We start from the raw sequence: 57,671 nt of genomic DNA, 5'->3' as shown, positions 1-57,671 counted from the left end.
GCCTTGAGTTCTTCTTTCTGCCTGCTTCTGGCCTTGTCGCGCTCCATCCTGGCCTGGGCGAAATACCCCGAATAGGCATTGGAGCTGGCCCCGGCTGATGTATTCACGGCCTGTTCCGGATCCTCCTCTCCCTTAACATAGACAGCTGCCCCGGGGATTTCTTCCGGATCTGCGCTGGCATCGGCAATGTCAAGGTCGCCGGGATCCATGAAGTTGCCCGATTCACCTACGCCACCGGTATTGTACTGCAATATGCCAACAGCGATAATAACCAGTACAAGCCCGAGAACAATGATCTGTTTTCTTTGCATACCCTTCCCTCCAAATCAAGCATACCGTTTATTTGTGTTTCAATATCTGAACCCGGTGTTCGGGAACTCCCAGCAGCGTGCAGACGGCATTATTGAGTTCCTGTTTGACGAGAAAATCGTCAGCCCCTTCTGCCACCACCACGACGCCCTTTATCTCGGGGATCTCAACTTTCAGGATAACCGGCTCGTCATTTCCCGATAATGCCAGTTCCCGCCTTTCGCTGCTTTCAAGCGATTTTCTCCCGGTATCCTCACTGCTCCTGCTGTCCAGCTGGTCATTATAGGCAGGCACCATTTCACTGCTGGAATCCGCGTAGATCATGACCTCCACCTTGCCGGCCCCCTCCACCTGGGAGAGCAGGTTGGCCAGCCGCTGCTCGAGGTTTATGATGATGTCTTCGTCATACAGCTTGGAACTCCTTGCCCATGTTTCGCCTGCAGCCGGATCCTGGACCGATGCCCGCGGCCCGTTCTCCGGGCTTTGCGGCCTTGCAAAAAATCCACCCGCTAAGATGATTATTACGCCGACCACCACAATTATGACCAGATTTTCAAATGTGGTTAATTTCTTTTTCTCCCCCTCTTTCCCGTCCTTCATGAAGAAGGACACCAGCTTTTTCATGCCCATCACCTTCCTTCAAAGATGCTGCTGTCCACAACAATCCTGTCCGGCTCGATAGCCAGCGCCTGGGACAACCCGGTCTTGATCCTGTTTTCCATGGAACCGGTGAAAACCGCATTTTCGTTGTCCTCAGGGGGCCCTACCTTGATATACAGCTCCCTTATGGCACCAAAGTCATCGCTTCGGCTGTTCCCCTGGAGGACCACGTCCGCGCCGATTACCCTGAAATCCTTTTCTCCCTGAAAACGGTACTTCACATCCGAAATCAAGGTCTGTCTGTATATCTCCAGCAGCTGTCCGGCCTCTTCCTCTTCCAGCCGCCGTATCCTTTTCTCCATTTCGCCTTTTGACAGGGTCAGATAATCATGCCATGCCACCTCCTGTATCCTGAAATCGCCTCCCAGGAACCTGATGACAGGTCCGGCAATCACAATGGCGACAACCAGGCCGCAAACCAGCTTCACATATTTATTCAGGCTCCCTTCCGGCGCAAGCTTTTCAATCAGGGAGCATATGACCGAAATGGCTATAAGGCTGATGATCCACACCCTCAGGTTATCCAACGTGCCTCAGCCTCCTCTTTGCGTTTCTCAGGCAAATCCTGTACTGCTCATCAGCGTTCCGGTCAGCAGGATGAGCACAAACAGGGAAGCGCCCATAATGCCTATCATGACGGACATGCACCCGGCTGCGTCTTCCAGGGCGCCGCAGATACCCTCATCGCTCAGAGGTGCGCCAAAGGCGGCTATGAGGCGATATACCAGCATGATGACCACCATCTTGATGAACGGCACGGCAAAGAGGATGCCAAGCCCGATAACCGTGACCACGCCTGCCGCATTTCTGACGGCCTGGGTGCATGCCAGGATGGTCTCTGCCGCATCGGACATGTTCTTGCCCGCTACAGGCACCAATGTGCCGATGGCAAACTTGGCGGTTTTCACGGCTGCCGCATCCACTGCGCTTCCCGATATCTTCTGTATGTTGACGGCTATGGAGAAAATCAGCGTTATGGCTCCGGTTGCCCAGACGGCAATGGTCTTGAGCAGTTTTGCAAGGTTTTTCAGTTTAAACCTGTCCGAGATGCTGTCCACAAGGAACAGGACGCCAGCCATGACGGTCAATGGCAGAAAAATGTTCCTGAACAGGTGGCATGTCGTGTTGACACCGGCCAGGACCAGCGGCTGAAGGGCCGTCGCCGAAACCACCTGTCCGGAAGCCGCCATCATGGCATACATGGCCGGCATGGCGACAGACGCAAGGATCTGCATGGATTCGATGGTTCCCTGGGCCAGCCGTACGATGCTGCCGAAACTGGCTGCCGCCATGACGGCCAGCGCCCCGTTAACGGCCAGCTTCACGGCCTCACCGGACAGCCCGCCTTCCTTAGGCTGGAGCCCCTTAAGCACAGCCGCCAGCAGCATGACAGCAAACAGCTCCAGCATCAGCAAAACATTTGCCCTGAATTCCTTTCCCAATAGTCCCAGTAAGGCAGAAGGAAGGCCATTTAAGCGATTCATGGGCATCCCTTTGGCCGCGTCCTCCAGGATCCGGTCCACGCTGAAATCATAATCCAGTTCCTTGATATCCTTCAGGGCCCGGTCCACCGCATCCCGGACGTTTCGGACCTCTTCATTTTTCAGCTGTCCATTCAGGATCTGCTCACGGAACCTGCTGTCCTGGAGGGCGTCTTCCGCATAAACGGCCTGAGGAAGAGCCAACCACGCCAGAACCAGGAAGAGCAGACCTGCCCGCTTGATGGACTTCAAAAACATTCCCGACGCCCGTGCCATTGCCGCATTCACCCGAATCTTCACAGAATGGTTGTCACCATCTTAATCAGCGCTGTGGCAAGGGGGACCGCCACAGCCAGCATCATGATCTTACCGGCTATTTCGATCTTGGATGCGATACCGTTCTGGCCGGCATCCCGGCAGGCGTCCACGGCAAACTGTGTGATATAGGCCATGCCTGTGACTTTCAGGATCGGTACGATGAGATCCGCATCAATGCCGGACTTTCTGACGCTTTCATTGATGAGCTGGATAACGGCACCGGCTTTGCCGGCCACCAGCACCAACGCCAGCACGCCAAAGGCCAGCCCGATGAGCATGCCCATCTCGGGCTTTTTTTCCGAAACGACAACGGCAAGGAGAGCACCCACTATACCGATGCCCGCAATCCTGATCAATTCGGTTTCCATGGCTGCAACATCACCTTCAGCGTTTTGAGTCAGGGCTGTCCCGAATCAGAACCCGAACAGCGCCTTCACGGTATCAAACAGGTTGGCAATCTCCCTGACCACCAGCATCAGAACAACGACAAGACCGGCCAGCGTGGTCATCATGGCCTGTTCTTCCCTGCCGGACTTGTTCAGCACAATATTCAGGATGGATACCAGAATACCTATGGCTGCAATTTTGAAAATCAGATCCACATCCATGGCATTACTCCTATATCAGAAGAATAACCGCTGCGGCACCGAGAAGCGCCCCAAGATTCCGATACAGTTTGCCGGTTGTCTCCGCTTCCTCTTTTGCCTTCCTTTCCAGGGCCGACACTTTTTCCTTCTCCATGGCCAGAACCGCATGCTGCATGTCCCGGTCAGACTTTCCGAGCAGTTCTCCAAAGTCCCGGAGAAGGTCAATATCTTCCTGCGCCAGCGGGAGGGCGGCTGCCGTTTCTTCCAAAGCGATTCTCCAGGCATTTCCCGCATCGAGGATTTGCTCCTGGAGAAGGCTTCCCGAGCGGTTGAACAAAGGTACCCAGACCCCTCCGTAATTTCCCTTGCCAAGGCTTTCAAAAGCCTTGTTCAACGGTTTCCCCATTACGCACATCTCGTTCTCCAGGAACAGCAGGATGTCCCTGAACTTCTGAAGTGCAAGCTGCCTGGCTTTCAGCTTCGCGGAACATTTCAGCCCCATGGCTGTGCACCCGAAAAACACCATCAGGCATCCTAAAAGCCTGATCACTGTATAGCCTGTTCCCATAAGCATCCGACACCTTTACCCACCTTGACCCGTTCCGTATTCCCAGAACGATGTATCGTTCAAATCCGCCTTCCCCAATCAGGATGCCAAATCCCAGCCGCTCCCTGAGATCGTTGATGTCATAGGCATGGGCTGTTGCCACAATCCTCGCGCCCGCATTCCATGCCATTTTGATGCTCTCCGCATCCTGCCCGGTCCCCAGCTCATCCACCACGATGACCGCCGGGGATAAGCCGCGCAGCGCCATCTCAATACCCTCCGCCTTTCTGCAGCCATCCAGAACATCGGTCCTCGGGCCGCAGTCATTCTGCGGAACCCCCCTGTAACAGGCCGCGATCTCGGAACGCTCGTCCACGATAACAGTCCGCAGCCCGGCAAAATCCGCTGCTTCGGAACCGGTGCTGATGATTCGGCACAGATCCCTCAGCAGGGTGGTTTTCCCGCACCTGGGCGGTGAGATGACCAGAGTATTGCAGATATCGTGCCTTCCGGCCCTGATAAAGGGAAAGATCGGCTCTGCGCATCCTTTGAGTTCCCTGGGGATGCGGATGCAGATTGAGGAAATGTCCTTAAAGCCCTTAAGGGTTTGGCCCTGGTAGACCGCTTTGCCGCAGATACCCGCCCGATAGCCCCCTTTGAGGGTCAGAAAACCCCGGGCGATATCGTCCTGGTAAGCATATACCGAATGCTCGCATAACCTGTAGAAAAGTTCCTCAACCTCTTCACGGCCCACTCGGAAGGCCTGATCATGCCGGCATGTGAAGGAACCGTCTGCCGCAATAAAGCAGTCAAACCCGCTGAAAACTCCCACGAGAGGCATCTCAGCATTTATCCTGAGCTCTTCCAGCCCAGCCGCTTTCCCAGGATCCATCCGGCTGACAACCCTTTTCAGCCTGTCGGGCAGATAGGAACTGATTCGGTCCAAAGCGTGAAGATGGCGTACCTTTTCCATACCGATCAACCTTCTTTTGTGAACCGTCCGTTTTGGACGTGGGGACATGCTTAAATTTATGCGCATGAACGGAACGATATGTATAAAAAAACCGCTGTTCTTCTGAACAACGGTTTTTCGTTCATTGCAGGAACCGGAATGTGCCATGAGCGGGAAAATTATTTCTTCCGGTAGTTCTGATAGGTAATGGCGTCATAAACCACATCGTTCTTGATGATGTTGAAACGGGTATCGCTGCTCCACTTATCCAGTTCGCTGTTGTACCATTCAGCCTCCTTTGAGGCTTCCAGGTAGGATTTCACCGTGTTTTTCACATCATCAAACTCCGTGTGCTTGTCAATCCGCACGACGAAGATGACCATGTCGGTATCCACGATATCCGCGTCGCCGGCTTTCCCCTCAAGGGCAAAATCGAACAGGTCCTTGAAATAGGGCAGCTGCAGGTAGGAACTGCTGTTGACGGTGGCCTTGCCCCGTTCCTCATCGGAATCATCCGAACTCTCCTCGGAATAGTTGGCGATTAAGGTGTCCATATCCTCGCCCTTCTTGATCTTTTCCAGGACTTCCATGGCTTTGGCCATCTTGGCGTCTATCTGATCCTGGGGCAGGGTTGTTCCGTTTTCGTCAAACTTTTTGAGATAAACGTAGCGGATATCGGCGCTGTCGTACAGCTCGCCGTTTTTTTCATACTCCGCCCGGATTTCCTCTTCGGTGATCTCCGGCGGCGTATAGTTTTGCTTGATGTATTCGTTTCTGAATTTTTCGTTGACCTTGGTTCTCTCGAGGATCTTCCTGTACTGATCCAGAGTCACCCCGGTGGATTGCTCCACCCATCTGGCAAAGTCGCTGTCTGAAGCATTCAGTTGCTGCTGATAGGCCAGGAGGGTTCTGTTGACCTCGCTTCGCACGCTGCTGTCCACGGTAATACCCATTTCTTTGGCCTTGATGAGCTGAATCATATATTTCTTTGAGGTGTTGAGCGTTTCATTCTTGGCGGTTTCCCAGGGGTTCTGCCCGCCTTCGGTTTTCAGCCAGTATTGTTCTTTTTCTGCATCGGACTTGCCCGATATGCCCCAATCCTGCTCAGTCTTCAGAATTTGCTGGCGCAGCAGAAATTCATACTCATATTTCATGATCCGCCGTCCGGCAACGGTAGCCACATAGCTGCGGGAATCAATCAGATACCAAATCAAAAAAGCGGCTATGACCAGGATCAGAATTGTCACCGTTCTGATAATCATAGCCTCCCGTTTAGTTCGGATCAGTTTTTTCTTCCTGCTGCCCTGATCGTTTTTTCTCTTTTTATCCATAAATCCCACCCTTTAATACGAGTCGGCCTAACTATTTTGCCCCACTGTACAAACATTATTATAAACAATCAGTGGGACGACTGCAATTTCACCATATCATGTAATAGAATCTTAATATTCCTCAGCAAATCGCGTTTTTCATCGCTTTTGACCCGATAGGACAGGTAGGGCTGCCGACCCGCGCTGAACATCAGGCGACCACGCCATTTTCCGATGATCTCCCCTATCACCTTCGGGTCGATGGCTGTCTGTTCAGCATAGCTCAGGATCACCATATTGTCTTTTTCCTTGACGGAACTGAACCCGAGGGATACGGCCATGTTCTTAATCAGGGCAATATCGATCAGGTTCCGGGTCTCCTCAGGGATATCCCCGTACCGGTCGATGAGCTCATCGCATATATCCATGGCTTCGTCCTCATTTTCAACCGACGCGATGGACTTATACATGTCAATCCGCTGATCCTCATCGGGAATGTACCGGGCATCGATGTGGGCCGGAACCTTGAACTCCACACTGGTTTCAATATTGGCGCGCTTCGTGGGTTCTCCCTTCATCTCGGCAATCGCTTCATCAAGAAGCCTTAAGTACATGTCATAACCCACTGTTTCCATATGGCCGTGCTGTTCCGGGCCCAGGAGGTTTCCGGCTCCGCGGATCTGCAGATCCCGCATGGCTATCTTGAAGCCCGAGCCGAACTCGGTGAACTCCCGGATGGCCTTCAGGCGCTTTTCGGCGATCTCGTTGAGGGCCTTATCCCGCTTGTAGGTCAGGTAGGCATAGGCCAGGCGGCTGGAACGGCCCACTCTTCCCCGTAGCTGGTAGAGTTGGGAAAGCCCAAGCCTGTCCGAATCTTCCACGATAATGGTGTTCACATTCGGCATGTCAATGCCCGACTCGATGATGGTGGTGCAAACCAGTACATCAAATTCCTTTTCAACGAAGGACTGTATCACCTGTTCCAGTTCCCTCTCGCTCATCTGGCCGTGGGCAAAACCGACACGGGCTTCCGGAACGAGCTTCTGGATATGGGCAGCCTTCGACTGGATGCCGCGAACCCTGTTGTATAGGTAGAAAACCTGCCCGTCGCGCGACAGTTCCCGGTGAATGGCGTCCCGGACAATATCATCCCGGTACTCCACCACATAGGTCTGGACAGGATAACGGTGTTCCGGCGGATCCTCGATGGTGCTGATATCGCGTATGCCCATCAGGGACATGTTCAGTGTTCTTGGTATGGGCGTAGCCGAAAGGGTAAGGGTATCCACATGGGGATATCGGCTCTTGATGGTTTCCTTGTGGGCCACGCCGAATCGCTGCTCCTCATCCACCACCAAAAGTCCCAGATCCCTGAACTTAACTTCCTCCGAAAGAAGCATGTGGGTTCCCACAATGATATCAATCCGGCCGGCTTTCAGGTCGCGGAGGATGGCTCGCTGCTCCGCGTCGGTCCTGAAGCGGCTCAGCATCTCAACGCGCACGGGAAATCCGGAAAAGCGTTTCTTGAAGTTCTCATAATGCTGGGCACACAGGACGGTGGTAGGCACCAGGAAGGCCACCTGTTTTCCGTCCATGACCGCCTTGAAAGCGGCACGCAGCGCCACCTCGGTCTTGCCGTAGCCCACATCCCCGCACAGCAGCCGGTCCATGATGATCTCCGATTCCATGTCCCGCTTGATTTCCTCAACACACCTGAGCTGATCCGGGGTCTCCTCGTAGGGAAAGGCATCTTCAAACTGCTTTTGCCAGACCGTGTCGGGAGCAAAGGCATAACCCTTCATGCTCTTTCTCTCGGCCTGGAGCTTGATGAGGGATGCGGCCAGTTCCTTAAGGGATTCCTTGACCCGTTTCTTGGTCTTGACCCACTCGGTTCCGCCCAGTTTGTTCAGCCTGGGCTCACGGCCTTCCGAGCCCACATATTTCTGGATGAGATCCATATGGGTGGTCGGGATGAAAAGCAACCCGCCGTCCCGGTAGGCCACCTTCAGGTAGTCCCGCCGGATCCCTTCCACCGTCAGTTGCTCCATGCCCTGATAGATGCCTATGCCATGGGCCTGGTGAACCACATAGTCTCCGGGTTTAAGGTCGGTATAGGTTTCAATGCGTCTGCCGCGCGCCGTGGCGCTCTTTCGCGGTTTCTTCACGCTTTTGGCCGAGATGTCGCTCTCGGTCACCACCACAAGCTTTTCATCACGGTAGGCAAAACCGCTTTGGAGACTGCCGGATCCCACCACAACGGAAAACCCTTCCGGCCAGGCTTCAAAACGCGTGGCATCGGCTGCAGGGATCCCTTTTTCCCGAAGCTCCTCCAGCATCCGCCCGATCCGGTCCTCCCGGGAAACCAGGATGAATATCCTGAATCCACCCTCAGCCCAATCCCGGATATCATCAAAGAGCAAGTCCATCTTGCCGATATAGGGACTGATGCTGGAACCATTGACGTGGCAACGGACCGCGGGCTGTGGTGAAAGAAGCCCGGCATCCTCAAGGGAGGCAAGGGTTACAACCGGGTGCCTACCCGCCGACTCCAGGATGGTGTTGGCATCAAAAAGCAGATCATAGGTCTCGCCCAGGACCATGCCCTTTTCTGTGAGGACATCGCACAGGCTGTGGAGTTCCTCCTGTCCGTTTTCCATCCGCTCGCGGGTTCTTGCGGGCTCTTCAAAAAACAGCAGATGCCCGTCACCTGTATATTCAAAAAGATCGGCCTTCCTGTCCAGGAGGAAGGGAATGAATTTGTCCACCCCGGCAAAATAATGGCTGTCCTGCAGTTTTTCCAGGTACCGGCCGATGTTCTTCGAAAGCAGGGGCCGAATATCCTGGGAAACCTTCCGGAGGGTCCTGTCCAGGGCTTCCTGGATGCGTCGGGTAATATCGGGGATTTGACTGCGGGTATAGATGATCTCCCTGGCGGGATATACCGTGAGCTGATCAAGGGTCTGGATGGAACGCTGGGTTTCAGGCGAAAAAGCCCGGATGGAATCCACTTCGATGTCAAAGAATTCAACGCGGGCCGGCAGCTCCGCATTGATGGGGAAAATGTCCAGGATACCGCCCCGTACGGCATACTGGGCTTTTCCCTCAACCTTTTCCACCCGCTCATATCCCATCTCCAGAAGCTTTTCTTCCAGGGACTCGATGGCTGTCTGCTGGCCGATTTTAAGCTCCAGCACATACCGGGCCAGCTGATCGGGCGGCATAAGCCGGTGAAGCAGCGCTTCCGTCGAGGTTACCACAAAGTCGTAGTCGCCTTCCAGGATCCGCATCAGGGCTGTGATCCGGTCATAGGTTTGTTCGAAGCTCCTGGCTTCCACATCATAGAGCATGATTTCACGGCAGGGCAAATAGACGGCCCGATCCCCGGTAAGCCAGGACAGGTCCGCCAGGGCCTGCCGGGCCTGCATTTCGTTCCAGGCCACATAAATGCCCTTCATACCGGTTTCACAGGCCGCCCACCAGGCGAGATGCCGTTTTTGTGAATCGGAAATCCCGGATACCAGAAGTTCGGCACCGGGTCGTATCTTTCCGGTTATCTCCCTTAATCGGGCCGATACAGACAAAAGGGAATTCAGTAGCTTCATCTGACTCATCCGTTATATTTTCCCATGGCCACTTCTACCGAGGCGCAAACCATGGTAGCCACAGCAAGGGCTGCCTTCTCAATGGCCTCATTGACCAGCGCCCTTTCCTCCGGCGTGAACCTGCCCAGCACATAATCGGCCAGGTCTATCTGCGGATCGGGCTTGCCGATTCCTATTCTGACCCTGGGAAAGTCCTCGGTATTCAGGTGGCTGACAATCGACCGCATGCCATTATGGGTTCCCGGGCCGCCCTTGGCCCTTATGCGGATCTTGCCCGGTTCCAGATCGATATCGTCGTAAATCACGATGAGTTGAGTCGGTTCGGCCTTGTAATAGCCGAGGATCTCCGCCAATGATTCACCGCTGTTGTTCATAAAGGTCTGCGGCTTGACCAGCATCACCTTCTTGCCCTGCATCATGCCTTCGGATACCAGGGCTTTGTGTTTGGATTTGAACTGGGTCAGCCGGTACAGGGCCGCCAGGTAATCAATGGTCTCAAAACCCACATTATGTCTGGTCATTTGGTAACGGGGACCCGGATTTCCGAGCCCGGCTATGATAAACATGGCATACTCCTCTACAGTTGCGTAAAGATTGTGGAAATGGATATGTCGCCATATATCCTTTCAATGGCTTCCGCAAAAACATCGCCCACCGAAAGGATTGTCAGCTTATTGATGCGCTTTTCTTTGGGGATCTGGATGGTATTGAGGACCACCACCTCTTTGATGACCGAGGTCCTGATCCTGTCGATGGCCGGTCCTGAAAGCACCCCATGGGTACAGCAGGCATAAACTTCTGTAGCGCCCATGTCGGCCAGGGCGTTGGCCGCATTGACCACCGTGCCGGCCGTGTCTATCAGATCATCCACCAGGATGGCCCGCTTTCCCCTGACATCGCCGATGATGTTCATGATCTCGCAGACATTGGCCTTCGGACGCCTCTTGTCGATGATGGCAAGCGGAACTTCCATCTTTTCCGCGAACCTTCTGGATCTTCCCACGCTCCCCACATCTGGGGACACAACCACCACATCGTCAACCTTCCCCTGGAACTTCTCCAGGAAGTACCTGGCCAAAATCGGGGAACCCTGCAGGTGATCCACAGGAATGTCAAAGAAGCCCTGCAACTGCGGCACATGAAGATCCATGGTAAGGATCCTGTCGGCACCGGCTGTGGTGAGAAGATTGGCCACCAGCTTTGCAGAAATGGGGTCCCTGGCCTTGGCTTTCCGGTCCTGGCGTGCATAGCCGAAATAGGGCATGACAGCGGTAATCCGACCCGCAGATGCACGCTTCATCGCGTCTATCATGATCAGCAGCTCCACCAGGTTATCGTTGACCGGTGCGCTGGTGGACTGGATGATGAAAACATCGGAACCCCTGACCGGTTCGTTGATGCTGATGGCTGTTTCGCCGTCGCTGAAATGTCCCACCACGGAAGCACCTAATGGCAGGCCGATCTTTTGGGCAATCTCTTCGGCCAGTTCCCGGTTGGAATTGCCCGCAAAGATTTTGATGTCCTTACCGTGAAGATTCATAGCAATGAAACCTCCGAAGTTCAATCATTTCTTGTCAAGCCCTTTCCGCTTGACCCAATCGCTGATGATGGTCTGCCGGCTGCGCGCGATAGCCAGGGAGTACGCGGGGACTTCTTCCGTGATGGTGGAGCCCGCCGCGATGTAGGCGTGCTCTTTCACCTCAACCGGCGATACCAGGTTGACATTGCAGCCAACAAAGGCATAATCCCCGACCACAGTCTTATGTTTTTTGACCCCATCGTAGTTGACAACCACGACCCCACATCCCAGATTGACATTCCTGCCGATCTGGGCATCCCCGATATAGGTAAGATGGGATACCTTGGTGTTGTCTCCAATCTCGGATTTCTTGACCTCAACGAAATCTCCGATCTTGACATTGCAGCCAATTTTGCTTCCGGGCCTCAGGTAGGCAAAGGGCCCGACCTTGGTTTTCGCCCTGATTTCCGATTCCAGGATAACCGAGTTCATAACATGAACATCATTCCCAATGGTGCTGTCAACAATACGTGAATAGGGACCTATGACGCACTGCTCCCCGATGCGGGTGCTGCCTTCCAGGATGGTCCCGGGATATATCACCGTATCCCTGCCGATTTCCACCTGGGGGGCGATCACCGAAGTTTCGGGGAGAATGAAAGTCACCCCGTTCTTCATATGGGTCTGTACGATCCTGTCATGCATAATCCTTTCAGCTTCGGCAAGCTGAATCCGATCGTTGATCCCAAGGATCTCCGTGCTGTCGCCGATAAGGTAAGCACCTGCCGAACCGTTATCGGACAGGATGATTTCAATGGTATCGGTAAGGTAGTACTCCCCCTGGCTGTTGGCGTTGTTGAGTCTGTCCAGTGCCTTCAAAAGCGCAGGGATTTCAAAGAAGTACATGCCTGAATTGATCTCCTGAATGGCCCTCTGCTCTTCTGTGGCATCCTTGTGTTCCACAATGGCGCGGATCCTGCCATCCCCGTCCCGGACGATCCTGCCGTAGCCGGTGGGATCCTGCACCCGGGCAGTGATGACCGTAACCTGGTTTTTACTCTCCAAATGGACCTCGTAGGCCTGCTTCAGTGTATCTCCCGTGATGAGCGGGGTATCGCCGTAAAGGACCAGCACGGTACCGCTTTTTCCCTCCAGAAGGGGCCTTGCCTGCATAACCGCATGGCCGGTACCCAGTTGCTGCTCCTGAAGCACAAAGGCGACATCCTTTACCGCTTCCTTCACCTGTTCCGCCTGGTGTCCAAGCACCGCGATAATTTCACCTGAACCGGCCTTTCTGGCCGCATCCATCACATAAGCCAGCATAGGCTGCCCGCAGATTTTATGCAGAACCTTTGCGGTATGGGATTTCATCCTCGTACCCGCTCCGGCCGCAAGGATCACGGTTACCAAATCTCGCATAACAATGCTCCTTTCGATGGCTTTCCACCCAACATTCTCTCATTTTCGGCCTTTGTTTTCAATTGTGCAGACTGATAATTCACGGAAAAATAAATAAGGCACTTAAATACATAAGTGCCAAATAAATAATCTGAATCAGTTTCTATTATTCCATACTGGCAAGGGCTCCAGCCGCTTCTTCCTCTGCAAGCATGGACTGGTACTTCTCCAGGATGGCGCTTTGGACCTTGTTCCTCGCATCTGCATTGATAGGATGCGCAATGTCCCTGAACTCCCCTGAGGGGGTCTTACGGCTCGGCATTGCGATAAACATTCCGCTCTGACTCTCAATGATCTTGATGTCGTGTACAACGAACTCGTTATCAAAGGTAACGGACACGACAGCCTTCATTTTTCCCTCTGCTTCTACCTTGCGGATTCTGATATCTGTTATCTCCATTTTTAGCAGCCCACCTTCCGTTCTTTACATGTAGATTATAGTAGTGTAATTTATAATACAATATTTCGGCATAAATTTCAAATATCCTTCTTATTTATAAAATTTAAGTAAATTTTTATTGCATATTTTTTCCTGAACAATGGAATACTTCCTCTGTGAACCTTGTATCCATCTTGTCCACTGGTATATAATCGATCTGACATAAAAGTATGGAGCGTGTATGCATGACTAACCGCTTTACGTTTTCGCCAGGAAATATTACCGTTCACATGGTGGGCATTGGCGGCATCAGCATGAGCGGTCTGGCTGAAATATTGATGCATAGAGGCGTTAAAATTACCGGTTCCGATCTGCATGAGTCCGATATCACCGACAGGCTGAAGAACATGGGAGCGATCGTTTTTCCGTCCCATGAGGCCTCGAACATAACCAACCAGGACCTGGTGGTCTACTCGGCCGCCATCCCCCAGGATAATCCCGAACTGACCGAAGCCCGCAGCAAGGGTATTCCTGTCATGGAACGGGCGGAGCTCCTGGGCGTCATCATGGATCATTTCCAGCATGCCGTCGCGGTTTCAGGTACCCACGGGAAGACCACCACCACGTCCATGATATCCCAAGTCATGCTGGAAGGCGGGCTCGATCCCACCATCCACGTGGGCGGGCTTCTTGATGCCATCGGCGGCAATACGCGGATAGGCAGCAGTGGCTGGTTCGTTGCGGAAGCCTGTGAATACAAGGACAGCTTCCTGAAATTCAGACCCTCCCTTGCCGTGGTTCTGAATATCGATGCCGATCACCTGGATTATTTCAGGGATGTGGATCACATCCGTTCCTCCTTTGAAGCCTTCCTTTCACAGGTGAGGAACCCGGGTACCATCGTTCTCAACCTTGACGATCCCCAAACCCGTCTGCTTTCCAAATCCCTGACCAGGCCTTTCATTTCCTATGGTCTGAAATCCCCGGAAGCGGACTGGACCTGCGAGGATATCGCTTTTGAAAACGGCTGCGCAAGCTTTACGGTTTATCATAAGAAATCGTCCTGGAGCAGGGTGAAGCTTTCGGTGCCCGGCCTCCACAACGTCTCAAATGCGCTGGCCTGCATTGCTTCCTGCCATGCCCTGGGCATCCCTCAGACCGCCATCATCAAAGGTCTGGAAAGCTTCAGGGGCACCCACCGAAGGCTGGAGGACAAGGGCATAAAGAACGGCATTCGCGTCTTGGACGATTATGCCCACCATCCCACCGAGATTCAGGCTACCCTGCAGGCGGCCCGGGCTCTTGCATTAGGCCGTTTGTTCTGCATTTTCCAGCCCCACACCTATACCAGGACCTATGAACTCCTGGACGATTTTTCCCGTTCCTTCGCCCTGGCGGATACCGTGGTGGTCGCCGATATATACGCGGCCAGGGAAAAGGATACCGGGCTCATCCATGCCCGCGCCCTGGCGGACGGCATCAACAGGAATACGGGCAACGCCGTCTATATTCCTGATTTTGCCGGTATCGTATCCTTTCTCGGCGAAAACGCCCAGTCGGGCGACCTGATCCTCACCATGGGGGCCGGGGATATCCATAAGGTTGGCGAGATGTATCTGGCTGCAACCGACTCACCATAGGCGCGTCACCAGCACGGTCATGTCATCCCGGGCGCCGTTGCTTCGCAGATTGGCTTCCGTGAGGATCATATCGGCCATCTGCTGCGGGTTCAGCGTATCCAGGGCCGCAATAAACTTCTGCAGCGTTGGCTGCCCTTTATCGCAAAAGGCATCGTAAACGCCATCGGATACCATGATCACGAAATCTCCCTCCGAAACCCTGTATACGGTGGGCTTGTCCTCTTCATCACCGGAGTCCCCGTCGGAATCTGTTCCGGAGATCTCGCTGACACCCTCCATGCTCCTGATATAGGAAGCCGGTGCACCCAGTTTGTAGAACCGGACGCTTCCGTCCATCAGATTGATGGCGCAGGCATCCAAGGTCGCCAGGATCTCCCTTTCTCCCCTGATGCCCAGGTATAACCTGATGAGTTGAAAGGAAAAAGCGATGTCCACGCCTTCGTCCATGAGATACTCCAGCATCTGGATGGTGTTTCTGCTGTAGCGCTCGGCCCGTTTGCCGCTGCCGGCGCCATCGCTGATGGCGCTGATATGGAGACCTGAACCGTTGATGAAAAAGGTGAAACTGTCCCCGGATACAGGTGATTTCTCCATGGAAAGGCGGGCTACGCCCGTTATGGTGCGGTATCTGGGCTTGTTCATGTACCGGAGTACCGAATAGCCCAGCATATCCCGCCTCATCTCCCCTATCCTGACAATCTGGCTGCCGAGGAAGGCTTTGACCAGATTGTCCAGCTGGTCCATGTTGATCCTGTGAATCCCCTCGCACACCACATCTGCGGAAGTCCTGGATCCACCGTCCGACCCTATCCGGATATCCGCAACAGGAATCCCCGAGCTTGCAGCAGCCTCAAGAAAGCTTTCCTCAATCTCGTAATTCCTGCTCCTGTGTTCCACGATGGAACGGGCAATGCTCATGATGTTTCCCGAGATGATGCCGGCCTGCTCTGCAATGCGTTCCCTTGCCTCATTGAGCCTGGCCCTCCAGACCCTTTCCGTTTTGTAGATGGAGAAAGCGATGCCCAGGCTTTCGACAAACCGATCGTTCCTGGTGCAGGTATTGCGGAACCATCCGGGTATCTCCAGCAGCCCGGTTTCATCGGTCTTCAGTTCGGACAGGGCTTTTTCCACCAGTTTGTAGGTCTTCATGAAATTGGTACCCCAGCACCTTTCACATTGCGGGCAGCGTCGGCAGACCTTGTCGGCTACGATCTCCATCACCGACTCTGCCATGGTCCGCTCGTTTTCGGTCTCGTCATTCAGAAACTCCTGAACATTCCTGGAAACCCTTGCAAGCGCCTTGCCCAGTATGTACAGCCTGTCGGAAGCCTCCAGGGACGCCCGTCTGCCCACTTCGTCATCCAGCGCCTTGCGGGCCTTGGGGCCGGCCAGGTATTCGCACAGGATGTTCAGAGGTTTGGCAGGGATGAAAAGGAACAAGACGCCTGCCACCATGATGCTGTAGTATCCCATGATCATGTTGCCATTCAGGATGGACAAGCCTGTGAAAAAAAGGATGACCGCTGTCCAGAGGAATACCGGCACAACTCTTCTCCTGAAAGGCAGTCCGGCTGCCGCACCGGCCAGTGCATACAACCCAGGCAGTTCCAGGGCACCCGGGATTCGGTACATGGTCAGCACAAATCCCATGCAGGCACCCATACAGGCAGCGCATGCGCTTCCCCTGCTGCGGGCAAAGACAAGGACCACCAGGCCTGCCATCATGCCGCTCAGGTCCAGTTCGGTTATGAACAAGCCCTCCAGGCTGATGATGGACAGGCAGGCCAGTATGGCCTTTGCTGCCGTCAATCTGCCGTTTTGCCTGTACAGGCTGGCCTTGATATCATCCTTCTGCATCAGGGCAGGCTGTATCAGCACGGCAACCGAAAACGCAAAGGCTGCGCACAGCAGGGAGGCCACCAGATCGTACACATGGAATCCCTGCACAAGCCCCTTGACCAACCCGGTCGCCAGTACCGTGAGGCCCATCATCACCGAGCGGTTGAGGACCGTGGGTTTGGCATGCCCGCTGAGGCTGCGGAAATGGAGCAGCAACTCAAAGATCAGCACAGCAGCCAGTTGACGAAACGCTTCGAAAAAGCCGGAATGAATGAGATTGCCCGCTGTCAGCGCAACAACGGCCAGGAGCCTGTCCGGACCGGAAAACTGCGCAGCACAGTAAAAGGCCAGCCCAAAAGGACGCAGGACTTCAAAGAAGCTGGCCCGTGTGAAGAAAAAGCACAGGATTGCCTGTACGAACCGGAAAAACGTGATCTGCCCGAACCATTTGAGAAGAAGCTTGAAACCATGGTCACGCGCCTTTATTTCCGCTGCGTTATCCATTTGCATCCCCCGTTCCTCTTCATTGGTAAGAAGGCGCAAACGGCACTTTTCTTCCCATAAGCCACACCGGTTTTCCGCCGGCAAACGGGAAAGAAAAAGCCCATCCGGCCGCGCCCGGTTAATTATATGAGCCATGGTGCAATTTTAGTATTATTTACGGATATAGGGAAATAACAAGAGTCCGGGAGTAAGCGTTCAGTTGTCGGAGCGAAGCGACGAAGCAATCTCAGTCACTTCCGCAGCTATCCACAGGTATGATGAGATTGCCGCGCACCGTTTACTCGGTGCTCGCAATGACACAGCAGGTATGGCTTGCGTGTGTAGCAAGAACCGTCCCCCTGGTAAAAAAAGCGGCTCTACAGCCGCCACAATCCCAATACTACTCAATTTTATAATACATCATCTCTTCCAGGTCTATCTTGTCCACATCCTCGCCGATTATGGTAACCAGCTCTTCATCGGTTATGCTCTCCTTTTCGGCAAGCCGGTCCGCATGCACGGTCAGGATCTTCTCAAAGAGGTTGCGCACCGTCCGGGCATTGGCAAAGTTCTCGGTGCGGTTTTCATAGAGCGTTTCAAGCATTCCGGCAACCTTTTCTCTTGCCTCGTCGGTGGTTTTATAACCGTTCTTCTCACACATCCTGTCGAAGATGGCCACCAGTTCCTCCGGCGAATAATCCTCAAAATGGATGTATTTGTTGAAACGGGACTGGAGCCCTGGGTTGGAATCCAGGAATTCCTCCATTTTGTCGGGATACCCTGCCACGATCACGATCAGGTCATCCCGGTGATCCTCCATGGCCTTAAGCAAGGTATCCACCGCTTCAAATCCGAAGTCGTTCTCGCCCCTTCGGGATACCAGGGAATAGGCCTCATCGATGAAAAGCACGCCGCCCATGGCTTCCTTCACGACCTCCATCACCTGGGGGGCCGTCTGGCCTACGTACTTGGCCACCAGGCGCGAACGGTCCACCTCAACCAGATGCCCCTTGGAAAGCACGCCAATCTCGCGGTAGATCCCGGCAAGGAGGCGGGCCACCGTAGTCTTTCCCGTTCCCGGGTTTCCCGTGAAGACCAGATGCAGGGACATCTCCACCTCGGGCAGACCTCTTTCCTTCCGCATCTTCATGATCTTGACCATGTTGGCCAGGGATTTGACATCCTCCTTGACCTTCTTCAGGCCAACCAGCGCATTCAGCTCGGCCATGAGTTCCTCTAGGCTCTTCCGGGGAGCGGTGTCCGCAATCTCTTCCTTTCCGGGCGCCTCCCCTGTGCCATACTGAACCGGCGGTTCCTCCTGTCCGGCCGGCCCCGGATCAGCCTCAAGGGATGCCGTGTTCCTGGTATACAGGTCGTCATAGACCCGGCCAAGAGGGTTGCGCCTCAATACGCTGTCCATTTCGTCAAGCAGCTTATACAGATCATTGAAATCCATTTTTGACTTGTTCGGATCATCCATGGTTCGGTCATACCTTTCCGTCTTCGGGCCAAAAACGGCATCCTCGCTGCGAAAGCGTGTATCAGCAGGGCGCGGTTCAGCCTCCTAAATGTCCAGCTTGTCCAGATCAATATCCCGTATAGATGTTACCACAAAATCGGCCTTACTGGTATCCTGCCTGCCGGAATTGGGGTTTTTGAATGCGATGACCCGCATGCCGGCGCTCTTTGCCGACTGGATGCCCAGTTCCGCGTCTTCGATGGCCACGCAGGCTGCCGGTTCGATCCCCAGATGCTGCGCGGCTTTCAGATAGATCTCCGGATCGGGCTTGCTCCTTGTGATGTCGTCGGCTGTGACCATGACATCAAAATAAGGCATAAGTCCCGTTGTTTTCAGGATATGCTCGGCAAAATACCTGGGTGACGAAGTGGCCAGCGCAATCTTCAGGCCTTTTGCGACAGCCGTTTTTACCAGGTCCCCGATGCCGTCGATGGCCTCAATGGGTTCCTGGAAAAAGCGCTTTTTCTTATACTCCTGCTGCCTTTCCAGCAGTTCTTCCACTGAGGCTTTTATGTTGTGCCTTTCCTTGAGGATGGGCCACATGGTCTGGTTAGTCACGCCGATAAACTCATAGAGCTCACTTGGGGATGGCTCGGCGCCGAAGCTTCTCATCACCGCGACGGCAATCTCGCATTGAATCGGTTCGCTGTCGATGATGACGCCGTCCATGTCAAAAACCAGTGCTTTAATCATAGGATCTCCTTTCGATCATTTTCTATATCTTTTTCAGCTTGGCAAAACTCTCCATGAGCCGTTTCATGCCATAATCGTCAAATCGGATCTCCAGCTGGAAATCCCCGCCGTCCGGGGTCTTCTTCATGACCGTGCCTGCGCCAAACTTCTTGTGCAGCACCCGATCGCCGACTTCCACGCTTTCGCCTTCCTCCTGGGATGCCCTGTTGAACGCCCGTATCCTGCTTTTCAGGTCGTTCAGGTCCATTTTGCCGCGGCTTCCCAGCCAGCTGTTGGAAGCGGCCGGCGTGGGCCTGCCGTGGGCAGGGCTTGCTATCAGGGAATCCGGTATTTCACTGATGAAGCGGGATACGCGGTTGTAGGAGGTGCTTCCGAAGAGCATGCGGCATTTGGCATTTGTCAGGTAGATCTCTTCCTGGGCACGGGTGATACCCACATAGCAAAGCCTTCTCTCCTCTTCCAGCTGATCCTCGTCGTAGAGGGAGCGGTAGCTGGGGAAAACCCCTTCCTCCATACCGGCGATGAACACCACGGGGAATTCCAGGCCCTTGGCGCTGTGGAGGGTCATGAGGACCACCCGATCCCCCACCTCCTCCGAATCATCAATATCGGCAACCAGGGAGATATGGGCCAGGAAATCCTCAAGGGTGGGCTTTTCTTCCGCTTTCTCGGCAAATTCCTGCGCCACCGACAGGAATTCCTTGATGTTTTCGATTCGGGTCATGGACTCGGGGGTCAACTCCTTTTCCAGTTCCCTGACCAGGCCGCTTCTGTCCAGCAGAAGCGCGATGAAATCCACCAGCTCCGCTTCCCTGGACCTGGCCTTCAAATCCTCCACAAACCTGCAAAAACCCAGAAGGTTCCGTGAGGCTCGCGCCAGTTCCGGGTACGCTTCTGCACGGGAGGCTATCCGGTACATGCTGGTATCCTCCTGGATTGCCAATTGCTCAACCTTGTCCAGGGTTGTCTTCCCGATGCCCCGTTTGGGAACATTGATGGCCCTTGAAAAGCTGATGTCGTCATCGGCGTTCTGGACCAGCCGGAGCCAGGCGATAACATCCTTGATTTCCTTCCGATCGTAGAATTTCAGACCCCCGTAGATTTTATAGGGAATGCCCGTCTTCATGAAGACTTCTTCGAATACGCGGGACTGGGCGTTGATCCGGTAAAGAAGGGCCATGTCGCTGTAACTTCTGCCCGATGCCTTAAGGGATCGTATGACGTCGGCTATGTAATAGGCCTCATCATGCTCATCGGCAGCTTCATACCGGTTGACCAGGCTGCCCTCCGGGTTTTCGGTCCAGAGCCTCTTCTGCTTTCTCCCGGCATTGTTCTGGATCACGTGGTTGGCAGCCTCCAGGATGGTCTTGGTGGAACGGTAGTTCTGTTCCAGCTTGATGACCCGGCAGGATTTGAAATCCTTTTCGAAATCCAGGATATTGCGCAGGTTTGCACCCCGCCAGCCGTAGATCATCTGGTCGTCATCGCCCACCACGCAGATATTGCCGTGCTTTGAGGCCAGCATGCTGACCAGCATATATTGTGCCGTATTGGTATCCTGGTATTCGTCCACATGGATGTAGCGGAATTTTTCCGCATAGTAGTCCAGTACCTCCGGAAACTCGGAAAAGATGCGGATGGTGTGGAAGATGATATCGTCAAAATCCAAAGCGTTATTGGACTTGAGTTTTTTCTGGTAAAGCTCGTAGATCCGGGCTATCTTGCCGAGGCGATAGTCGGATGCATACATCTTCAGGTACTGGGCCGGACTGATGAGCTCGTCCTTGGCGCGGCCAATTTCATGGAGCACCGAGCCGGGCGGAAAGTTCTTTTCATTGATGCCCAGCTGCTCCAGGCAGCTCTTAATCAGCGTCTGCTGGTCATCGGTGTCGTAGATGACAAAGCTTCTGTCATAACCCAGCCGCTCGATCTCCCGGCGAAGGATCCGGACGCAGCAGGCGTGGAAGGTGCCCACCCACAGGTCGTTGGCCGGAGCGCCGATGAGCTTTTCCAGCCGCTCCTTCATTTCGCGTGCAGCCTTGTTGGTAAAAGTGATGGCCAGGATATTCCAGGGGCTCACGCCCATCTCACCCACAAGATAAGCTATCCTGTGGGTCAGCACACGGGTTTTGCCTGAACCGGCACCTGCAAGGACCAAAAGCGGTCCCTCGGTATGCAGGACAGCCTTCTTCTGTTGCTCGTTCAAGTTCTCCAAAAGCATCCTCTGTTACCTCCGTGTCATGATTGGGATGGGTGGACACCCCGAATTGATTATATATAAAACGCTCTCCGAATTCAAACATCTGTTCGGAAACATTCGGCCGCTTTTTGCGCCTTTAGTCATACAGTATAACATCCGGCCACACAATAATAAAGCCCGTATTGGCGACCGCGGTTCATCTATTGAGGCAAAGCGGCGGGAATGGTAGAATGAAATGGCGCAAGCATCCTATCTCTGAAAAAGGATTGTGTGGTTATGAAAAAAAGCAAGTATGATGTGATCATCATTGGATGCGGTACAGCAGGCATTTTTGCCGGTTATGAACTCGACAGGCTCTGTCCGGGCATGGATATTCTCATGCTGGAACAGGGCAGGGATATCGGCCGCCGCAGCTGTCCCATCGTCCAGAAGAAAACCGAATCATGCATCAACTGCCCTTCCTGCTCCATCATGAGCGGTTTCGGCGGCGCCGGTGCCTTTTCGGACGGCAAGTTCAATTTCACCACCCGGTTTGGCGGCTGGCTCTCCGATTACATGGATTCAGAAACCATTATGGAACTGATCGAATACGTAGACAGTATCAATGTCCGGTTTGGGGCCACCACCAAACGTTTTTCCACCAACAGCCCGGCCGCCCATGAAATCTCGCGGAAGGCGCTCTCCTACGATTTGCACCTTCTTGACGCTGAAGTGAAGCATTTGGGCACCGAGAACAACCTGGACATCCTGACCCGCCTTTACGAGTATCTCAACCAGCGGGTGGAACTGGTTTGCAACGCGCCGGTCACCGAGATCGAAGCCTTGCAGGACGGGTACAGGATCACCCTGAACGACGGCACCAGCGCTGAGTGCCGCTACCTGATAGTCGCCCCCGGGAGGACCGGCGCCGAATGGTTTGCCAACCAGTGCAGGAAACTGGGCCTTTCGCTTATCAACAACCAGGTGGATATCGGCGTGCGCGTGGAACTTCCCGCAAAGATCTTCGAGGAAATCACCGACGTGGTCTACGAGGCGAAATTCCTGTACAGGACCAAGCAATACGGTGATCTGGTCAGAACCTTCTGCATGAACCCTTATGGCCATGTGGTCGCCGAGAACGTGGACGGTATCATCACGGTGAACGGCCACAGCTATACCGATCCGGCCTTAAGAAGCGAAAATACCAATTTTGCCCTGCTGGTCAGCAACCGGTTCACCCAGCCCTTCAACGAGCCCTATCAGTATGGCAAGCGCATTGCTTCCCTGTCCAACATGCTGGGCGGCGGCGTCATCGTGCAGCGGTTCGGCGATCTGATCAAAGGAAAACGGACCAACGAGCACCGGTTGTCCCAGAGCTTTACCAGGCCCACCCTGAAGGCTACACCGGGAGATCTAAGCCTGGTCCTGACCAAGCGCCATCTGGACAACATCATTGAAATGATCATGGCCCTTGACAAGATCGCACCCGGAACAGCCAATCATGACACCCTGCTTTACGGTGTTGAGGTCAAATTCTACAGCGCAAGGCTCCAGTTGAGCAATGAGCTGGAAACCCAACGGCCGAACTTTTTTGCCATCGGCGACGGAGCCGGCATCACCAGGGGATTGTCCCAGGCGGCCGCCAGCGGCGTGTCGGTGGCCCGGACCATCAGCAGGCGGATCGGGAAGCAGGCCGAATGAACATCATGAACATATTTAAAGGAGCTGTCTTTTGACAACTCCTTTTTTTCAAACCTGTCTCACTGTGAATGGTGCTGTTTTGCATACCGCATTTGCTTCTGCGTCCGGGCTGCATTGACTGGCGATTCAATTTGCTGCAATCATTGTTCCAGATGACGGCCAAGGAAGTTTGCGGCCGACTGGACAAGTTTGGTTTCCACCTCACCCACTTTAACCTTGGGATCCACCGACAGCATCATCACAGCGCCAATGGCATCCCCCTCGGAGATGATGGGAGAAATAACCTTGCAGGCATACTTTGCATTGCCTTTATCGTCGGTTATCACAGGAACCTTGCCATCGGCATCGCTTGCCACGAAGGTATCCCTGTTCTCAATGATTTTCTCAATATCCGGGCTCAACGGCTTTTCGAGCAAGTCTTTCTTGGAACCGCCCGACACGGCTATAATGGAATCACGGTCGGCTACTGCTATAATATGGCCACTGGTATTATGGAGGGACTCAGCATAGGCCTCGGCAAAATCTCCCAATTCACCGATGGGCGAGTACTTCTTGAGGATGACCTCTCCCTCCCGATCGGTGTATATCTCCAGCGGATCTCCCTCCCTGATTCTCAAGGTGCGTCGGATCTCCTTTGGGATGACTACCCGGCCCAGATCGTCTATTCTCCTTACAATGCCGGTTGCTTTCAAAATGTTTGCCTCCTTTCATGCAAGCTGTCAAAATCTAATCATTCATAGTATTGGATGAATTCCTTATTTTATGCAGGCATGAAAAAAGAGAGCCTTTTGGCTCTCTTTCGGTATTCTGCTCTTTTATACGCGTTCCAGGTATTCTCCGGTGCGCGTATCGATACGAATCTTGTCGCCGGTGTTCACAAACAGCGGCACCTTTACCTGGGCACCGGTCTCAACGGTGGCAGGCTTGGTAGCACCGGTAGCCGTATCTCCCTTGAATCCGGGTTCGGTATGGGTGACTTCCAGCTCAACAAACATGGGCGGTTCTACACCGAATACGTTGCCCTTATAGGAGAGAATCTTGCAGACCATATTCTCCTTGACAAAGGTCATTGAATCCTTGATCTGGGAAAGGTTGAGAGGCAGCTGCTCATACGTTTCAACATCCATGAAGTATGCCAGATCGCCGTCGTTGTAGAGGTATTCCATATCCCTTCTTTCGATCTGGGCCCGCTCAAACTTGTCGGTCGGGCTGAATGAACGCTCGATGACACCGCCTGAAATCACGTTCTTGATCTTGGTCCTTACAAAGGCTGCGCCTTTCCCCGGCTTGACATGCTGGAATTCCACCACCTGCCAGACCTGTCCGTCCATCTCAAACGTTACGCCGTTCTTAAAATCTCCTGCAACAATCATGTTTCGAAACCTTCCTCTCAATATAGGGTGAATCCATATTGTCAAACTTACCATTTTATATTAAATCAAAAACAAGCGTTATGCAAGCCTGTTCAAAGCCCCGTTACAGGATGATAATATCCTTGGTACTTCCTGTAAGATTCCTGGGTTTTCCGTCAACCAGCACCACCATATCCTCGATGCGCACCCCGCCAAGGCCTTCCACATAGATACCCGGTTCCACCGAGAAAACCATGCCGTCCTGCAGGATATCCTCCGACTTGGCGGACAACCTGGGCTCTTCATGGATCTCGATACCCACGCCGTGGCCCAGGCTATGACCGAAATGCGCGCCGTATCCGGCCCGGGCGATGATATCCCGTGCAACTTTATCCGCATCGCTGGCCTTCATGCCCGAATGCAGGCTTTCCAAAGCAGCCAGCTGGGCGTCCAGGACAATCCGGTATATCTTTTTCATCTCTTCGCCCGGTTCCCCGATAAATATTGTTCTCGTCATATCCGAACAATAATGGCGGTAAATCACGCCAAAATCGAGGACCAGGGCGTCGCCCGGTTTCAGCCTGTTCTCGGTGGGTACCGCATGGCACATGGCCGAGCGCTCACCGGCGGCTACAATGGTGGCAAAGGATGGCCCGGAAGCCCCCAGTTTTCTCATCTGGTATTCGATCTCAGCCGCAAGCTCCGACTCGGTCATGCCTGGCTTAATCACCTTCAGGATCTCTTCAAAAACCTGATCCCCCAGCCGGACGGCCTGGGCGATGGCTTCTATCTCACCTGCATCCTTCCTGATCCGCAAAAGGTCGATCTCATTGCCGATGCCTTCAAGCCTTTGCGCATGGGGCAGCCTGGCCTTGAAGCGTTCATATTCCGAATAGGTGAGCTGGTTTCCTTCAAATCCCACGGCGCCCATGCCTTCTTCGGCAAGGATCCCGTCGAGGGTCGCATAAAAGCTGTCGGCATGTTCCACCACTTCAATCCCTTCAAAGACCTGGTTTTTCGCCTGGATGGTATAGCGGAAATCCACAACAAGCCATGCTTTCTCCCGTCCGATAAGAAGATAGGAAGTGGATCCGGAAAAGCCCGACAGATAATAGGTATTGGCCCGGCCTGTGATGATCAGTCCGTCCAATCCCTTTTCCGATATGATGTTTCTGACTTTGCCCAGTCTGTCGTTCATTGCAAACCTTCTTTCTGATGCCAGCGCCCTCGTTCCGTCAGGTCAACCCGGCCTTCAGGTTCAGGGCCTGGTTTCCTCCAATTTCTTCACAAGAGCAAAAAGGGCTGCCGAATAGGACAACGCTCCCAACCCGCTGATTTGACCCATGCATACGGGAGCAATGACCGACCTGGCTCTGAACTCCTCCCTGGCATGGACATTGGACAAATGGACCTCCACCGCGGGAATCCCCACCGCGGCAATGGCATCCCGGATGGCATAGCTGTAATGGGTAAAGGCGCCGGGGTTGATGATGAGGCCATGAACACCCGATCTCGCGGCATCATGGATGCAATCGATGATAGCGCCTTCATGGTTGGACTGGAAGAATTCAATCGCCACACCATAATCCCTGGCTTCCTGCCTTAACGCGTTTTCTATGTCTTCAAGGGTTTGGGTTCCGTACACTTTCGGTTCCCGGGTACCCAGCAGGTTCAGGTTGGGTCCGCTGATCACTCTGATTTTCAGCATCTTTAAACCCCCTTGCTCCAGATCAATCATTCATCCAACATTTTATATGATTTGCATTTCATCGGCAACAAAGACATGGAAATCATGGGGTGCGAGCTGCAATTGCTTCGCTAATTTACCGGATAGCCGGAAATGATATAATGGAGATGGCATCAAAATCCAGAGCTTTATGCAAGGAGGCCTGCCATGAGAGCATTCCTGAAGCTGGTTGAAATCCAGACAAAGATAGCCAGCGTCGTACCTTTTATATGGAGCATTGTCTACACCGGATACCGTTTTCGCAGCCTGCAGCCTTTGCTCCTCATCTATTTCTTCATTTCCATGCTTGCCTTCGATATGTTCACCACTGCTCTGAACAATTACCAGGACTGGAAGCGGGCAAGAAAACGGCATGGCTATAACTATGAAAAGCATAACGCCATCGTCCGCTACGGCATGAGTGAAAAAACGGTTATCCTGATCATTGCCGTCCTCTTTGCCATCGCCGTTGTCTTCGGCATTTTGGTCTTCCTGCATGCCGATTACATGGTGCTGCTCCTGGGAATGGCCTGCTTCCTTGTGGGCATCCTGTATTCCGCAGGACCGCTTCCCATATCCAGAACCCCTCTGGGCGAGATCTTCTCGGGTTTTTTCATGGGATATGTCCTGCCGTTCATCGTCATCTACCTTTCCCTTTTCACCGGCAGGCCCATCCGGCTGGTCCTGGAAAATGAGCATATCTCCATCATCCTCAACTGGCAGGTGCTGCTCCCCGTAACGGTGGCTCTCATCCCGCCCATGCTTCTCATTGCCGGGATCATGCTGGCCAACAATATCTGCGATGTGGAGGACGACATTGAAAACAAGCGCTACACGCTTCCCATCTGCATGGGCAAGGAAAAGGCGCTCATCCTGTTTTATCTGCTCTACGTCCTGTGCTACCTGGACATCCTTGTCGGCATCGTTCTCGGATACCTTCCCGTCCTGTCCCTGATAACCTTGCTCCCCGCTTTCAGGGTAGTGCGGAACCTTCAGGCCTTCAGCAGGCTTCAGACCAAGAAGGACACCTTCAGGTATGCCGTAGACAACCTCATCCTGGTGATGGCTCCGCTCATTCTCAGCACCCTCCTGGCCTGGCTTGTGTAGACAGGGGGGACGGTTTCCTTGGCATATCGTACAGTACATGGGAGCCCGTAAAGCCCGGTCGCTGTGCTGCACGGCTGCAAAACAGCAGCTGTTCGAATGGGGGGCGGCTGAACTCGCTCCGCTCAAACAGCAGCCGCCCTTTTCCCATTCTCACAGGCTGTTTTGGCGCCTTATCGCAATGCGACCTTAACCTTTACGGGCTCCCTTCTTGTGTGAAGCTTCTGTAGTCCTCACTTCCCATAGAAAGAACCGTCCCCTTGTTCTATCGGCTTGCCGCGGCCTCAAAGATCTGCTTCAGGGTGAGGGCATCCTCCACCATCTTGTCCCTGGATTCGCTGATGATGACGGGTTCAATGCCCAGTTCAAGGATGGCTTCGGCCAGCGGTTCGAAATCCGGACCATACCGGGTATCCGCATAGGTCCAATGCTTTTTTTCTCCCCCCTTACCCACCTCGACACGGCTGAAATGCATATGGACCGTACGCATCCGTTCCTGGCCCAGCTCCTGACCGATGAATTTCAAAATGTCCAAATATTCCTTTTTGCTTTTCAGGCCGCCGCGGGTGAGGGCGTGCACATGCCCGAAATCGACGCAGGGAATCAGATAGTCCGCAAGGCTGCACAGTTCTACCACTTCCAGAATGTTTCCCAACTGGCTGTGCTTGCCCAGGACTTCCGGACAAATGGTGATATCATCCAGTCCTTCGGCCCTGACCGCGTCAAGGACGCTCAAAAACGTATCCTTGGCCAGTTCCAAGGCAGTTTCACGGCTGATTCCCGATACATAGCCGGGATGCATGATAATGCGTTCCGCACCCATGATTTTTGCAATGCGAAGGGTTTCCAGGATATAATCAATGGATTTTTCCCTTTTTTGCTTCTCCGTGCTGGATAAATTGATGTAATAGGGGGCATGGATGCTGACGCGGACATTGTGTTTCCTGCATTTTTCTCCTATCCGGGCAGCGGTTTCCTCCTTCAGGAGCACCCCCTTGGTGCACTGGTACTCATAGGCGTTAAGCCCCAGCTCAGCCAGCCATTGGGGCATTTCCCATGAGTGCTTGTAGCCTTTATCGTAAAAACTGCTCGGGTTGCCTGCCGGCCCAAACCATATCATTTCATTCCCACCCGCCGACAAATTTCTTGCGTTTCATTATACAGGACCATCGGTCTGATTACCAGGGTCCCTCTTTCTTCAGCATTTACTCTTTTTATTATGAGCGCCCCCAGTAAAACCAAACTCCCAAATATTACCTTTTATTTGCCATTTGCTGCTTCACATGATAGAATGCTTTTGAAACTGAGCACGTTTCGTGAAAGGAAGTCGGTATGATGGAACCTGTTCCGTCAATGGAGAAGCGTTACCAAATCAGACCGGGAGACGTTGACTTTCAGAAAAAGCTGAAGCTCAGCGCGCTATTCAACTATTTCCAGGATGTCGCCAACCTGCATGTAGAAAGCCTTGGCATCGGCATTGAGCGCCTGATCCAGGACTTCGGCGTTACCTGGGTTCTCACGCGCATAAGGGTGGATATGGAAAGGATGCCCCTGCTCGGGGAAGAAATCGTGGTGGAGACCTGGCCCCAATTGCCCAAAAGAATGGAGTTTGACAGGGACTTCCTGGTCCGCGACGCCTCAAACCATGTGCTGGTCCGGGCTACATCCAACTGGGTCATCATGGACATCCGGACGCGGGAAGTGAAAAAACCTGAAACCATCCCCATCCATTACCCCTTTACCCCCAGGGAGCGGACCATCGACTGCAGGCTGGGAAGATTCAAGGCGTTCGGCACACCGGAAATTGCCTACGACAAGGTGATCGGCTACAGTGAAATTGATCTGAACGAGCATCTCAATAATTCCAGATACATCGATATCGTCATGGATTGCTTCAGCCTGGAGGAGCACCGGCAGTTCAGCTTCAAAAGCCTGGAGATCAGTTATCTGAATGAGTCCCTGCCCGGTGACAGGCTGACCCTTTACAGGGACGCAACGGCCTTGCGGGACGGCTTATTCTATATCGAAGGGATCAACCAGAACGCTATCCGCTCATTCAAGGCGCTGGTCTCCGTCCGGCCAATCAGCCAACCCTGACAATGCCGTCATCCTGTTGGACAGCCGTACCGAAGCTATCGGATGCATCTGCCTCTCCGGCATGAAGCCAGGGCTGCGTTCCTGAAGACAAAAACATATCCGGAATGGAACATGCCGGATGCTGACTACCATGTGCAGTGGACTATAAAGGAGTAGACATGTGGGATTTTGAAGGAATATACATACGTCTATACGAGGCCTACGGCCCGCAGGGCTGGTGGCCCCTTCTCAAAAAGGACAAGGATGGATGGCGGTGTCATTATGTACCCGAGAATTCGATCAGGGAACTGAACCGGCAAGAGCGCTTTGAGATCTGCGTCGGCGCCATCCTGACCCAGAACACGGCCTGGAGCAATGCCGAACGGGCCCTTATATGCCTTGCCCAGGCGGACATTCTCGATCCGGACGCTCTTGCGGATATGGATGTGGACACCATCGCCGGGCATATCCGATCCAGCGGTTACTACAATCAAAAGGCCAAAAAACTGAAAGCCTTCGCCCAATTCTACCGGTGCGACCCGCCCCCGGATCGGAAACTGTTTCTGGCACAATGGGGCCTTGGGCCGGAAACCGTTGATGACATGCTGCTTTATGCCTATAACCAGCCCGTCTTCGTCATAGACATTTACACCATCAGGCTCTTTTCCAGGCTTGGGCTGTGCGATGCCAAAATAACCTACCATGATCTGCAGCGTCAGATCATGGACCGGCTGAAACAGGATCCCCTTCTCTACAAGGAATACCATGCCCTGATCGTCCGGCATGCCAAGGAGCATTGCAGCAAGAAGCCGGATTGCAGCGGATGCCCCCTCGAAAGCGGATGCATGCGGACAGGTTTGTCCGACTAAGCGCGCGACATGCTCTGCTTGGGAAAACGCTGCCGCAAAACACGGCTTCCTGGATACATATCATTTTACTGCCGTTACGGCAGCTCAATCACCTTGTTGTTCTTGGATTCCCTGTACAGCACAAACCGGTTTCCAACCACCTGGATGACTTCCGCTCCCAGCTTCTCGGCCAGGATATCGGCCGCCTCCCGGGCGGTCAGCGGGCTGTTGCGCATGACGCTGGCCTTGACCAGCTCCCTGGCCTCCAGCGCATCGTCAAACTGCTTGATGCTGTTGGCTTCCAGCCCGTTCTTGCCCACCTGGAATATGGCCGGTATGTTATTGGCAAGGGATCTGAGATAGCTTCTCTGTTTTCCTGTCAATTTGATTTCTCCTTCAAAAGGCCCGCAGCCTTGCCGACCGAAGAACGGCAATGGCGGACTGTCCGAGCCGGATAAACCTGCCCGGAACCGGCTTATCAGGGTATATAATCGAATTCGATTTCTCCTATGCGCACGGTGTCGCCTTCCTGGATGCCCTCTTTTTCCAGCGCTTCAATAACCCCTTTGTTCTTCATGGCGCGCTGGAAATACTGGAGGGATTCTCGGTCATCCAGGTTGACCGACCCCAGGATCTTCCGGATCCACGGTCCATCCACCACATAAACGCCGTTCTCCCTGGTAACGGTGAAGGGCGGCTCTTCCTTCTTCTCCTCTGCCACCGTTTCCCTGTGGGCAGGATCGAACAGGACGATCTCGGGCAAATCCTTCAGCCTTTCATAGGCATATCGGATCAGTTCGTCCACGCCTTTCCTGGTGGCCGCCGATATCACAAAGACCGGGTATCCCCTTCTCTCCATCTCGCTTTTGAACCGCTCCAGCCTGGACGTATCCGCCAGGGCGTCCACCTTGTTGGCGGCGATGATCTGGGGCCTTTTCGCCAGCTCGGGATTATACTTCTCAAGTTCACGGGTGATCACATCCACATCCTGGATGGCATCCCGCCCGTCTGCCTCGGATATATCGACGATATGGATGAGCAGCCGCGTACGCTCGATATGCCTTAAGAACTGGTGCCCCAGTCCCGCACCCTCATGGGCGCCCTCAATGAGGCCGGGGATATCCGCCATGACAAAGCTGGCCCCTTCTGCCACCGAAACAACGCCCAGGTTGGGAGACAATGTGGTGAAGTGGTAGTTGGCGATCTTGGGCCTGGCTGCCGAAACCACCGACAGCAGCGTTGATTTGCCCACATTCGGAAATCCGATGAGGCCCACATCGGCCAGAAGTTTCAGCTCCAGGATCACGGTCCTCTCCTCGCCGGGTGTACCCTTGCGGGCAAAATTGGGCGCCTGCCGGGTGGGGGTGGCAAAATGCTGGTTGCCCCAACCGCCCTTTCCGCCTTTAACGATAACCTCTTCCTGGCCTTCCCGTGAAAGATCCGCCAGGATTCTGCCGGTTTCCTTGTCCCGCACGATGGTACCCAGGGGTACCCTGACCACCAGGTTCTCCCCGGCGTGGCCGCTGCAGTTCTTGCTGCCGCCCCTTTCGCCATTGGGGGCTATATACTTCCTTTTGTAACGGAAGTCCACCAGGGTCCTGAGCCCCATATCCACCTTAAAGATGATATCGCCGCCGTCGCCCCCGTCACCGCCGTCGGGTCCTCCGTTGGGTATATATTTTTCCCTGCGGAAGGAAACGGCGCCGTCACCGCCGTCGCCTGCTTTCAGATAAACCTCTGCTATGTCTATAAACATTCAAATCCTCCTCGGATCCGCCATGTGGTCAGTCTCTCTTTTCCGATCCGCGTAACATGCGTCAAAACCGCCAAGATAACAAAGAAGGGACGATGCCTCGTCCCTCACAAGCTCCATTAGTTTTAGGCGTAAACGCTGACCTTCTTTCTGGTCTTGTCAAGCCTTTCAAATTTCACCCTGCCGTCGATGAGGGCGAACAGCGTATCGTCTCCGCCTCTGCCGACATTGGCACCGGGATGGATCTTGGTGCCTCTCTGCCTTACGAGGATGTTACCTGCCAGCACATACTGGCCGTCTCCGCACTTCACGCCGAGCCTTTTGGACTCGCTGTCGCGGCCGTTCTTGGTGCTACCTACGCCCTTTTTGTGGGCAAACAGCTGCAGATTTATTCTTACCATCGGTTACACCTCCCTATTCATCACGCGCAAATGCCTCGCATACTGCATCTCAATTTGCTTTAAACCTATTTCCAGGGTTTCCAGTATGATTTCGGCTTTGGCCAAAACATCGGGGGATATGTTGTCGGGGAGCATCATCTCAAGCCTTCCGTCGGATTCGGTATATTCACTTATGCCGCACAGCTCATCCAACGCGCCGATGGCGGTATATCCGATGGCGGATATGGCCGCGCATACCAGATCATATTCTCCCTGCCGGCCTGCACCGGCATGTCCCCTGATTCTGAAACCCCTGATCAATCCGTCTTTGGAACGGTAAATGGTTGCTTTGGTCATGTTCTGCTATCAGGCGTTGATCTTTTCGATCTGAACCTTTGTGTAGGGCTGTCTGTGTCCCTGCTTCTTTCTCGAATGCTTCTTGGGCTTGTACTTGAAGACGATGATCTTCTTGGACTTGCCATGGCTGAGAACCTTTGCAGATACAGTAGCCCCGCTGACTGTCGGCGTTCCGACATTCAGGCTGCCATCCTTGGATACGGCGATAACCTTGTCGAATACGACCTGATCGCCCTCATTGGCTGACAGCTTCTCAATGAAGAGGGTATCCCCTTCCTGTACCTTGTACTGCTTTCCGCCTGTTTCGATAATAGCGTACACTATGCTTGCACCTCCTCCACCCAATCTCGCCTCTGAAGGGACGGATGCAACCCGCCTGTTTAGCGGATAATCCGATTTTGGACCCTTTTTCGTGCGGTTGCCGTTATATTCTATCACAAGGCATTTCCCATGTCAAACATTTTCAGGCTGCGCCTGCCAATGCTTTCCGCTGATGTATGGACTTGTTTTCGCCCGGATGATGAAGGCAATTCCCCGAACCAGCCAATCCGTGCACCAGAACAGCCAGATGCCCATGAGCCCCCACCCGGTATAATGGACCGTAAACCATGCCCCCAGCACGCGCACAAACCACATGCTCAGCACCGAAACAACCGTCACGCAGGCGGAATCCCCGGTGCTTCGGATACAGGATGGCAGCACAAAGGCAACAGGCCACAGCAGGGGCATCACCAGCAGCACCATGTTCAGCACATCATATATCATGCCCTTCACGTCATCGGGCGGTGAGTAGAGCTGGGTGATCAGCGGAAGCAGGGGAACCGTGACCAGGGTGGTAACCACCAGAAAAACGACGGCATAGCCTGTCAGGGATCTGATGATTTTCCGCAGTTCCTTTCCATAAACCCGGGAACCGATGGCCTGCCCCACCATGGTCACCGCCACAAGGGAAAGGGAAGTTCCGGGAATATTGATCAGTTCGGTGATGGAGCCGGCGATGCTGTTGGCCGCCAGGGCAGCCGTACCCAGGGCCGTCACAAAAGTTTGTATGATGAGCTTCCCTCCGTTGAAAATCAAACCGTCAATGCAGGTTGGCACGCCAATCTTAAGGACAGGAACAATGGTGTCCCGCTCCACTTTCATGGATGATTTCCGGATATTGACCCCATCGTTGTGGTAGAGGAGTAAGGCTATCAGGCACGCCGATGCGACGCGGGACAGCAAAAGCGCAATGCCTACGCCGGACACACCCCATCCAAAAATATAAATGCAGAGGGCGCCAACACCCACATTGATGCCATTGGACAGAATGGAAATCCTCATGGGGGATCGGGTATTCCCGCTGCCCCTCAGGATGCCGGAGGCCATGGAAAAGGCAGCAAGGAACGGATAGGACAGGGCGGAGTAATTCAGGTAGATCCTGGCATATTGCTTGACCTGTTCTTCCGCTTCCCCAAACAGAAGATTGACGGTCGCTCCCCCAAAGATCAGGAAAGCGATGCCGCAGGCAACGGCAGTCAACACACAGACCACCATGGACTGGACAGCGGTTCTGTTGGCCTTATCCATATCTCCGGCGCCTATGCTCTGGGCCACCACGACCGTTGCGCCGGTGGCGAAGGAGGTAAACAGGTTCATGATGAGAAAGTTCAGGGATGACACGATGCTCACAGCAGATATGGCCGTCATGCCAACACCGCTGACCATCATGGTATTGACCATGCCAATGGTGGTCGCCAGTGCCTGCTCGATAAGAACAGGCCACAGGAGCCTGAAAAAGAGTTTTCTGTCGAACATCTGCTGCACCTTAATCTTACGCCCGTATGGCCGCGAAAATGATATGGACATATTATACACCACTGTATGCCGATTTTGGGGGATACCCGTCAAAATCAGCGATTTGACGGATTATCCCGGATAGTGACAGGGCATTCCACAGCCTTCTGACAAAACCCCGGGGCATGCCCTCCAATGACGACCTTTCGTCCCGGCCTGGCTGGCGGTCTATACAGTGGACAATATCAGAAGCCATTATTATAATAGATAAGGTATTAAAAGGGGAATTGCGGGAAATATCGCAAAAGCGCATCCCATCCCGCATTCCTGCCCGGGTACGGCCGGAAAGACTTCGGCCGGAAGGATGCCGTTCAGGCATCCACATATTGATTGGATGTGCCCTGCGCACAAATGCAAAAAAAGCCCTGTTGGCGTTTTCTTGGCCAAAGGGCTTGGCAAATAAGGATAAGCGAGGAGTTGGCATGAGATCCTATCGATTCAGAAGGGAAAAAGTCTACCGGAGAAGGCGGGCCGGCATTTTTGTGGTGCTCGTGTTCCTGATTGCCTGTGTGGCATACTTCCTGTTTTTCAGGGGATCCGGAAACAGCAACGGTGTTGCCGTCAACACGCCCACGCCGTCTGCGGCAACCGATTCACCAACACCTGTAACGCCGGAAACTACGCCGGAGCCTACGCCCACTCCCACGCCGGAGCCGAAAGGCACCTATACCGAATCCCACGGCTTCCTTCCGGCCATCGGTTCGCTGCCGCCCAGCGGGAAGATGGATGAGCTCAGGGCCATGGTGGAGGATTTCATCGGCAAACAGTCCGGCCGGTACGGGGTAACCTTCATCGACCTTGCCACAGGCGAGTCCTTCGGCATCAACGATAAGGAAGAATATATCGCTGCAAGCACGTCGAAGCTTCCCATGAACCTGCTCCTGTACATCAAGATCGAGTCCGGTGAGGTGGACCCCGATATGATGCTGGAATACAAGCCCTCCCACCTTGAATACGGGACCGGCATCATTCAGAATTCCCCCTACGGCACCAAGTACTCGGTTCGGGAAACATCGGAGCTTTCCCTGCGGAAGAGCGACAACTGCGGCATCAACATGATTATTGAGCTTTTGGGCATAGAGAACATCCGCCAGTATATCGTGGATCTGGGCGGCGTGGTTTATTACGACAAGCGCCACCGTTCATGCCCATACGATATGGCCCTTGTGGCACAGGAGCTTTACAGGCGCTACCTGAGCAACCCGGCGGTCTATGAGAAGATGATTGAGGACCTGGAAAACACCGACTGGAGCGACCGCATCGACGCACTTTTGCCGGACCATGTGCGCGTGGCCCATAAGATCGGCAACCAGACCCGGACCGCCAACGATGTGGGCATCGTTTTTGCATCCCACCCCTATGTGCTCTCGGTCATGACCGAAGAAGTGGATTTCGGGACCGCCTGCAAAAAAATAGCCGAAATGTCCAAAATGATCTATGAATTTGTGGAGGGATATGCCGCAGAGCAGGCAGAATAACAGTCAGGAGGAGTATGATGTACACCGTATATCGCAGGAGAAGGCGCAGACTCAATAAAGGAAGGTTTTTCACGTTCCTTCTGCTTTTGGCGCTCATCGTGGCAGCCGTTGTGTATCTTATCCGGGGCGGGCTGCCCTGGAACCGGGACGGGCTGGTTGCCGACGCAAGCCCGACCGCTTCCGATACGGCCAATCAGGGCGGCGATTCAACGCCTACCCCTGAACCCACGCCCTGGCCCACACCGGAACCCATGCCGGAGGAAAGCACCGATCCTGCGGTTCTGGATGTTTCCTGGCAGACGCCGGCGGTTTTCGACGGACCCAATGCCTTTCCCGAGTCTGCATCATTGGCTTTTGGTGGCAGGATAAAGTACTGGGTATTCCGGAACAACAAGCCTGTGGAGAACTATCAGCCGGGCTATGAGATATCCTTTGGCTCTCCGGACCAATACACCACCCTGGAAGGCATCACCGCCTTCAGGGGCAACCATTACCGAAACTCCGCTTCCTGGGGCACCCGGGACGTTAAGGAGAAAAAGCTGGAGATCGTCTGGACCCATGATCTGGGCGCCATTTCGGCCGAGGGCAGCTACTGGCCCGGCACCGGCTGGACCGGCCAGCCCCTCATCGTGCATTGGCCTGAAAGAGAAAGAAGGCTCATGAACATCAAGCCCGAGTTCAAGGACAAGGACCTGGTGGAGGTCATCTATCCGGCCCTGGACGGCAACATCTATTTCCTCGACCTGGAAACCGGAAAGCCCACCAGGGACAAGATAGAAGTAGGTTTCCCCATGAAGGGCACCGGCATGGTGGACCCCAGGGGCTATCCCATCCTCTATACGGGCATGGGACTCAATGAAAACAACGGGAAGTTCACCGAGTTCAAATATAACATCTTCAGCCTCATCGACCAGAAACCCCTGTATGCCATCTTCGGCCGTGATCCCATGGCCTTCAGGGAATGGGGCGCCTTCGACGCGTCGGCCCTGGTGGACGGGGAAACCGACACTTTCCTGGAAGTCGGGGAAAACGGCCTGATATACAAGGTTAAGCTCAATACCCGATACGATCCGGAAGCGGGCACCATCGACATCGCCCCGCAGCTCACCAAGTTCAGGTACCAGGACATGAACAACCCCGAGCAGGGCATCGAAAACTCTCCTGCTTTCTATAAGAACTACATGTATTTCTGCGACAACGGCGGAACCTTCATGTGCCTGGACATCAACACCTTAAAGCCTGTCTGGATCTATGATGTGGGGGATGATACCGATACAACCACCGTCATCGAAGAAACACCCGAGGGCGTATTCCTGTATACCGCCAACGAGATCGACAAGCGGAGCCAGAACAACAAGAGTCCGACAGCCCCCTGCAATATCCGCAAGTTCAACGCCCTCACCGGGGAGTTGATTTGGCAGAGGGATTACGAATGCTATTACCAGTTCTACATCAACGGCGGATCATTGGGAACGCCCATTGTAGGCAAAAATGATATTGCGGATCTCATCATCTTCCCCATCTGCTTTACCGGTTCCACCAGCGACGGGATGCTGGTGGCGCTCGACAAGAAGACCGGCGAAGAGGTATGGACGAGGAAGCTTTCGGCCTACAGCTGGAGTTCCCCGGTGGATTTCCTGTCCAGCGACGGCAAGACCTACGCCGTATTCTGCGATTTCAACGGGGATCTGCACCTGTTCGATCCGAGAACCGGAAAGGATCTGGATGTCATAAGTCTTGGCAGGAATATCGAATCCTCTCCGGCGGTTTATAATGATATGATCGTGGTGGGATCCTACACACCGAAAATCTATGGTGTACGAATCAAGTAACCGTGCCCGTTACCGTCATTGGAATCCTCCGGCCTGGCCGATTTTAGATGCCGGCTCTGACCCGGGTTTCCGGATGGCATCATGTGCATGAGCTATAAGAGGAGGTTTATCTCATGGATCAAAACAACCGCACAGGGAATTTCAAAGTGCTTGTTCCGGTATTCCTGGTCAGCCTGGTGGTGCTGATTGCCCTGCTGGTTTTCCAGGACAGGCTGCCCTGGGTTGACAGAAGCCAGGCTGTTTCGCCCACGCCGGAAGCCTCTTCGGACGTCCCGCAGACGCTTGAGCCGACGCCTGAGCCAACGCCGACTCCCGAGCCGACACCCACGCCGGAGATAACAGACCCGGAAGCCTTGCTGCTGGATTGGCAGGACCCGCCTTCCTTTGTGAGCAAGACCAAGGGGAACAATCACAGTGTGGTCAAGAAATACGCCGACGGCGCCACCATCCAGTACCAGGTCCTCCAGGGCGGAAAGCCGGTGGACTATATGCCGGACTATACTCTGGCCTTCGCTTCCGACAAGGCCTATTCCCTGGTGGAGGGCATCACCACTTTCCGCGGCAACAACTACCGCAATACCGCTTCTTTCGGCACAGCCGACATCGTGGAGAAGAAGCTTGAAATCGTATGGAGCCATGATGTGGGCGCTATTTCAGCAGCCAACAGCTTCTGGCCGGGATCGGGATGGACCGGGCAGCCGCTCCTGGTCCACTGGCCCGAGGAGATCAGGAACCTGATGAACATCCATCCTGAGATGAAGAGCAAGGATCTGGTGGAAGTGATCTACCCCATCCTGGACGGCAACATCTATTTCCTCGACCTGGAGACCGGAAAACCCACCCGTGAGAAGATTAAGATCGGCTTTCCCATAAAGGGTACCGCCATGGTGGATCCCAGGGGATATCCGCTGCTCTACACGGGCATGGGCATCAACGAGAACAACGGAAAATATACCGAGTTCAAGTTCCGCATCATCAGCCTCATTGACCAGAAGGAAATCTTCACCTTCCCGGGCAAGGATCCCAATGCCTACCGTTCATGGGGCGCCATGGATTCCTCACCCATCCTGAACCGGCAGACCGACACCCTGATCCAGCCCATGGAAAACGGCATGGTCAACAAGATCAAGCTGAACACCCAGTTTGATCCCACAACCGGCACGCTTTCACTCAATCCTCAAATCACCCAGTACCGCTATAAGTCCTCCTACAGCCCCAACAGTTCGGATCAGGGCATAGAGGGCTCCGCGGCCTACTACCGGAACCTGATGTACATCTGCGACAACGGCGGCACCCTCCAGTGCCTGGACATCAACTCACTGGAGCCGGTCTGGATTTTCGATGTGGAGGATGACACCGACAGCACCATCGTTGTTTCTGAGGAAGAAGACGGCGTCTACATCTACACCGCCAATGAGGTGGATAAGCGATGCGCCAGTACCGGCAAAGCCACAGCGCCGGCCAACATCAGAAAGATCAACGCCCTGACCGGAGAACTTGTCTGGCAGAAGGACTACACCTGCTATTACCGTAACTACATCAACGGCGGTGTGCTGGGAACGCCCCTTGTAGGGAAAAACGATATTGCGGACCTGATCATCTATCCCGTTTGCTTTACCGGCTCCCAATACGACGGCAAGCTGGTGGCGCTGGACAAAAAAACCGGCGAAGAGGTTTGGGTCCGGGATTTGTCAGCCTACAGCTGGAGTTCCCCGGTGGACATCCTGGGTTCCGACGGCAAGACTTATGCCCTGTTCTGCGATTTCAAGGGCGATATGCACCTCTTTGATCCGAAGACCGGGGAGGATCTGGATGTGGTCTCTCTGGGCGCCAATATCGAATCCTCGCCGGCGGTTTACGGCAACATGGCCGTTGTAGGCTCCTACGCCCAGAAGATCTTCGGCGTGCGCATCAAATAAAACCGGATCACACCCAAAAAACTTGCTGCCATCCTGTCACGACTTTTCAGAATCAAATAGATTATGCCATGAAAAAGCCCCTGCCCGTTTGACGGCAGGGGCTTTTCACACCAACCATTCCAAAATCATGCCATATCAACCCGTATGCGCCTGAGCCCGGTTCCCGGGCCCGGACCCATCGCGCAGCGCCTGTTGTATAGCCGGGCGGCGTTTACCGCTTCAGCGCCTCATCGGCCAGGATGAGCCCGAGGGTTTTGGCCTTGTTCCAGACCAGTAAATCAAACTTCCTGTCATCATGCGGATCCTCGGTGTTATTGGATGGCGTCAGCTCGATGCAGAAGGAGGGCCTTATAAATTCCAGCCTGAACCAATTTTCAAATCCGGCCGCATAAACCGAGGGTTCTTCCGACACAGGCATGAGCGCATAACCGGCGGCCTTTCCCATGCGCCGGGCGATATCCCTGGCGCCGCTTATGGTGTTCACGGTGCCCCTGTCGGCCCAGTAGATCACTTCGCCCTTGGCATGGAAGGACGCGGACAGCATGAAATCCTCCGAACGTGCCAGGGCCATCATGGCCTGCACCTCTGGCTCAGTGGCGCTGGCCGTTCCCTTGTAGTTTTCAGAGGCGGGCTGCCCCACATCATCGTACTTTTCTTCCCACAAGGCCGGATACTGGCGGTTCAGGTCTACGCCGTTGATATTGGCCTTCCAGTGCCGATAGCTGGGGTTCACCATGACCATGGCCGCGACCGCTTCCCGGTCGGACACCGCCTGCAGGCCGTTATTGACCAGGTTGACCCCGTCGGGGTTGACCATGGGAACCACCACCATGGTCACCCGGCTCAGGAGTTCGCGGGGGTTGAAATCCCCGAAAGGTTCGCCCTTGGCGGCCTTATCCGCGTAAACTTCAACCATCTTCATCAGATAGCTGCTGCTGATGTATTCCCGCGCATGGTGCGCCCCGCAGAGCAGGATTTTCCTGTCCCCCTTCCCCAGGCGGATCACCAGAAGATCCCTTCCTTCCACGGACGTTCCTGCCGAAGCCAGTTCAATCCATTCGGGATAAGCATCACGAAGTTTCTTTGCCTCGTCCATCATCTGATCCCAGGTATATCGGACATAGGGATTGACGATGGTCCCGGGCGCCGGTTCCTCCGAGGGCACAGGCTTGGGTGCCGGTTCCGGTTTTGCTGTGGGAGCCGGCTCAGGTGATGGGCTTATGTCCGGCTTTTGCCCGGAGTCCGGCGGTGTCTGCGCGGATCCGGTTTCATCGGGCATTACGCCATTACCTGTCCCGATATTGTCTTTAGAAATATTTTCAGGTGGCTTGCTGTCCGTCACGGATTCTGACGGTGTTGGGATCCCAGGCGCTTCATCGGCAGCCTGATGTGCAGAGCGATCACGCATATCTCGCACCTTACATGAAGAGAACAGGCCTGTCATTGCCATCAGGACAACGCACAGGGCAATGAAAGCCTGTTCTCCCACAGATTTGCTGAAGCTTTTTCTTATTCTATGGATATGCTTCATAAAAGCTCCTTTATGTCGGAAACACGAGCAGGGCAAGATCACAGGAAGTACTCCACACCAGCTTCGAAAATCCTCTGATCCTTCTCCCCGGGAACATTGATGAAGGTGTGGCGGGTATAGCGTTCGTCATGCCCCATCTTGCCGAAGATCCGCCCGTCCCTGCTGGTGATGCCTTCAATGGCCATCACCGATCCATTGGGATTATACGGCTCTTCCATGGTGGGATTCCCATCCAGGTCCACATACTGGGTGGCGATCTGGCCATGAAGCTCCAGTTCTTTCAGGATCTCAGGGCTTGCCACAAAACGCCCTTCACCATGGGAAACGGCAATGGTGCAGATTTGCCCCACCTGGGCCTTGGCCAGCCAGGGTGAAAGATTGGAAGCCACACGGGTTTTTACCAGGCAGGAAACATGGCGGCCGATGGTATTGAAAGTCAGGGTGGGACAGGTTTCGTCCAGATCTCTTATCTCGCCATAGGGCAGAAGACCCAGCTTCACAAGGGCCTGGAAGCCGTTGCAGATGCCCAGGATCAGGCCGTCCCGATTCCTGATCAGGTTCATGACGGCCTCAGTGAGAAGCGGGTTCCTGAAGACGGTGGCGATGAATTTGCCTGAGCCTTCCGGCTCGTCGCCCGCACTGAAGCCGCCCGGGATCATCATGATCTGGCAGGCGTCTATACGCTTTTTCATCTCGTGGATGGATGCTTCAATCTCTTTTGCCGTCAGGTTTTTCATGACGAAGAGATCCACCAGGGCATTGGCCTCTTCAAACTTCCTTTTCACGTCATACTCGCAGTTGGTGCCGGGGAAAACGGGGATAAAGACCCTGGGTCTGGCAATGGGGGTCTTTCTGGCGCCCTGCTTCCGCACCACCTTGCCCGTAAAGCTGCAGGACGGCACTTTGCCGGCCTGGGTGGTCCTGGTGGGGAATATGGGCTCCAGGGGTTCCTGCCAAGCGCTCAGTATTTCGTCAATGGACAGGCTGCAGCCGCCGAACCGGATCTCGGGCTCAGCGATGGTCTCTCCGACCACCTCATAGTCCAGCCCGCTGAAAGCCTCTTCCGGATCCACCGAGGCGGGGATCTCGATCAGCAGGGATCCATATGCCAGCATGAACAGCTTGTCAAAAGGCATATCCTTCAGGTGCACACCGATGCGGTTGCCAAAGGCCATCTTTGAAACAGCCTCGGCCAGTCCGCCGAATTTCAGGGCGGAAGCCGCCAGGATGCGCCCGTTTTGTGCCAGGGCGCAAATTGCGGAATAGGTCCGGTGAACCTGTTCAAAATCCGGAAGGCCCAGTTCATCCCTTCCTATCTTAACCCATACCAGATGGCTGCCCGGTTCCTTGAATTCCTGGGAAACCACGTGTTTTACATCCACCGGGGCAAGGGCAAAGGAAACCAGAGTGGGCGGCACATGGCGATCCATGAAGGTTCCGGACATGCTGTCCTTCCCGCCTATTGCCGCCACTTTCAGAGCTATCTGCGCATAAAGGGCACCCAGCAGCGCGCTGAAGGGTTTCCCCCAGCGGCGGGGATCCTTGCCCAGCTTTTCAAAATATTCCTGGAGCGTGAGGCGTGCCTTCCGGTAATCGCCGCCCATGGCAGTCAGCCGGGCCAGGGACTCCAGAACGGCATATACGGCCCCATGGAACGGGCTCCATTTGGAAATATCAGGGTTGAAACCAAAGGTCATCAGGGTTCCCGTGGTGGTATCGCCGTTCAGGACTGGCAGTTTCGCAGCCATACCGTCGGCAGGGGTGAGCTGGTGCTTGCCGCCGAAGGGCATGAGCACAGTACCGGCGCCAATGGTGCTGTCGAAGCGCTCCACCAGGCCCTTCTGGCTGCATACGTTCAGTCGTTTCAGATTGGCCAGCCAGGCAGCCGCCGGGTCATGCCGCAGGGCTTCCAGTTCTTCCGGGAGCCTGGTCAGCGGGCTGTCCTGAAGCGCCGCATCGGAAACCTGTACCGTGGCCCTGTGCCTGACGCCGTTGGTATTGATGAAATCCCGGCTCAGATCAACAATGGTTCGGCCTCTCCAGCTCATCCTGAGCCGGTTGGTACCGGTCACAACCGCCACCTTGGTGGCCTCCAGGTTCTCTTCCCTGGCCTCCTGGATAAAGGCATCCGCATCCCTGGCCGCCACCAGAACGGCCATGCGTTCCTGGGATTCCGATATGGCAAGCTCGGTACCGTCAAGGCCTTCGTATTTTTTGGGCACGGCATCCAGGTTGATGTCCAGTCCGTCGGCCAGTTCGCCGATGGCCACCGATACGCCGCCCGCGCCAAAATCGTTGCACTTTTTGATCATCCGGCAGACTTCAGGCTTTCTGAAAAGCCGCTGGATCTTTCTCTCGGTGGGCGGATTACCCTTCTGAACCTCCGCGCCGCAGGTATACAGGGATTCCTGGGTATGTTCCTTGGAGGAACCCGTAGCGCCGCCGCAGCCGTCGCGCCCGGTGCGTCCGCCCAGCAGGATAACGATATCGCCGGCCTCAGGCTTCATGCGTACCACACTGCTTTTGGGCGCTGCACCCACAACGGCTCCTATCTCCATGCGCTTGGCCACATAATCTTCATGGTAGATCTCGGCCACAGTGCCGGTTGCAAGTCCAATCTGGTTGCCGTAGGAGCTATAACCGTGCGCCGCGGTGGTGGTGATAACCCTTTGGGGAAGCTTACCGGGCAGCGTTTCGGAGATGGGGGTTCGCGGATCACCACTTCCCGTCACCCGCATGGCCTGGTAGACATAGGATCTGCCCGACAGCGGATCGCGTATGGCGCCTCCCAGGCAGGTGGCCGCGCCACCGAAAGGCTCGATTTCGGTGGGATGGTTATGGGTCTCATTTTTAAACATGATGAGCCAGTCTTCCAGCCGGCCGTCTATATCGGCCTGCACCACGATGCTGCAGGCGTTGATCTCGTCCGATTCGTCCAGGTTATCCAGATGTCCTGTTTTTTTCAGGTACTTCATGGCCAGGGTCGCAATATCCATGAGGCAGACCGGCTTATCCTGATCCCTTCCCAGTTCCGCCCGGATTTTCAGGTATTGATCATAGACGGTTTTGATCTTCTGCGCAGTCGGGCCTTCGTCAAAATCGACGGCTTCGATCTCGCTAAGGAAGGTGGTATGCCGGCAGTGATCCGACCAGTAGGTATCGATCATTCTCAGCTCGGTAACGGTGGGATCCCGCTTCTCGGTATCCCTGAAATAGATCTGGCAGAACCGGAGGTCTTCGAAGGACATGGCAAATCCCATATCCTTCAGCAGCTGCTCCAACTGCTCATCGGTCATGCCCGTAAACCCGGAGACAACAGGTACATCCTCCGGAACCGGATAGTCGGCTTCGAGGGTGTTCGGCTTTTCCAGTGAGGCCTCACGGGTCTCAATGGGATTGATCACATAGCGCTTGATGGCCTGGAGATCCTCTTCCGTCAGGTCGCCTTTCAAAAGGATGATCTTCGCCACCCGTATGTTGGGGCGCTCCCCGTGGGTCATGATCTGGACGCACTGGGCGGCCGAATCGGCCCGCTGGTCATACTGCCCCGGCAGGTATTCAACCGCAATGAGTCTCTCGTCCGCATCGGGCTCGATGGTTTCATCATAGATCCTGTCCACTGGGGGTTCGGAAAACACAATGGTTTTGGCTTTTTCGAAGTCCTCATCGGGAATGCCTTCACAGTCATACCGTTGAAGAATCCGCACACCGCGGATTCCTTTGATCTGAAGGTTGTCCCTTAAATCTTTAAACAGCTTTTGAGCCTCGACATCAAATCCAGGCTTTTTCTCGACAAAAATCCGCTTAACTGCCATTGGTTTTTACCTCTGAAATGATCAATTTTTCATCAATTTTTCCATTTGACTCTCTTAATTATATAGGATACATTCCTGATTTTGAAGCGGTAAAACAGGCTATTTTATCTTATAAAACACGGTCCGGATTGGGTAATACGCCAATAATATCAGGCAAAAACCCTTTCAGTTATCCGGCAACCGATTCAGACTCCGAAATTGCAACAGGAAGCAGGATTTTCAGGGTAAAGATACCTTTTTCGATATCAATCTTCATGTTGCCGTTGTATTGGCCGACCGTCCTTTCAATGCTCTGAAGCCCCAGCCCATGAAATTGCGGGGAGGGTTTCCAGGTCACAAACTGCCTTCCCCTTCTCTTGGGTTTCTCTTCAAAGGTATTGGAAAGGGTCATGACCAGGTGGTCGTTGTTGTAGGTCAGACTCAGCGTGATCCGTTTCTCGATGTGCGGGCTTTTGATCCGGCTGCAGGCTTCAATGGCATTGTCCAGGGAATTCCCCAGTATGGTGCAGATGTCCGCCGGCGGAATGTTGATGCGGGGCGGTATGAGCAGCTCCATGTCAAAATGGATCCCTTCATGCTCGGCTACGGACTGCTTATTGCTTAACAGGGCATCGATCACCGGGTTACCCGTGTCCAGAACGGTTGCCCGCTCTTCATAACAGGACAGGTTTCGGATATATTCTCCCAGGGATTTCATGTCCCCCTTGTCATACAGGATCCGCATGCACTGGATATGGTTTTTGAAGTCGTGCCAAATTTCCCGGATATGGCTCCTGCTCTCGGCCAGCTGCTCGTAATGAGAAAGCTGCATATCCAACTGCTTTTCCATGAGCATATACCGGTATTCCTTGTTGACCTGCCGCATGAAGCCTTCAAAAATGACGAATATCATGATGTTGACATACATCAATCCGATAAGACCTGTTATGGCCAGCTTCACATCTTCTATCCCGGATTTGAGAATCAGATCAAAAATAGTATACACAAGCACGATACTGATTGCGGGCACGATCAGCATCATCAGGAAATAGCCGGTTTTAATGCTGATGGCAGCCGATTTTCTGTTATAGGTCACGACTTTGATAGCTGTCAACGCCAGCAAATTCTTAACGAAAACGATGATCAGCTTAACCGGAAGAAAGATATTCACATTATGGATCCCAGTCCCGGCAAAAGCGCTGATCAGGACGCTGGAAATCAGCTCCAGGACCACCATGAGCGCCACGACCAAGAGGGGTGAAAACAGCCTGAGCATGAAGCTGCCCGCGTAAAGAGAAAAGCAGATAAAGACAGAAACAAGTATTGCACAGGCGAGCATAATATACTGCACATCAAAGAACACTGCTCCGACAGCAAAATGCACACCAAACGCGATCAGAAGAACCAGGGCTTCCTTTATCCGCCGGGTATCCTTCCTGACCAGAAAGCCGTTAAAGAAAAGGAAAAAGAGAAGAATCTCAAACATGGACGTACCGGCTTCCACAATGAGCCAATCAATGTTTTTCATTTCAATGAGCTCCTTGCCATGTAATCGGTGAAGAAGTCAAATACGGCCTTGTAGCGGCGCTCGCTGACGGGCAGCCGTTCGCCATCTTTAAGCACCAGCCAGGTACGGTTGATCTGTTTGATATACTGGGGATTGACCAGATAGCTCTTGTGGACGCGGATAAAGTCGTATCTGGAAAGCTTCTCCTCCTCTTCGTTCATGCCGGAATAGAAATAGTAATCGCTGTCAACGGTATGCAGCCTGATCCGGCGGGATTGGCTTTCCAGGTAGATAATACTTCCGACATTAAGCTTCATGACGCCTTCCGCCTTGGTCCTGAAAAGATATTCGGCACGGTTGGCGGACAAGCGCTCGGCTACCGCCTTCATGAACACATTCTTAAAGTTTTTCTGGGTTACAGGCTTGATCAGATACCAGAAGGGCTTGTATTCGAAGCTTTTCAGAACATAATCCGTCAGGGAAGTCACAAAGATGATGATCACCTGGTTGTCAAACATCCGGATCTGTCTGGCCGTTTCAAAGCCATTGATCGGCTTCATTTTCAGATCGAGGAACAGAATGTCATACGGTTTGTTCCGGCGGTAGGATTCCAGGATCTCCTCACCGGAAGACAGGCATTCCACATCCACCTGTCCGTCATAGTCGATATAAGGCAAGCTTTCCTTGCAGTATGAGGCCAAGAGCTCCAGGAAAGCCTTGTCATCATCGCAAAACCCTATTCGCATAGATCCCCCGCAAAAATCCTACATTTTTCTGTAAAATATGTATGCGTTCCTTACATTATATCATATCAAATCCAACATTGGTTTTTCAACTTATTGACTTTTTTCGACGCCCCCGATCCTTTAAGATGAATACAGGCAAAACGAAAAGCATCGTGAGGGTGTGCACGATGCTTTTCACATAATTATGCTCAAGCATGTCACCTTCGGAATCATCGATTGTCCTTTGCGGGGGGGGGGAGCTGAAGGACAACAGGGATGATTCCAGGAGCATAATTATTATAGTTCAGCCCGTTGGTACAGTGGGCGGGCCGAATTAGCGATTAATGACTGTCGATGATCCCGCTCAGCCCCTTCATGTTTCTGACCTTCTGAGGCATCTCAGGCTGATAGACACAGAGCAGACAGCTGGTGAAACGGCTGGCAAGAGCGGCCAAAGCTGCAAGCACGGCAAGTACCTTACCCAGTGACAATGCAATGCCTCTTAAAATCATTCTATTCACCCCTTACTTTGATTTTTCCGGCTAATGCCAGAATTATTGTAACCCCCAGCATGGCCAGGGAGATACAATAGGCCAGGTTCTCATATCCCATGAAGAATGTCCCGGCGATGACCAAAAGTGTTTGCAGACTGACGATGATCCTGCTCATTCTCTTAAAAACCTGATAATCGTTGCCCTGGTAGGGCCTGTTGGGATGCTCCACAGGTGCCAGAATGAACACAGAGGCAAAGGATATAGCCGCAAGACCGATAGTCACTGGTTTCACGAATATATCCGGCGTGTACTGCTGCAAAGTCATTCCTGCAAGGTAGATGGTGAGGAAGGATGCCGTGCAGCCTATTCGGGTTTTGGCATGATAGCCTCCCGCAAAAACTCTCAGTACGGCGAAGGATATCAGGAACACCACCGTTGGCAGGAACAGCTTCAGTATCAGCCCCAGGCCAACCACGATGACCACATTGATAAGGGTTGACAGCAGGGCATCTATGCCGTAGACGATGATCTCCTTATTCTCTTCCTTGATGATGTGGTTGTCGCAAAGCGCGTCGGCCAGTTTGGCCCCACATTTATCAAGCATATCCTCACCGCCTGTCGGTTTCTTCTAATATAGCATGAAAGTTCACCGTTTTTGACGAAATGTAACCAACGCCGGTTTAAATGTAACGAACGCAAAAAAAGCCGGCTGGATTACACCAGCCGGCATCCGGATGACCTGTTCAGGACATGTCAGCCCTTATCCTCATCCAGGGTTATTTCTACGGTTTTGTATGTTCCCTCGGAGGGTTTGCCTTTTTCGGGCATCCTGTAAAGCTCAATCTTCACGGTATCCCCGGCCTTATACTTGTTCTTTTCGGCCTCAAGCTCATTAAAGCTGGTTACAGGCACCCCGTTGAACTTGGTGATGATGTCACCGGCCCTGATGCCTGCCCTGTACGCGGCGCTCAGCGGAGAGACATCGCGTACCAGGACACCGAAAGGCACGCCGTTTCTCCTGGCAATTTCCTCCGTAAACCTGGGGTCAATGGAGACACCAATCTGCGGTCTGCCTTTGACATAACCGCTTTCGATCAGCGAGTCGGCAACCTCTCGGGCTATATTGGCCGGGATGGCAAACCCGAGGCCTTCATAGCCGCCTGAATAGATCTTCGCCGAGTTCACGCCGATAACCTGGCCCTTGGCGTTGAGCAGGGCACCGCCGCTGTTTCCGGGGTTAATGGCCGCGTCAGTCTGGATCAGCTTCATGCTCTTGCCGTTGCTGAAGGTGATGGATCGGTTGAGGCCGCTGATATAACCCACGGTCACCGTACCCATGAATTCCAGACCGGCCGGATTGCCGATGGCCACGGCCAGTTCGCCCACCTTCAGCGCATCCGAATCGCCAAACTCAGCCGCGGGCAGATCGGATACGTCAATTTTAAGGACGGCAATGTCCGTATTCTCATCCCTGCCGATAACGGTGGCTTCATAGGGCTCATCCTTATGGTTGGGCAGAATCACCTGGATGGAAGCACCTCTGGCTATCTTGGTCTTGCTGGTTCCATCCATGGCTGCTTCAATGACATGGTTATTGGTGATGATGTACCCGTCACTGGTATAGATGATGCCCGAGCCCTGGCCGCTTCCCTGGTGCTGTCCGAACCAGATGTCGCTGTAAGTATAGGTGACAGAGACACCCACAATGGACGGGCTGGCTTTCTCCGCAACCGCAACAACCGGGGACTCGGTGGTGTTGACGATCTCCACTTGTTTCACGCCCGCGTTTTCCGCCACGGCAGGACCCTTGCCGCCGTCGGTTTTGGCCTCTGTCTGGGTTCCGGAGGGCATCGCTAAGGTGAAATAGGATGCGACCAATGCTCCTGAGAATATGGAACTGATCAGGGCCACAACGAGCAAGGGCACCAAAAGTCCTTTCATCCTGCCCTTGCCGGGCTTCTTGTAGCCTTCGTTGTAGAATGAGGATGTCTTTAAGCTGTCATACCTGTCTCCAGAGGTCTGACTTTCCGGACGAAACTCATACCTGTAGTTGTCAGATGTCTGGTTATGTTCAAAGGATCTGTCTTCAGGAGCCCGGTAAGTTCCATGATTGTTCGGGTCATGATATCCAAATCCATCCATGCTGACATCTCCTTTCATGCTATATTTCTGATGATTCAATTATAAAAACCAAATATGTATTCCGTATGAATAAATTGTTAACAAAATCACTCCAGCATATATTTTTCCGGCGCATCGGCCTTACGGAGTGTGAAAATAAACTTGGCGCCCCTGCCTTCTTCGCTTTCCGCCCGGATGGTTTCATGATGGGAAAGAATGATGTTCCTGACAATGGCCAGGCCGAGGCCGACCCCGGTTTTGTCCAGGCCGCGGGATTTGTCCGCCTTATAAAAACGCTCAAACACATGGGGCAATTCATCCTTGGGGATGCCGGGCCCGTTATCCTCAACCTCCACCTGCACGGTATCATGGTTTGAAGATGTCCGTACAATAATATTTCCGCCTTCGGGCGTAAACTTGACTGCATTGTGCAAAAGGTTGAGCAGAACCCTTTGAATGGCATCCGCATCCGCCCTGACAAAAAGGCGTTCGGTTTCGAATTCGGCTGTAAATTCAAGATTTTTCCGGATAAACATCTGCTGAAGGCTGATGACACAGCGCCTGACGGTCTCGTTAATGTCAAACACCGTCATGTTCAGCTTGCTGTCCCCAGCCTGCAGCCTTGCCAGATCCAGAATATCATTGACCAGTTTTTCCATGCGCCTGACCTCATCCCGGACGATGGAGAGGTAGGTGTTCTGGTTTTCGGGCGGGATAACCCCGTCCAGTATACCGTCGATGAAGCCCTTAATGGTGGTCATGGGCGTTCTGAGCTCGTGGGAAATATTGCTCAGGAATTCGCGCCTGGTGTTCTCCAGGTTCTCCAGCGCGTCCACCATGAAGTTGAAGCTTCGGGAGAGCTCCGCGATCTCGTCTTCACCACGGATGGCAATACGCTTGCTGAAATCCCCCGCCGCAATGCTCCTTGCGGCCAGCCGCATCTCGGTCAAGGGTCTTACCAGGCGGCGTGTCAGGATGAATACCAGCAGAAAGGCCACCAGGGATCCGATGCCTCCGGAAATGACAAAGATCCTGGGGATCGAGTACTTGGTATTTTGCATGGTCGGAAGCTTGGAATGGACCAGGATAACACCCTCAGCTGTGAGACCGAAGGGCGGAATGCCCGAAATGCTGAAGGGTCTGGATACGGTCACCCATTCCTCACCCGTATCCCTGAACAGGCCATAGAAGTCACCGCTTTCATAATTGAAGCCGTACCCTGAAGGCGGATACTCCCATTCTTCGGGCAGGATGTACCACCCCTGGCTGTTCTCTTCGAGGTTGTTCAGGACCGAAGCCGGGGTGTTGCAGTAAAAAATGATGTAACCATCCGTCCTGGCCACCCAGATGGCGGAACCCGAGTTCTCCGCAAGGGACTCCAGATAGTTGGTGAAAAGCTTTGCGTCGGTAAAACCGTTCATCTGCCTGAGAAAGTAATCCAGGGCCTGCTCGGTCTTTTCTCCCACTATCAGGAGCTGCTCCGCTTTCTGATCGGCCGACATGTTTTTCAGGCCAATGCCCAGCAGGACGGCGGTAACCGAAAAGCAGACAACAAGCACCGCCACAAATATGACCAGGACCTTGCCGAAGAGGGTTTTTCCCATTACTTCACCTCGAATTTGTAGCCCACTCCCCAAACGGTTTTGATGGCCCACCTGGTCTCATCGGGTTCAAATTTTTCCCGGAGCCTTTTTACATGCACATCCACCGTCCGGGTATCGCCGTAGAAATCAAAGCCCCACACGTTTTCCAGAAGCTGTTCCCTGGTGAAAACCTTGTTGGGGTTTGACGCGAGGAAGTACAAAAGTTCCAGTTCCTTGGGAGGCATTTCCACATCCTTCCCATTTATCTTAACCGTATAGGTGGACTTGTTAATCATCAGACCCGGATAAACGATCTGTTCCGGCGTATCCTCATGGCGTTCGAAGCGCCTCAGCACGGCGCGTATCCTGGCAACCAGCTCCTTGGGCTCGAAGGGCTTCACCATATAATCGTCCGCACCCATTTCCAGTCCAAGGACCTTGTTGAAAGTCTCGTCCTTTGCCGAAAGCATGATGATGGGAATATCGCTCAACCGCCGGATTTCGCGGCATACCTGCCATCCGTCCATCCCCGGGAGCATGATGTCCAGGATCACGATATCGGGTGTATTTTCTTTGAACACCTCAATGGCCTGGCGGCCATTGTAGCATACCGATACCTGAAACCCTTCCTTTTCCAGGTAGATGCGTATCAGCTCACAGATATTGACGTCATCATCCACCACAAGAACCCTGGCCATGGCACTCATACCCAACACCAGCCCTATCCAGTAGTCTCCGGCAGCAAACCGGTTCACTGCGTATTCTGTCACCGAAGCACAGCCTTAACCGGGACAGAATCCGCCATGATTATTGTACAACAAACTTGTGAAAAATCGATGAATAATCTATTAACTTTCCCTGCCATGCGGCAAAGCGGCCAGAGCTTCGGGAAGCGTCCGGTATTTCGGGAAGCAAAAAGGGCTGCCCGAAGGCAGCCCGCAAAAACGGTTCATGCTTGAGGTCCATTACAGCTTGAGTACGCCTGCAATGACAAAGTTGATGACAAACAGGATGGTCACGGCATACATGATGGGGTGAACATCCTTGAACTTACCCCTGACCACCTTGGACAGGACATAGAAGATAAAGCCTGCGGCAATACCGTTGGAAATGCTGTAGGACAACGGCATGGTAATGGTGGTAAAGAATGCCGGCATGGCTTCCTCGAAATCATCCCAATTGATCTTGCCCAGGGGTTCCATCATCAGGATGCCCACCACGATCAGTGCCGGAGCTGTAGCCGCAGCGGGAACAATGCCGGCTATCGGGGCAAACACGAGGCATATGAGGAAGAATATGGCCGTAAACACAGAGGTCAGACCGGTTTTGCCGCCGACACTGATGCCTGCGGCGCTTTCCACATAAGTGGTGGTGTTGGAGGTTCCCAGCAGGGCGCCGATGGAGGTGGCGGTGGCATCCGCAAAGAGAGCCTTGTCCATCTTGGATTTGAAGCCTTTGCCCTTGAACAGTTCGGCCTCATCCTTATCGTCAAAGATGCCGCTCTTGCGTCCGGTTCCGATGAAGGTTCCAATGGTATCAAAGGTATCCGAGAGGCTGAAGGCCAGGATGGTCACAAGCACCAGGCCAATCTTGGCGGGATCGGCAAACAGGCCGCCAAAGTCAAGCTTGAAAGCCGTATCGGCGATATCGGATATCTTGTACGGATTGGAGAGGCTGGTGTCGGTAACGCCCATGGGGATACCGATGACCGTGGTGGCAAGGATGCCGAGCAGGATGGCGCCCTTCACCTTCAGGATCATCAGAACAACGATGATGACCAGTCCGATGAGGGCCAGCTGCGCCGCGGGATCAGCAAAATTCACCAGCGCGGGAACAACATTGGCACCATAACCCACGGTGGTGAACTCGTCCGAGTAAATGAAGGGCGCTTCGGTGGTGAACTTCAAAAAGCCTGCACTCTTAAAGCCAATATAGGCAATAAAAAGTCCAATACCGCCGCCGATGGCGTATTGGAGGGAGCGCGGGATAGCCTTGATGATCGCTTTCCTGACCTGGGTTACCGTGATGATGATATTGATCATACCACAGATAAAGACCATTGCCAGAGCCTGCTGCCAGGTAAACCCGAGGCCCATGCTTACTGTAAAGGTAAAGAAAGCATTGAGTCCCATTCCGGGGGCCTGGGCATAGGGCACGTTGGCAACCAGACCCATGATCAGCGTGGCCACTGCAGCCGCGATGATGGTAGCCACATAGATTCCGCCCTTTGAGAAGGGATTGTCGTCGGTGCCGGCCAACCCAAGAATGTTCGGGTTAACAAAGATGATGTAGGCCATGGTGAAGAACGTCGTCAAACCGGCAATAAACTCGGTTCTGACATTTGTGCCGCTCTCCTTGAGTTTGAACTTGTTTTCAAGTAGGCTCATTTTTTTCCCTCCTGTTTTTTTAGCTTCCTTATATGCCTTTCTGATAAAACAGAAATACCTGCCTCACAGGTCCCCGCTGGTCCCTGATGAACCGGCATGCTCCGCTTTATTCAGATAAAACAGCCGTAAAAAATGAATAATTAATTGTCGAATCTTGCACAGGAATATTCTATCACAAAAGCTTTCATGATCAAGGGTTTAGATGAGAACATACAGAAAGGGAGTGGCGCTTGCGCTCATATCGGCAAACGGCGCATGCCCCGCTCCCCTGTTTTTTTATACTGTTTATGCATGCATCATGAAAAATCTTCCCGTTACTTTTTCATATCTTCCATGGCCTTCCTGGCAAAAGAATTGTCAACAATCTTGTCATGGGGCGCCCTGTTTTTAAGTTCACCCGCTTCCTCCATAACATCCTGCAGGCGGTTTAAGGCTTCCTCGGTCATGATGGGATCCTTACACCATGCATCGATCTCCTTGTAGCGCTGCGCTACAGCTTCCAGGATTTCCAGGTCGGTATCCGGGAAGGACGGCCTGATGACCTCGGCAATCTCCTTCGGCGTATGCTGGTCTACCCACTGCTGTCCTTTATAGATGGCATTGGTGAATCTCTGGATGATGTCCTTATTCTTTTCTATGTAGCTTTTCTTCGCAAAGTAGGCCGTGTAAGGGATCTCGCCGCTTTCCATGCCTACCGAGGCCAGGACATATCCCTTTCCTTCCTTCTCCAGCATGGTGGCCGTGGGTTCGAACAGGGTGACATAATCCCCTTCCCCACCGGTGAAGGCGCCGGCCATGGCCGCAAACTGGATGCTGGTATCCACGATGAGATCCTGATTGGGCACAAGGCCATGCTTTTTCAGCACATACTCCAGGGTCATCTCGGGTACGCCGCCTTTTCTGCCGCCAATGATGGATTTGCCCCTGAGATTTTCCCATTTGAAATCAGGCTCCGGCGTTCTTCCCACCAGGAAGGAACCGTCCCTTTTTGTCAGCTGGGCAAATACCACCGCATAGTCTTCCCTGCCTTCATTATAGACATAAATGGAGGCTTCGGGTCCGGCAAAGCCGATATCCACCTGTCCTGACAGCACGGCCGTCATCACCTTGTCCGCGCCCTGGCCGTTGCTTAACTCCACCTCCAGGCCCTGTTCCTCAAAAAATCCCAGGTTGATGGCCACATATTGGGGCGCGTAGAAAACCGAATGGGTCACTTCGCTGAGCGTAATCTTGATCTTGTCCTGCTGGCCGCATGCCGCAAGTGCCAGGGCTACCGACAGGATCAACGTCAGGATGATGGCTGCCTTCTTCATGCATAAACCCTCCCTCATCAAAAATTTCGGTCCGGATGACAGATGCAATCTTCCGTGTACCTGCAACCGCGCATAAAAACACGCCGGTTTTTTACAGCTGGCCGTACATCTGCTGGTTCTTCACAAGTTTTTTCTCCAGCCAGACCACGCCCTGGTACATAAGCGCCGCCGCCACAGCCAGTATGAGCACGCTGGTCATGACCAGATCCAGCTGGAAAACCTGCCCGCCGTAAACGATCAGGTAGCCCAGCCCGGCCCTGGACACCAGGAACTCGCCCACGATCACGCCGACCCAGGACAATCCCACATTGATCTTCAGGGCGTTGATGATGGAGCTCACATTGGCAGGCAGCACCACCTTGGTAAAGATCTGCATATGGTTTGCTCCGAAGGTCTGGACGAGTTTTATCTTCTCGGGATCCACGGAAAGGAATCCGTTGAGAACCTCCAGGATCGTCACAATCAGCGAAATGGCCAGCGCCATGACGATGATGGCCATAGGACCCGGTCCGATCCATATGATGAAGATGGGCCCCAGGGCAATCTTGGGAAGGCTGTTGAGCACCACCAGGTAAGGCTCGAGGACCCTGGCTATAAAGTCGGACCACCATAGCAGGACAGCTATGCCGGTGCCCAGGATGGTTCCGATGAGAAAGCCTGCCACGGTTTCCAGGCAGGTGACGCCGATATGCCGGAAGAGAGAGCCTTCCCGGTAAAGGTTGCCCAGGGTCCTGATGATCCTTGACGGTTGGCTGGTAATGAACGGATCAATCAGTTTCAGGTTGGCAAGGATCTCCCATGCTGCAAAAAAGACCACCAGGATCAGGACCCTGACGGCAAGGGTGGCATATTTCCTGAACCTTACTTTCCTCAGGTATTCAGCCCGTTCCTTCGACAGGGCAGGAGTCTGTTTGTCAGACATGAACATCCAGCTCCCTCCAAATCATATTGAAATACCCCGGAAATTCCTGCGCTTCCCGGCATGCCAGGGGTGTGCGTTCCTTCAGATTGAAGCGGATATCGTGGATGGCCGTAACGGTGGCCGGCCTTTTGGAAAGCACGATAACCCGGTCCGACATGCTGATGCTTTCGGCAATATCATGGGTGACAAGGATAGCTGTTTTCTGCTCCTTTTTGATGATGCGGTAGATATCGTCGGTAACGGCGATGCGCATCTGGTAGTCCAGCGCGGAGAAGGCCTCATCCAAAAGCAGAATCTCCGGATTGACGGCAAGGGTCCGTATCAGCGCGGCCCGCTGGCGCATGCCGCCGGAAAGCTGGTTGGGATATTTGTCCCTGAAATCGTAAAGCCCATAGGTCTTCAAAAGGCTGAGCACCCATTCCCTGCTTTCCCGGTTCAGGGTGCCCCGCACCTCAAGCCCCAGCACCACATTCTGGTAGATGGTCCTCCAGTCGAACAGGTGATCCTTCTGGAGCATGTAGCCCACTTTTTCTGAGGTCCCGCGCACCCATTCGCCGCCGATCCGGACGGAACCTGCCGTTGGCTTGAGCAAACCCGAAATGATGGACAGAATGGTGGATTTGCCGCAGCCGCTGGGTCCTACCAGGCTGACAAATTCTCCCTTGCGGACCGTGAAGGACACATCCCTTACGGCCTCAATCTCACCGTTGGGGCTCTGGTATTTCATTCCCAGGTTCCTGACTTCAACCAATTCTTCTGCCATTTCAACCTCCGAGAAAGCGGACAGCCTTATGTGAGGCGGGTTCTACATTTACATAATATTAGCCGCCCAAAAAAAGGTGAAAATGGACAGGCCAGGATACCCTGCGGATATGGGGACCGCAGCGGCTCAAAAGGGCTATTCAATTATCCTGCAGATGAAAATGGCCGCCAGCATCCCCGCATAGGAGGAGATCAGGGACGCCGCCACGGCATGACGGGTGTTTTTGACATTTGCCGCACCAAAATAGACGGCAAGGGTATAGAGGACGGTTTCGCTGGAACCCATGATGGTGGACAGGGCGCGACCCAGAAAAGTATCCGGGCCGACCCGGGTTATCTGCTCTGAAAACAGGCCCAGTGAGGCACTGCCGGAGAAGGGGCGAATCAGAAGAAGCGGAAGGATCTCCCGGGGTATCCCTATGGCCTCGGCCGGTTTTTGAAGCAGGCCGGTCAGCATATCGATAAGCCCGGAGCCGTTCAATACGGCCACGCCCGCCAGGATTCCCACCATGACGGGAAGGATATCGAACGCTGTGCGCGCTCCTTCTTTGGCTCCCTCGACAAACGCGTCAAAGACGGGCACACCCCTGATATAGGCTGTCACCACGATGAGCAGTACAACTGCCGGTATGGCTGCGTTTGACAAAAAATCCATCATGACCTGGTCAACCTCGCCTGTCGGATGGTTTCAGACG

At 53.7% G+C, this 57,671-nt stretch carries 52 protein-coding genes (2 of these 52 cut by a window edge); 8 read left to right on the top strand and 44 right to left on the bottom strand.

What is annotated here, in order from left to right:
* The 14 genes from F3H12_RS02470 to spoVG all read right to left on the bottom strand — a co-directional run.
* Positions 1-311: the beginning of a SpoIIIAH-like family protein gene (locus F3H12_RS02470; RefSeq protein ID WP_149677765.1), read on the bottom strand. 325 nt of this gene lie to the left of the window's left edge; the window shows 311 of its 636 coding nt (coding positions 1-311); it begins with the start codon at positions 309-311; its stop codon lies beyond the left edge, outside the window.
* Positions 312-339: 28 nt separating this feature from the next.
* Complete coding sequence (locus F3H12_RS02465; protein WP_149677764.1) at positions 340-933, bottom strand: stage III sporulation protein AG; 594 nt, start codon at positions 931-933, stop codon at positions 340-342.
* Positions 934-938: 5 nt separating this feature from the next.
* On the bottom strand, positions 939-1,496 hold the full coding sequence (locus tag F3H12_RS02460) for a stage III sporulation protein AF (protein WP_149677763.1): 558 nt from the start codon (positions 1,494-1,496) through the stop codon (positions 939-941).
* A gap of 27 nt (positions 1,497-1,523) precedes the next feature.
* Positions 1,524-2,750, bottom strand: coding sequence for a stage III sporulation protein AE (locus F3H12_RS02455; protein WP_149677762.1), 1,227 nt, complete (start codon positions 2,748-2,750; stop codon positions 1,524-1,526).
* On the bottom strand, positions 2,747-3,136 hold the full coding sequence (locus F3H12_RS02450) for a SpoIIIAC/SpoIIIAD family protein (protein WP_149677761.1): 390 nt from the start codon (positions 3,134-3,136) through the stop codon (positions 2,747-2,749). The genes F3H12_RS02455 and F3H12_RS02450 overlap by 4 nt, the downstream gene beginning before the upstream one ends.
* Before the next feature lie 45 nt (positions 3,137-3,181).
* Positions 3,182-3,376: a stage III sporulation protein AC gene (gene spoIIIAC / locus F3H12_RS02445; RefSeq protein ID WP_149677760.1), complete on the bottom strand. Its 195-nt coding sequence runs from the start codon at positions 3,374-3,376 to the stop codon at positions 3,182-3,184.
* Positions 3,377-3,386: 10 nt separating this feature from the next.
* Positions 3,387-3,851, bottom strand: coding sequence for a stage III sporulation protein AB (locus F3H12_RS02440; RefSeq protein WP_243133167.1), 465 nt, complete (start codon positions 3,849-3,851; stop codon positions 3,387-3,389).
* Positions 3,733-4,875, bottom strand: a complete 1,143-nt coding sequence (spoIIIAA, locus tag F3H12_RS02435; protein ID WP_188118327.1) for a stage III sporulation protein AA — start codon at positions 4,873-4,875, stop codon at positions 3,733-3,735. The genes F3H12_RS02440 and spoIIIAA overlap by 119 nt, the downstream gene beginning before the upstream one ends.
* Before the next feature lie 158 nt (positions 4,876-5,033).
* Positions 5,034-6,185, bottom strand: a complete 1,152-nt coding sequence (locus F3H12_RS02430) for a peptidylprolyl isomerase (protein WP_149677757.1) — start codon at positions 6,183-6,185, stop codon at positions 5,034-5,036.
* 68 nt (positions 6,186-6,253) lie between these two features.
* Positions 6,254-9,766: a transcription-repair coupling factor gene (gene mfd, locus F3H12_RS02425; protein ID WP_149677756.1), complete on the bottom strand. Its 3,513-nt coding sequence runs from the start codon at positions 9,764-9,766 to the stop codon at positions 6,254-6,256.
* Positions 9,767-9,771: 5 nt separating this feature from the next.
* Complete coding sequence (pth, locus tag F3H12_RS02420; RefSeq protein ID WP_149677755.1) at positions 9,772-10,332, bottom strand: aminoacyl-tRNA hydrolase; 561 nt, start codon at positions 10,330-10,332, stop codon at positions 9,772-9,774.
* Positions 10,333-10,343: 11 nt separating this feature from the next.
* Positions 10,344-11,306 carry a ribose-phosphate diphosphokinase gene (locus tag F3H12_RS02415; RefSeq protein WP_149677754.1) on the bottom strand — a complete coding sequence of 321 codons (963 nt, stop codon included), beginning with the start codon at positions 11,304-11,306 and terminating at the stop codon, positions 10,344-10,346.
* A 24-nt stretch (positions 11,307-11,330) separates the two neighbouring features.
* Positions 11,331-12,704, bottom strand: a complete 1,374-nt coding sequence (glmU, locus tag F3H12_RS02410) for a bifunctional UDP-N-acetylglucosamine diphosphorylase/glucosamine-1-phosphate N-acetyltransferase GlmU (protein WP_149677753.1) — start codon at positions 12,702-12,704, stop codon at positions 11,331-11,333.
* Between the two features lie 145 nt (positions 12,705-12,849).
* Positions 12,850-13,143, bottom strand: a complete 294-nt coding sequence (gene spoVG, locus F3H12_RS02405; protein WP_149677752.1) for a septation regulator SpoVG — start codon at positions 13,141-13,143, stop codon at positions 12,850-12,852.
* 224 nt (positions 13,144-13,367) lie between these two features.
* On the opposite strand from spoVG, the gene murC reads away from it, so the two are divergent.
* Positions 13,368-14,762: a UDP-N-acetylmuramate--L-alanine ligase gene (gene murC, locus F3H12_RS02400; RefSeq protein ID WP_243133165.1), complete on the top strand. Its 1,395-nt coding sequence runs from the start codon at positions 13,368-13,370 to the stop codon at positions 14,760-14,762.
* On the opposite strand, the gene F3H12_RS02395 is transcribed toward murC, so the two are convergent.
* From F3H12_RS02395 to pcrA, 4 genes are all read right to left on the bottom strand, one after another.
* Positions 14,754-17,105 (bottom strand): SpoIIE family protein phosphatase, encoded by a 2,352-nt coding sequence (locus F3H12_RS02395; protein WP_188118326.1) that lies wholly within the window; start codon positions 17,103-17,105, stop codon positions 14,754-14,756. The genes murC and F3H12_RS02395 overlap by 9 nt on opposite strands.
* 379 nt (positions 17,106-17,484) lie before the next feature.
* Positions 17,485-18,564: an AAA family ATPase gene (locus tag F3H12_RS02390; protein WP_149677749.1), complete on the bottom strand. Its 1,080-nt coding sequence runs from the start codon at positions 18,562-18,564 to the stop codon at positions 17,485-17,487.
* Between the two features lie 84 nt (positions 18,565-18,648).
* Entirely contained in the window at positions 18,649-19,296 is a 648-nt protein-coding gene (locus tag F3H12_RS02385) for an HAD family hydrolase (protein WP_149677748.1), read from the bottom strand.
* 22 nt (positions 19,297-19,318) lie between these two features.
* A complete protein-coding gene (pcrA, locus tag F3H12_RS02380; RefSeq protein WP_149677747.1) occupies positions 19,319-21,517 on the bottom strand; it encodes a DNA helicase PcrA in 2,199 nt (732 codons plus the stop codon).
* Positions 21,518-21,772: 255 nt separating this feature from the next.
* Between pcrA and F3H12_RS02375 the strand changes: the two genes are divergently transcribed.
* Positions 21,773-23,176: an NAD(P)/FAD-dependent oxidoreductase gene (locus F3H12_RS02375; RefSeq protein WP_149677746.1), complete on the top strand. Its 1,404-nt coding sequence runs from the start codon at positions 21,773-21,775 to the stop codon at positions 23,174-23,176.
* A gap of 140 nt (positions 23,177-23,316) precedes the next feature.
* Here the strand turns inward: F3H12_RS02375 and spoVT are convergent, their stop codons facing one another.
* The 4 genes from spoVT to aroQ all read right to left on the bottom strand — a co-directional run bounded on the left by spoVT (position 23,317) and on the right by aroQ (position 26,233).
* Complete coding sequence (gene spoVT / locus F3H12_RS02370) at positions 23,317-23,868, bottom strand: stage V sporulation protein T (RefSeq protein WP_149677745.1); 552 nt, start codon at positions 23,866-23,868, stop codon at positions 23,317-23,319.
* A gap of 123 nt (positions 23,869-23,991) precedes the next feature.
* Complete coding sequence (gene efp / locus F3H12_RS02365; RefSeq protein WP_149677744.1) at positions 23,992-24,549, bottom strand: elongation factor P; 558 nt, start codon at positions 24,547-24,549, stop codon at positions 23,992-23,994.
* A 103-nt stretch (positions 24,550-24,652) separates the two neighbouring features.
* Positions 24,653-25,726, bottom strand: a complete 1,074-nt coding sequence (locus F3H12_RS02360; RefSeq protein ID WP_149677743.1) for a M24 family metallopeptidase — start codon at positions 25,724-25,726, stop codon at positions 24,653-24,655.
* A gap of 60 nt (positions 25,727-25,786) precedes the next feature.
* Complete coding sequence (gene aroQ, locus F3H12_RS02355; RefSeq protein ID WP_479694063.1) at positions 25,787-26,233, bottom strand: type II 3-dehydroquinate dehydratase; 447 nt, start codon at positions 26,231-26,233, stop codon at positions 25,787-25,789.
* A 189-nt stretch (positions 26,234-26,422) separates the two neighbouring features.
* On the opposite strand from aroQ, the gene F3H12_RS02350 reads away from it, so the two are divergent.
* Positions 26,423-27,361 carry a 1,4-dihydroxy-2-naphthoate polyprenyltransferase gene (locus tag F3H12_RS02350; protein ID WP_149677741.1) on the top strand — a complete coding sequence of 313 codons (939 nt, stop codon included), beginning with the start codon at positions 26,423-26,425 and terminating at the stop codon, positions 27,359-27,361.
* 262 nt (positions 27,362-27,623) lie between these two features.
* Here F3H12_RS02350 and F3H12_RS02345 read toward each other — a convergent pair whose 3' ends face one another.
* Positions 27,624-28,478, bottom strand: a complete 855-nt coding sequence (locus tag F3H12_RS02345) for a TIM barrel protein (RefSeq protein ID WP_149677740.1) — start codon at positions 28,476-28,478, stop codon at positions 27,624-27,626.
* A gap of 212 nt (positions 28,479-28,690) precedes the next feature.
* On the opposite strand from F3H12_RS02345, the gene F3H12_RS02340 reads away from it, so the two are divergent.
* Complete coding sequence (locus F3H12_RS02340) at positions 28,691-29,455, top strand: acyl-[acyl-carrier-protein] thioesterase (RefSeq protein WP_243133164.1); 765 nt, start codon at positions 28,691-28,693, stop codon at positions 29,453-29,455.
* 158 nt (positions 29,456-29,613) lie between these two features.
* Entirely contained in the window at positions 29,614-30,303 is a 690-nt protein-coding gene (locus F3H12_RS02335) for an endonuclease III domain-containing protein (RefSeq protein WP_149677739.1), read from the top strand.
* A gap of 74 nt (positions 30,304-30,377) precedes the next feature.
* On the opposite strand, the gene yhbY is transcribed toward F3H12_RS02335, so the two are convergent.
* The 6 genes from yhbY to F3H12_RS02305 all read right to left on the bottom strand — a co-directional run bounded on the left by yhbY (position 30,378) and on the right by F3H12_RS02305 (position 34,569).
* Positions 30,378-30,665 carry a ribosome assembly RNA-binding protein YhbY gene (gene yhbY, locus F3H12_RS02330; protein WP_149677738.1) on the bottom strand — a complete coding sequence of 96 codons (288 nt, stop codon included), beginning with the start codon at positions 30,663-30,665 and terminating at the stop codon, positions 30,378-30,380.
* A gap of 95 nt (positions 30,666-30,760) precedes the next feature.
* The gene (obgE, locus tag F3H12_RS02325; protein ID WP_149677737.1) at positions 30,761-32,038 is read right to left on the bottom strand and encodes a GTPase ObgE; all 1,278 of its coding nucleotides are present in this window, start codon (positions 32,036-32,038) and stop codon (positions 30,761-30,763) included.
* A 122-nt stretch (positions 32,039-32,160) separates the two neighbouring features.
* Entirely contained in the window at positions 32,161-32,436 is a 276-nt protein-coding gene (rpmA, locus tag F3H12_RS02320) for a 50S ribosomal protein L27 (protein ID WP_149677736.1), read from the bottom strand.
* 3 nt (positions 32,437-32,439) lie between these two features.
* Entirely contained in the window at positions 32,440-32,772 is a 333-nt protein-coding gene (locus F3H12_RS02315) for a ribosomal-processing cysteine protease Prp (RefSeq protein WP_149677735.1), read from the bottom strand.
* 9 nt (positions 32,773-32,781) lie between these two features.
* Positions 32,782-33,093 carry a 50S ribosomal protein L21 gene (rplU, locus tag F3H12_RS02310; RefSeq protein WP_149677734.1) on the bottom strand — a complete coding sequence of 104 codons (312 nt, stop codon included), beginning with the start codon at positions 33,091-33,093 and terminating at the stop codon, positions 32,782-32,784.
* A gap of 132 nt (positions 33,094-33,225) precedes the next feature.
* Positions 33,226-34,569, bottom strand: a complete 1,344-nt coding sequence (locus F3H12_RS02305; RefSeq protein WP_188118325.1) for an MATE family efflux transporter — start codon at positions 34,567-34,569, stop codon at positions 33,226-33,228.
* A 461-nt stretch (positions 34,570-35,030) separates the two neighbouring features.
* Between F3H12_RS02305 and F3H12_RS02300 the strand changes: the two genes are divergently transcribed.
* From F3H12_RS02300 to F3H12_RS02290, 3 genes are all read left to right on the top strand, one after another.
* On the top strand, positions 35,031-36,086 hold the full coding sequence (locus F3H12_RS02300) for a serine hydrolase (RefSeq protein WP_149677732.1): 1,056 nt from the start codon (positions 35,031-35,033) through the stop codon (positions 36,084-36,086).
* Positions 36,087-36,103: 17 nt separating this feature from the next.
* A complete protein-coding gene (locus F3H12_RS02295; protein WP_149677774.1) occupies positions 36,104-37,918 on the top strand; it encodes an outer membrane protein assembly factor BamB family protein in 1,815 nt (604 codons plus the stop codon).
* Between the two features lie 113 nt (positions 37,919-38,031).
* On the top strand, positions 38,032-39,837 hold the full coding sequence (locus F3H12_RS02290; protein WP_149677731.1) for an outer membrane protein assembly factor BamB family protein: 1,806 nt from the start codon (positions 38,032-38,034) through the stop codon (positions 39,835-39,837).
* 211 nt (positions 39,838-40,048) lie between these two features.
* Here the strand turns inward: F3H12_RS02290 and F3H12_RS02285 are convergent, their stop codons facing one another.
* The 15 genes from F3H12_RS02285 to F3H12_RS02215 form a co-directional block, all read right to left on the bottom strand.
* Positions 40,049-41,368: a M14 family zinc carboxypeptidase gene (locus F3H12_RS02285; RefSeq protein WP_149677730.1), complete on the bottom strand. Its 1,320-nt coding sequence runs from the start codon at positions 41,366-41,368 to the stop codon at positions 40,049-40,051.
* 38 nt (positions 41,369-41,406) lie between these two features.
* Positions 41,407-45,183: a phosphoribosylformylglycinamidine synthase gene (locus F3H12_RS02280; protein ID WP_149677729.1), complete on the bottom strand. Its 3,777-nt coding sequence runs from the start codon at positions 45,181-45,183 to the stop codon at positions 41,407-41,409.
* A gap of 169 nt (positions 45,184-45,352) precedes the next feature.
* Positions 45,353-46,690, bottom strand: a complete 1,338-nt coding sequence (locus F3H12_RS02275; protein ID WP_149677728.1) for an ATP-binding protein — start codon at positions 46,688-46,690, stop codon at positions 45,353-45,355.
* Positions 46,687-47,415 (bottom strand): LytR/AlgR family response regulator transcription factor, encoded by a 729-nt coding sequence (locus F3H12_RS02270; RefSeq protein WP_149677727.1) that lies wholly within the window; start codon positions 47,413-47,415, stop codon positions 46,687-46,689. The genes F3H12_RS02275 and F3H12_RS02270 overlap by 4 nt, the downstream gene beginning before the upstream one ends.
* A gap of 320 nt (positions 47,416-47,735) precedes the next feature.
* Positions 47,736-47,906, bottom strand: a complete 171-nt coding sequence (locus F3H12_RS02265; RefSeq protein WP_149677726.1) for an AgrD family cyclic lactone autoinducer peptide — start codon at positions 47,904-47,906, stop codon at positions 47,736-47,738.
* A 1-nt stretch (position 47,907) separates the two neighbouring features.
* On the bottom strand, positions 47,908-48,492 hold the full coding sequence (locus F3H12_RS02260; RefSeq protein WP_149677725.1) for an accessory gene regulator ArgB-like protein: 585 nt from the start codon (positions 48,490-48,492) through the stop codon (positions 47,908-47,910).
* Between the two features lie 149 nt (positions 48,493-48,641).
* Positions 48,642-50,030 carry a S1C family serine protease gene (locus F3H12_RS02255; RefSeq protein WP_149677724.1) on the bottom strand — a complete coding sequence of 463 codons (1,389 nt, stop codon included), beginning with the start codon at positions 50,028-50,030 and terminating at the stop codon, positions 48,642-48,644.
* A gap of 86 nt (positions 50,031-50,116) precedes the next feature.
* Complete coding sequence (locus tag F3H12_RS02250) at positions 50,117-51,613, bottom strand: sensor histidine kinase (RefSeq protein WP_149677723.1); 1,497 nt, start codon at positions 51,611-51,613, stop codon at positions 50,117-50,119.
* On the bottom strand, positions 51,613-52,299 hold the full coding sequence (locus tag F3H12_RS02245; protein WP_149677773.1) for a response regulator transcription factor: 687 nt from the start codon (positions 52,297-52,299) through the stop codon (positions 51,613-51,615). Before F3H12_RS02245 ends, F3H12_RS02250 begins: the two co-directional genes overlap by 1 nt.
* A 258-nt stretch (positions 52,300-52,557) precedes the next feature.
* Entirely contained in the window at positions 52,558-53,979 is a 1,422-nt protein-coding gene (locus F3H12_RS02240; RefSeq protein ID WP_149677722.1) for an NCS2 family permease, read from the bottom strand.
* 314 nt (positions 53,980-54,293) lie between these two features.
* Positions 54,294-55,292: an ABC transporter substrate-binding protein gene (locus F3H12_RS02235; protein ID WP_149677721.1), complete on the bottom strand. Its 999-nt coding sequence runs from the start codon at positions 55,290-55,292 to the stop codon at positions 54,294-54,296.
* A gap of 91 nt (positions 55,293-55,383) precedes the next feature.
* Positions 55,384-56,214, bottom strand: coding sequence for an ABC transporter permease (locus F3H12_RS02230; RefSeq protein WP_149677720.1), 831 nt, complete (start codon positions 56,212-56,214; stop codon positions 55,384-55,386).
* Positions 56,207-56,977, bottom strand: a complete 771-nt coding sequence (locus F3H12_RS02225) for an ABC transporter ATP-binding protein (RefSeq protein WP_243133163.1) — start codon at positions 56,975-56,977, stop codon at positions 56,207-56,209. The genes F3H12_RS02230 and F3H12_RS02225 overlap by 8 nt, the downstream gene beginning before the upstream one ends.
* A gap of 135 nt (positions 56,978-57,112) precedes the next feature.
* Positions 57,113-57,634: a spore maturation protein gene (locus F3H12_RS02220; RefSeq protein ID WP_149677719.1), complete on the bottom strand. Its 522-nt coding sequence runs from the start codon at positions 57,632-57,634 to the stop codon at positions 57,113-57,115.
* A 7-nt stretch (positions 57,635-57,641) separates the two neighbouring features.
* A protein-coding gene (locus tag F3H12_RS02215; RefSeq protein WP_149677718.1) for a nucleoside recognition domain-containing protein crosses the window boundary here: on the bottom strand, positions 57,642-57,671 show its 3' end. 609 nt of this gene lie beyond the right edge of the window; only the last 30 of its 639 coding nucleotides appear in the window; the start codon falls outside the window, past its right edge — the gene reads right to left on this strand; its stop codon occupies positions 57,642-57,644.

The organism is Thermoclostridium caenicola (assembly GCF_900142095.1).
GTDB lineage: Bacteria > Bacillota > Clostridia > DSM-8532 > DSM-8532 > Thermoclostridium_A > Thermoclostridium_A caenicola.
The sequence above is the reverse complement of the archived record's forward strand: the minus strand, read 5'-3'. Positions and strand labels throughout refer to the sequence as shown.

Coding starts and splice junctions, on each gene's coding strand:
- F3H12_RS02350 (WP_149677741.1), top strand. CDS start 26,423: ATGAGAGCATTCCTGAAGCTGGTTGAAATCCAGACAAAGATAGCCAGC.
- F3H12_RS02335 (WP_149677739.1), top strand. CDS start 29,614: ATGTGGGATTTTGAAGGAATATACATACGTCTATACGAGGCCTACGGC.
- F3H12_RS02395 (WP_188118326.1), bottom strand. CDS start 17,105: ATGGATAACGCAGCGGAAATAAAGGCGCGTGACCATGGTTTCAAGCTT.
- spoIIIAC (WP_149677760.1), bottom strand. CDS start 3,376: ATGGATGTGGATCTGATTTTCAAAATTGCAGCCATAGGTATTCTGGTA.
- spoVG (WP_149677752.1), bottom strand. CDS start 13,143: ATGGAGATAACAGATATCAGAATCCGCAAGGTAGAAGCAGAGGGAAAA.
- F3H12_RS02245 (WP_149677773.1), bottom strand. CDS start 52,299: ATGAGTGCCATGGCCAGGGTTCTTGTGGTGGATGATGACGTCAATATC.
- F3H12_RS02305 (WP_188118325.1), bottom strand. CDS start 34,569: ATGTTCGACAGAAAACTCTTTTTCAGGCTCCTGTGGCCTGTTCTTATC.
- mfd (WP_149677756.1), bottom strand. CDS start 9,766: ATGAAGCTACTGAATTCCCTTTTGTCTGTATCGGCCCGATTAAGGGAG.
- F3H12_RS02220 (WP_149677719.1), bottom strand. CDS start 57,634: ATGATGGATTTTTTGTCAAACGCAGCCATACCGGCAGTTGTACTGCTC.
- F3H12_RS02255 (WP_149677724.1), bottom strand. CDS start 50,030: ATGGATGGATTTGGATATCATGACCCGAACAATCATGGAACTTACCGG.
- F3H12_RS02225 (WP_243133163.1), bottom strand. CDS start 56,977: ATGGCAGAAGAATTGGTTGAAGTCAGGAACCTGGGAATGAAATACCAG.
- F3H12_RS02300 (WP_149677732.1), top strand. CDS start 35,031: ATGAGATCCTATCGATTCAGAAGGGAAAAAGTCTACCGGAGAAGGCGG.
- spoIIIAA (WP_188118327.1), bottom strand. CDS start 4,875: ATGGAAAAGGTACGCCATCTTCACGCTTTGGACCGAATCAGTTCCTAT.
- F3H12_RS02240 (WP_149677722.1), bottom strand. CDS start 53,979: ATGAGCCTACTTGAAAACAAGTTCAAACTCAAGGAGAGCGGCACAAAT.
- F3H12_RS02235 (WP_149677721.1), bottom strand. CDS start 55,292: ATGAAGAAGGCAGCCATCATCCTGACGTTGATCCTGTCGGTAGCCCTG.
- F3H12_RS02360 (WP_149677743.1), bottom strand. CDS start 25,726: ATGAACGACAGACTGGGCAAAGTCAGAAACATCATATCGGAAAAGGGA.
- F3H12_RS02465 (WP_149677764.1), bottom strand. CDS start 933: ATGAAAAAGCTGGTGTCCTTCTTCATGAAGGACGGGAAAGAGGGGGAG.
- F3H12_RS02415 (WP_149677754.1), bottom strand. CDS start 11,306: ATGAATCTTCACGGTAAGGACATCAAAATCTTTGCGGGCAATTCCAAC.
- murC (WP_243133165.1), top strand. CDS start 13,368: ATGACTAACCGCTTTACGTTTTCGCCAGGAAATATTACCGTTCACATG.
- F3H12_RS02290 (WP_149677731.1), top strand. CDS start 38,032: ATGGATCAAAACAACCGCACAGGGAATTTCAAAGTGCTTGTTCCGGTA.
- F3H12_RS02315 (WP_149677735.1), bottom strand. CDS start 32,772: ATGACCAAAGCAACCATTTACCGTTCCAAAGACGGATTGATCAGGGGT.
- F3H12_RS02385 (WP_149677748.1), bottom strand. CDS start 19,296: ATGATTAAAGCACTGGTTTTTGACATGGACGGCGTCATCATCGACAGC.
- obgE (WP_149677737.1), bottom strand. CDS start 32,038: ATGTTTATAGACATAGCAGAGGTTTATCTGAAAGCAGGCGACGGCGGT.
- F3H12_RS02230 (WP_149677720.1), bottom strand. CDS start 56,214: ATGTCTGACAAACAGACTCCTGCCCTGTCGAAGGAACGGGCTGAATAC.
- glmU (WP_149677753.1), bottom strand. CDS start 12,704: ATGCGAGATTTGGTAACCGTGATCCTTGCGGCCGGAGCGGGTACGAGG.
- F3H12_RS02265 (WP_149677726.1), bottom strand. CDS start 47,906: ATGATTTTAAGAGGCATTGCATTGTCACTGGGTAAGGTACTTGCCGTG.
- rpmA (WP_149677736.1), bottom strand. CDS start 32,436: ATGGTAAGAATAAATCTGCAGCTGTTTGCCCACAAAAAGGGCGTAGGT.
- pcrA (WP_149677747.1), bottom strand. CDS start 21,517: ATGCTTTTGGAGAACTTGAACGAGCAACAGAAGAAGGCTGTCCTGCAT.
- F3H12_RS02270 (WP_149677727.1), bottom strand. CDS start 47,415: ATGCGAATAGGGTTTTGCGATGATGACAAGGCTTTCCTGGAGCTCTTG.
- F3H12_RS02340 (WP_243133164.1), top strand. CDS start 28,691: ATGATGGAACCTGTTCCGTCAATGGAGAAGCGTTACCAAATCAGACCG.
- efp (WP_149677744.1), bottom strand. CDS start 24,549: ATGATTGTTGCAGGAGATTTTAAGAACGGCGTAACGTTTGAGATGGAC.
- F3H12_RS02375 (WP_149677746.1), top strand. CDS start 21,773: ATGAAAAAAAGCAAGTATGATGTGATCATCATTGGATGCGGTACAGCA.
- F3H12_RS02345 (WP_149677740.1), bottom strand. CDS start 28,478: ATGATATGGTTTGGGCCGGCAGGCAACCCGAGCAGTTTTTACGATAAA.
- F3H12_RS02390 (WP_149677749.1), bottom strand. CDS start 18,564: ATGGATGATCCGAACAAGTCAAAAATGGATTTCAATGATCTGTATAAG.
- F3H12_RS02250 (WP_149677723.1), bottom strand. CDS start 51,613: ATGGGAAAAACCCTCTTCGGCAAGGTCCTGGTCATATTTGTGGCGGTG.
- F3H12_RS02295 (WP_149677774.1), top strand. CDS start 36,104: ATGTACACCGTATATCGCAGGAGAAGGCGCAGACTCAATAAAGGAAGG.
- F3H12_RS02275 (WP_149677728.1), bottom strand. CDS start 46,690: ATGAAAAACATTGATTGGCTCATTGTGGAAGCCGGTACGTCCATGTTT.
- F3H12_RS02450 (WP_149677761.1), bottom strand. CDS start 3,136: ATGGAAACCGAATTGATCAGGATTGCGGGCATCGGTATAGTGGGTGCT.
- F3H12_RS02430 (WP_149677757.1), bottom strand. CDS start 6,185: ATGGATAAAAAGAGAAAAAACGATCAGGGCAGCAGGAAGAAAAAACTG.
- pth (WP_149677755.1), bottom strand. CDS start 10,332: ATGTTTATCATAGCCGGGCTCGGAAATCCGGGTCCCCGTTACCAAATG.
- F3H12_RS02280 (WP_149677729.1), bottom strand. CDS start 45,183: ATGGCAGTTAAGCGGATTTTTGTCGAGAAAAAGCCTGGATTTGATGTC.
- F3H12_RS02260 (WP_149677725.1), bottom strand. CDS start 48,492: ATGCTTGATAAATGTGGGGCCAAACTGGCCGACGCGCTTTGCGACAAC.
- F3H12_RS02285 (WP_149677730.1), bottom strand. CDS start 41,368: ATGAAGCATATCCATAGAATAAGAAAAAGCTTCAGCAAATCTGTGGGA.